The sequence below is a fragment of the Zooshikella harenae genome (genome assembly GCF_018837975.1).
GTDB lineage: Bacteria > Pseudomonadota > Gammaproteobacteria > Pseudomonadales > Zooshikellaceae > Zooshikella > Zooshikella harenae.
In genome coordinates this window covers 1-53314 of the sequence record NZ_JAGSOY010000034.1, presented here as the reverse complement: position 1 = coordinate 53314, position 53314 = coordinate 1, and the positions used below count along the sequence as shown (strand labels likewise).

Here is a 53314-nt window from a genome sequence, read left to right as displayed (position 1 = left end):
TAACGCGGTTTTATAGCCCGCGGCATCATAGCGATAGACGGTGGCCTGATCCTGCGCATGACGCAGTCCAGACAAGCGCGCGGCGATCTCAGTGGTCGATCCAGTGCGGAGGCCTTCATCCAGGGCTTGGGCATAACGCACCGTGCGGCGTAACTGGCCCAGGGCATCGTATTCATGGGCGGTAACATGGCCTAGGGCATCGATTTCCAGCTGAGTGCGGCCTAGTGCATCATAGTGTTGGTGGGTAGATACGCCATGCAGTTTTCGGATAGCCTGATTAACTGATGCTTCAGTGGGTGATGGGTCATAACTAATTGGCTGAGTATAACGGGTCGTACTGAGCAGCTGATCCAGAGCATCGTAACTGAAGACCGTAACATAGCCCATACTGTCGATTTCAAATCGCTTACGCCCTGCCGCATCATAAACATACTGCTTGGCCTCAACAGTCGTATTGTGTTCTGCAACATACTCGGTAAGCTGAGCCAAGGCTAATGGCTGGCCTAAACGCCCCCCCTGCCGCAACTCACGGCTTAGTGGTTGCTGATAACGATAACTAGCGACCACCTGGCCCGCTTGATCATAACTCAAACGGTTTATATATCCGGCTGCATCAATGGTGAAGCATGTTTGGCCCAGCTGATTGTAAACATAGTCAGTTTGTTGATAGCTAAGCTGGTGCTTTATTTTTTCTCCGCTTTCAGTCGTTTCACTTTCAGCCAGCCAGGCTTGTAGCTTAGCCTCCAGTTGTTGGTCAGTAAGTTCAAGCAAATTGGCCTTATCCAGCTTCAATGCTTCGACCGCTGCCAAGTCATACTTCAGCTCACGCACCACCTGCCCACTGATATCGTAGTGTTTTTCAGTCAAGCTGCCATTGGCATCAACGATAAACCGTGCCTGTCCCAACTGATCGAACAACGTAGTTTGAGTATACGCAGGCTTTTCATCTGTAGTTGCGGCACGGACTTGAGCTTTAGCAGCCGCCAAATCCTGGGCTTCAGCCAACTGATGAACATCAGATAAGTGTTGTGTATAGCGTACGCTTTGAGCCAACGCACCTCGGCTGTTATAAACAAATTCAGTCCCCCCCCCAAGGTTGTCGATAGTCATGGCTTTACGGCCATCAGCATCATAGAGGGTATAACTGCGATGATTATGCTCAGTCTGCTGTGGCGAGCTACGATCAGTAATACGCTGCTCAATAACCACTCTCGGCTCACTGGCCTGCTTAAGGGCAAGCTCAAGCCCTTCGGTACTGATGGGTTTAGCCAGTTGTTCGGTTAGCCAGATTTGACCGGTTTTGGTGTATTTAACAAGGGTCACGCCACCTTGGGCATCAACTGAGTAAATACGCTGATTATCGATGTTATAGGCATGGTAAGTGGTCTGCCCCAAACTATTGGTTTCAGCAATAAGATTATTTTGCTCGTCATATTGATACTGGGTGGTTTGCGCTAAACCACTGGGATCAACGACCTTAGCCTGTAATCGACCCAAACCATCATATTGGTAGTGATTTTCCCGCCAGAGTTTAAGCTCACTCTGCTGACCATTAACAAGTGATGCTGAATATGTTTGCTCAGCCACTTTATTGCCTTGCTCATCATAGCGATAACGGGTGATACGCTGCTGCTCTCCAGCCTGTCGCGTGATCTGGCTCACCCGACCTTCAGCATCATAAGCAGTTAGCGTTTGCACGCCATCTGGCGTGGTGGTTTTAATCACTCGGCCACGCACATCCACTTCATGAGAAGTGACTTGAGCTTTACCTTCAGGATCAACGGTTTGTTTTAACAGCTTTCCAGCCGCATCATACTGGTAGGTTGTGACTAGTCCATTAGTCGCTACTGTTTTCTGCTTCCAACCAAGTGTATTGTATTTATGCTGCTCAACGGTTTTTAACAGTTCACCGTCTGCACTGTGTTGAGTAATCCGTTGAACGCGTCCGGCTTCATCATAGTGATACTCGGTACGCGTCCCAACCGCATCAATTAAAGCCGCTTTTTCACCAAACTGGTCGTATTGCGTAATGAGCTGTTCACCTGTGGCGGACACCACTTTCAACTGATGTTGCTGATCATCATAGTGATAGGTGGTGGTATTGCCTTGGCGATCCGTCACGGACACTTTACGGCCAAACGCATCATACGCGACCTGCGTTGCATCACCGGCCGCATTAAGCTCACTGACAACTTGGTTTAAGCGGCTATAACTAAATTGTTGACGAATAAATTCGCCTTGTTGCACCTTGCTTTTTCGCTGAAAGGCATCGTAGGTTATAGTTTCTGTTTGCGTAAGATCACTTTGTGTTAAACCCTCAACTGACAGGGTTTTAGTGATGGCTAACCCACGTAAATCATATTCAAATGATGCGATTTGAAATTTATTGTTTGCGGCTTGAATACTTTTTGCCAGCCTGCTGACTTCACCAAAACTGTTGTATTGATATTGGCTGACACTACCACCGGCCGTTGTTGACTTGGCTAATAGGCCACGTTTGTTGTATTCAAAATGGGTAACTTGATCTTGCTCAGGGTTTGCAATGCCTTTTATTTTTTCACGTAATTCTGTGCTTTCTAATCCCCCCGTTAATGCGTTATTAACAGGTAACGCGGTGGCATAGTCAATGCTCGCTATTTTTTCACCAAGCGTATTATAACGCAGCTCATTCACTGCACCTTGGCTATCGATACTAAAACGAAGCTGACCACCTTTATTATAAAAAAACCATTGTGTTAAATGTTGAGGGTGACTTTTATTTTGTCCACTTTCGAGTGCATTAACTTCTGGGTAAGTTTTACTGATTAACCAACCACGCTCATTATACGAAAATAAAATGGCTTGTTTTTGCCAAATGATTTCACGTTCAGCATCTGTGGTAGCCGCCGCGAGCTGTTTGGCACCCGTTGCCGTTAATTCTGCCGTGACACGACCTAATTGATCATAACGTTTGGTTTGATAACGTATCTGGCTATGATCAGTTGCCTGGCCTTGAGTAACGGTGATTAAGTTACCCATCACATCATATTCATTATGGGTTACCAAACCGTTTGCCGCTGTCTGTTTTATCAGACGTCCACGCTCATCATATTCGTGGTGTTCAACACGGTTAGGTTCACTACCTGTCGCTAATACACGTAATTCAGTCAGGGTTTGTTGTTGATAATTAATCCGTTGTCGATAACCAATAATTTGTACGACTTGCCCTAAACTATCGTAAACGGTTTCCGTCAAATAACCTTCAGCATCAACAGTAGCAACATGCTGGCCTAAATCATCATAAATAAAATGTGTAGTTTGATCATTAACACTGACCTCTGGCCTCAGCTCATTAATATCTAAAAATAACTGCTGTTTACTCGGGTAACCTGTAGCATTGGCATAACGTGTCGTGCTAATTTTTTGCCCTGCAGCATCATAACGATGCTCAACTAAAAAGCCTTCAGCATCCAACTCACCGACCAATAAACCATCTTGGCTGTACAAGCGATGAGTAAAACGCCCAGCAATATCATTCCCTAACGTATCACCAAACTTCAGTAAATAATTACCATCGGTATTAGCATCCAATATCACCGAGGCCCGACCTTGAAATTCCCCCTGATCACTGACAATTTTTAAGTCAAAATCATAAGCGGCTTCTCGAGACTGGTCTAAATTTAACTCAAGATATTGCCCATCTGCAGAGCGAATACTATTTACATCAATTGCAGTAAACGCCTCACCTAATTGTTTTAAGCGATAGCTGAGTTGTACATTTGGCTGATTAATATCAACGGGCAAGTTAGCCACAGGAATACGCAATCGGTGTGTTTTATTTAGCTGAGGTTGAGCACCTACTTCATAGTCAAAGCGCTCATGTTTTACTTCACCATTTCGATAAAATTTTTGTACGACGATGGTGTATTTTCCGGGTTTTAACCCGCCAGGCATGCCTAAGTTAACTTCACCCTGATAATTTTTATAACTACTGATGTAAGTTTTAGCACGGCTCAAAGTCTGTTCACTGCCATCAGCCCGCTCTTGACGAACACTTACACCCACAGAGTCAATCAACGTTGCTTCTTCTGGTGAAATAACGCCCGTTAATGCACCGCTATCATCCGATTCAGAAATGATACGATCATAATTAACGCTAACGTTTTTGGTTGACTGCCCTAACTGCGCTGAAAACAGTCCCCACAGTTCTACATCATACTCCCCTCCACCAATGTGTGCTAACTGGTCATCAAGATGCTTAATACGGTATTCATAGCCTTCACCTGGAATCAATCCTGTCAGTTGAACAACAAACTCATCGCCTTCTCGTACCACAGGCACAGAGATAAACTCATCTTCCGAACCATTTACTCGATAGCGAAATTCATGACGCTCTGTAAAAGGAATATGTGTCTCAACAACGGGCCAGCGTAAAGTTTGATTGACGGTATAAAAATCATCTCCAAACTCAAACTCAATCGGCGCCTTGGTAACAACAGTACCATCTTTATAGTGGAGATTAATTTCAACGCGATAGCCTTCACCATTCTTAAGTAAAGGACGATTATTGACATGATGGGGAAGTAAAGTGACATCACCTTTAAAGTTCACCCAGTCATCGATTGTGATTGTATTTTCGGCAAGCGGATAGCGACCATCATCCCGATAAGTAGTGCAGTCGATTTTTTCCAGATTTTGTTGTTCTTCTGCTGATATAACACCCTGTAATACATCATATTTATTATGTACTTGCTGGTACGTTATGCTTTCTGCTTCAGCTTCTACACTTGTAATACCAGAGTGTGTTGTATCACCTGATCGAGTCGTATCAATACTACCTGTTAATTGATAACTAATCTGACCATCATTATTTAAATAATTAATTTGATATTCATATTGGCCAAGCGCTAACGATGTTAAATCAGCCTTATTTTTACCATGAGCATCTTGGGTAATCGTTAATGTTTGCCAGTTATTACTCCCCACTTTTCGCACACGCAACACATCAAGCTCACCTGCTTGTTTGGGTGATGTCCACTGTAAAGACTGCTGAAGGGGTGTATCCGTATTACCGACTTGGTAACCTATACTGAGTGGTGCTAATTGTTTACCACTGTTATCCGTAAAAATAATTTCAAGCTGATATTGTCCTGCAGATAATAGCTGATCCCCAATTTTTATTTGACCTTGGTACTCGGCAAAATCAGCAGGCGAAATAGTACCTTCACCTACCAACTGACCTTCAGCATTAAATACTTTGGTGGTAATTTGCTGATAATGTGTCCATTGTCCTTTGGGCACCATATTATTGATAAATACACCCGATGTTGCAGGCGCTGTATTATCCTGCTCAGGTTTAAACTGCAGTGTTTCTGCAGTGCCCGTAGTTTGCGCAAGGTATACCTTACCCGTTTTTTTATCTGTTAACTCTAGCTCGTAAGCTTGCCCGTCAGGCCAGTTATTCCAAGCAAACTCCTGTTCTTCATTAAGGCTTACTGGAGTGAAATTTTCTGTACCTGCTACGCGATAGCGTAACTGATAGTTATCTAAAGCCAACTGGCCTTGCTCTTGAAAACCGGTAAAAGCAACAGTCTGGTCATCATCATTTCTGACTCCTGTTGCAAATAACTCAACATTGACAGACTTAAAGCCATGATTTTCTAGTCGCTGACTAAAACCCTCTGCACGGGTTTTACCTTTAGAATAAAAGTAAGCGGTTGTACTATCTGCATTTACTTCAAACTCAATGGTATAGGTTTCACCTGCGGAATAAGGCGTTCTATATCTCTGCAGTGCACGCCCCATTTTAATACCCTGGAGCACAACCATTCTGCCAGAAATTAGACGTACTCTATGCTGTTTACCATTATCACCGTTAACCGTAAGAATTAATGAACCAGATGTATCGTTTATTTTAACATCTGTTTTTAAATGATAACCCTTTGTAGTGAGATAAGATCTCTGACTTTTTAAGGTAACCTTGCGAGCAGAGTTTTTACTACCCGGCTGTGTAATATCAAAGCCCTGATCTGTAAGTGTTATAAAACCCTGGTCACCTTGCCAATAGTCAGCAGCATTACTTTTATTCCCGCTAAATGTTTCAGATAGTGATGCTAATTTAGTTAGGGCACCTTCACGGGTTAATGCAAGGGATATTGCTGGAGAAGCAATGGGCTGAGCTTGCCCTTCGACCTTAACCATAGGCTGCTCAGAAGTGCGCGCACCCACTAATTGCAGGGTTTGTGCGCCAGCTTTTTGCACTGATCTTAGGGTATAGTCATAACCTGTTTGTACAGGGTATGGCTGAACTGGATTACGATTTACACGCTCTCCAGACAGTTTCAATACGTCTTCATAAGCATGTAGCTCTCTATGCTGCAGTAATGCACTTGATGTATAAGTATAAGGCTGATCAGGCTGCCGATCTGTCGTCCAGGTAGTATTATCCATGAGTACATAGCTATAACTACCAATAAGACGATTTATATCACCAGCGGAATAATTGGCGGCATCAGTTAACTGCTCACTGGATAATGGCTGTTCATAACGATGTTTAGCTACCTGTTTACCTTGAGCGTTATAAATCGTCTCCGTGACAAATCCTTCAGCATCAATCGTATACTGCTCTCGTCCTTGTGCATCGTAAATAGCATATGAGCTACGGTCTGCAGCTGATTCAGCAGGTAGCCATGCCGTAAGCTTCATCAGCTTTAAATTAACTTCACCATCTTGTGCGACTAATGCAGAAGTATCAACGCGAGTACTGTATTCTCTTGTCGCAACGAGCAAACCATTAGCATCATAACTAAAACGAGTCACTTTACCCGTTTCATCAATGGTGCCTGCTTTTCGTCCTGCCTCATTATAAAACAGGTAGCTACGCGCACCATCTGCAGCTTCTTTTACCACTAAACGACCTGCTTCATCATAAAACAGTCGTTGTTTTCCAGTAACGGTTTCATCCGTCGCGACGGTTGACTCTGTCACTAAACGTCCAGCAGAGTCAAATACTTGCGTTGTCGATAAACCATTTGCCGTTGTGGTGACAATCGCCTGCTGCGCATCGTTATATTGTACTGTACTTAAACGCTGGCCTGCTTTTTCTTTACTCAGTACACGCCCCAATCCATCATAGGTAAATTGTTCTACCACACCTTTATCATTGATGGTTTTAAGTAATTGACCAAATGCGCTATAAATATAGTGTGTTTTTTGCTGAGCTTGATTACCAGTCCATTGAGTAATGCGTGCCACCATACCACGGGCATCATAATCATTGGTTGTTCTTTGATACTGTGCTTGTGGCTGTGCATTTAAAAAAGTATCAATAGCTGAAAGCGAAATATTTTTTTCAGCCGTGTAATCAGCCAGTGAAAATTGTACGTTTGAATAAACTCTGTGCTCAACCATTAAGCCCTGAGCATTATAATCCCAAGCCTGAATACGCCCTTCTGCACTGATTGTATAACGCAAGTGACCTTGTTGATCGTAAACCATTCTCGTTATAGCAGCATTTTCAGGAAGGTCTGCCAAATGGCCTATATCATCAATAGTGCCAGGTTTTGCTAATGTATAGTTTGCCTTAGCTATTATTTGATTATTCTCGTTATAGCGAAAATAATTAACCTGATTACCAATAATTTCAGTCAGTAAATTGCCTGCATCATCATACTGTCGTTGTGTTACCTGATTTTTAGCATCCGTTACTGAGGTAATATTTCCAGCTTCATCATAGGTATAAGACAATACAGGTCGCTGGTGATTAACTGCAGGCTGAGTGATTGATGTTAAACGATCCTGTTCATCAAAGCGGTAAAAGGATGTTTCACCTTTATCGTTTCTGACCGTTGTCAGTCGCTGAGTAGTGTTATAATCAAGAGTAAATCCAACGCCCTTACCATCTTCAATACGAACAATACGATACTGTTCGCCCATTTTTTTATAGGTAAATTGTTGGATGACACCATCGCTCTGCTCAATTTGCTTAATGCGTAAACTGTTGCCGTCATATTGATAGTCAGTACGAAAGATATTGCCATCAGCAATTGTATTATCTTCCGGTGTAAGATCGATAATAACCGCAGATAATCTTCCTTGCTGATCATATTCAAATCGTTGGTTAATGGTTTCTTGTGTTTTACCCTGGTCATTAACATAACTTGTTGCAATTTGGTTCAGCAGTGTTTTCCCTGATACCTGAATATAACTGAGTATTGTCTGCTGACCTGATGCATCCGTAATACGGCTTAACAGATTATTTTCGTAACTAAAATTCAGTAGGTGCCCATCTCTATCTTTTCGACTGACCAGCTGACCGTCTGAATTATAGTGCTCTACTACACCTGAAGTACCTTCTTGCCAAATCCATAGTTTTTTCTCTTGATCAAACCTAATCTGATCATGCGCGCCACTACCATCAGAGGAAATATAAGCTTGTTTTTCACTATCAAAGTGGTACTCACTAAAGCTGCCATCACCATTTGCTCGACGTAACTTACTTCCCTCAGCGACTTTTTCTGGGAGGTCTGTTAAATAGCGGTGCTGATTCAGCAACCAGGATTGATTGCGTGCATCGTTATGCTGCCCCTGACTGTTATAGGTTTGTGTTAGCTGAGTATCCAGACCTAATGCAGAAAGCTCGTCCGAATGTTGTTGTAAAATCAGGTTACCCGTTGCGGCATTAAGAAAGACTTGATTATTACCCTGACCTACTTTACTACCAGCCCCATTTCCTAGTACTAAATGATTAAATAACCCAAGATTAGATCCAGATACTAACGCAACCATAAAAGTCTTTTCTCACAAAGGTAATTGGTGACAGCAACGTATGCTGTTTGCTTATCAGCACGTTATTTTTTTAATTAAAGATGGGTAAAACATCAAAAACGAAAAAATCATTCATGAATGGGTATAACCCTAATCTATGAAAATATTTGCCATCTTAATTAATACCAAACACTGCCAAATAAAAACACAATACAGTTGTTAAAACACAATCATCTAGCACAGTCGTATCATGTCTTACAAAAACTTCACTTACTTATTTTATATATCCATTGTTTATAGAATTTTGTTCAATGTTATTTTTGTTTATTTTTTACACAACAAACTCAAGTATAAAAATAATATCCTTATTAATCATGATCTTACTGACACCTCCTAACTAAATAGTTTAATAAAATCACAAGATAAACGGGGTATATAAGAAGATAACTGGTAAAAAATATCCTCAGCAACTTTAGTTCCACAGGCACTTCTTGTTGTATAGCGTTGTATAGAATTGCAACAAATTTAGAATCAGGTATCATACCAACCTGCCACTCACTGAAAAATAATCACACCGTTGTTAGATCAACACTTAAACTCTCATTAAAGTGTAAGATGTGTAATTCTCATTTGCACATAAACCTTGAATACACACTAGATCAATGTCCTTTGAACACTTCATTATTTTATGATTTCACTATGTTTAGGTGTTTTCCTTCATAACATATCTCAGTAAATCTATGAATATGAAGAATACAAAGCGCCTTATAACTGTTAAAACTTTTGCAACTACCAGGGTTTTGTGTATGCGTCTTTTACGCAAATTAAGCAAGTTAATAAGCTATAGCACTTTACTATGTAGCGCTTCAATAACATCAGCCAATGATCCTTTCGATCCATCCAATGTAGGCAACTGGCCAAAAAAACAAGTGGGTTACTGGTCATTTGACTATAAAGATGTGCGAGACCACAGTGAGTTCAACCATTCATCAATATTAAATGGCGATATTTCTTTCGCGGAAGGCATTCAAGGTTATGCTGCACAATTTAACGACAGCAGCTCATCTATGGAGTTTAATGTAGGTGATAATTGGACATTGGAAGAACCCTTTGCATTTGCTGCCTGGATATATATTCCTGAAGCAGGTTTAAGCCAAAGCATTTTTTCTCGCATTGCTTCAGATAGCTCTGGCGTTACTGCATTTTTAGATGAAGAGTTATTTATAAATGTTGTAGTCGTTGATAATGACGTTAATTCACTCCACATAAAGAGCAAACAGAAAATTGAGCCCGGCAAATGGCAGCACATAAGTATAGGCTATAATACCGGAGTATCTTTGCAATCCATCCTAATGACAGTTAATGGTTTTGAAAACAACCTCGAAAGTATCGACAACTCATTAATTAGATTGCCAACACATCAGTCAACATCAACCTTTAATATTGGTTATGTTGATCCTTCTTTATTTGATTCGAACACTGTAATGACTCCACCTGAAAATTTTCAAGGAAAAATTGACGAGGTCTATTTATTTCAAAACATTATTAATCCTGTGGAGTCATACTGCTTAAGCCAGTTGGGTTTAAACTGCCTCATTCCTATCCAACAAGGCCCACAAGGTGAAAAAGGAGTCAAAGGTCCCCAAGGTCCTAAAGGCGAACAAGGCCCCCGAGGTAAGCAAGGACAGCCAGGCGAGCCAGGGGAACGAGGCCCTCAAGGCCCTCAAGGTGAAACTGGACCACAAGGGCCACAAGGAAAATCAGGACTGCCAGGATTAGAAGGCCAACCAGGTGTAGGTAAAACAGGTCCAAAAGGACCCGTTGGCAAACAAGGTTTACCTGGTGTGAGAGGTCCACAAGGTGAGCCAGGGCCAAGAGGTGATGCTGGCCCTATTGCGGATTCCTACCAGGATTTACCTAAAGGATCTTTATCAGGTTTTTGTCAAATAAATAAAGCTAACCAAACCATTACATTGCATTATGGCACTGCAGCGTCAACCTACACCTATCGCCATAATAACGAGTACTTAAATGCCTGCAGCTGTGCATCAGGCTGGACGCGAGTGGGAGATGTTAATGCCTCATGGTGTATTAAAAACTAATTATCAGCTTATAAAAATGCTTGAAATAATTATGTTAAGCACAAAAGAACAGTGAATGAGTTTTTAAAAGATGCGAATAAATACACTTAGTACACTTTTATTTTTAAGTTGTACCACAGCCATTCTTCCCGTGAGTGCTCAGCAAAAACCTGTAGGCTTATGGGAATTCGATAAAATTGAAACACAACAAATTATAGACCAAAGCAGTAATGCATATAATTTACAGTTGCCTGAAAATGCTTTACTTGTAGAGGAAGGAAAGCGTAATAAATCTCTTAGATTTAACCAAGAATTAACTTCGTTGGTTATTCCCAATAGTTGGTTAGGTGAAAATTCACATGCCGTGAGTTTTTGGTTTAAGCCTGATGCTACGCAAACATTTTCATTGATTCGTAAAATGAATCATGAAACTCAAGTCGGCTATCAACTCCAAATTATAAACAATGCTTTGGAATTAATGCTTAAGTCGAACCAGGGAATAACCCTTAAAGTACAAAGCACCACTATTACTGATTTACAAAGCTGGCAGTATTTCACCATTTCTTTTGATGAAGGGCAGCCACAACCTATACATATCACTATTAATGGTCGTCCTGTTTTATTCAATAAAAAAATTGATTCAAGCCAATTCAGTGGCACACAAATAAAAAACGATAGTGCCATTGAAATTGGCTTATCGACAGATGATACGATTAAAAATTTTAGTGGCTTATTAGATCAACTAAGTATTTATGATCGCACGCTTTCCTTTTTCGAAAATCAATGTCTTTTTAATCAAGGCGAAGACTGTTGGCAATTCGCTGAAGGCCCTAAAGGCGCTCGTGGTATTCCAGGAAAAAAAGGTAAAGAAGGAGAAACAGGCGCGAAAGGCGCAGCTGGAATTGTAGGTAAACAAGGACCTGTAGGTAATGCTGGTCCTCAAGGTAAAACAGGTCCGCAAGGTGAACAAGGCTCTCCAGGAAAACAAGGTCAGCCAGGTCAAGATAGCAAACCTGGCTCTGATGGTGATCCCGGACCACAAGGCTCTAGAGGTCAACAAGGAGATCCAGGAGATAAAGGCCCTAACGGTGAAAAAGGTGAGCGTGGTGACACGGGTTTAAAAGGACAAACTATTCTAGCATTACCTAAAAATACAACAGCAGGCTCTTGTTTAATCAATAAGAATCAAGTTATTGCTGTTGAAACTCCTGCGATGACACTGCAACAGGGTGGCAAAAATATCTGTTCTTGTGAAGCCGGATGGGAAGCTGTTCCCCTTACTGGGTTATTTGGTGAGTCAGGTATCAGTCACTTTACATGCCTAAAAGATGCAAGCCCACTACCTTATTATGCAGCTTCACAAACAATGCCTGGCACTACGCTAAACAATTGCCAAGATTGGACTTATAGTGGTTTACCATCAGAAGCGTCAAGTTATACGTTAAATATTAATTGGCAATCACGTAAAGGGGTCCAACACCGTACTATCAAAAATACGAAACCAGAAGGACAAACCAGTATTACATTTAATCACTGTCCACAAAAAGGCGGGTCTTCAACCCTTACACTTCATGGCCCCTATGATGGATGGCCAAATCAGGACACAGGAGACAATGGACACTTAATCTTATGGCCTCAGTATAAGACACTCAGTATAGGCGGTGGTGGTAGCTCAAACTGCCGTAATTGGACTTTCAGTGGTTTTCACCCCGAAGCCAGCGCTTATGAAATCAAAATTCATTGGTATGATCATCGGTGGGAATATCGCGTCAAAAGAGGACACAAACCCGCCGGACAAACTAGTGTGACCATCCACCACTGTGCCCATCAAGGTGGTGCCGCCGGCATTAAAATGTTGGGACCTATTCGTGGCTGGCAAGAACAGGACCTCTGGGGTTATTGGGGATGGATGGCGTGGAGAGAGAAATGAAACAAAAAATAATCTGCCCTTTAGTATTAAGTGCTTTAGCATCATCTCCCATGAGTTTTGCTGCGAACTTACAAGGTTATTGGTCCTTTGATAATTACTCAAGTGATCAAGTATTAAATAGCCAGGCATATAACCCATGGCAAGCTACTGTTAATAATCTTTCTGATAGTCACTTTAATGCAGCAGGACAATCTGGCGCTTCATTTGTGGTTAACAGTGATCCACTTGTGCTGCCTAAGCGAAATGATTGGTTACTAAGAGATGGTTTAGGTTTATCTGTTTGGTTTAAACTGATTAATAGTAACACAGCAGATGAAGTCCTTTTTAGTGAACACTATGAATACGAAGAAAGTTCACGACAAATTCAGGTTATCTTAACTTCATCAGGCATCATTAAAATCAAAATACAAGCAGAAGGTAACCCTCGCTCTAATTATGTAGCCACTTCCCTTTCGAAAGTAAACACACGATCAGACTGGCAGCTGCTAACAGTCAATATTGATGCTAAAGACCAAAAGCCAGTATCATTGTCATTAAATGGTGCTATTGTACCTTTAACTGATGAAGGCGAGTTCAATAGGATGACTTTTAAACAAAGTCATCATGCAGGCCCATTTACAGTGGGTGGCGACACTCAAGGATTATTAGCGCCTTTTAATGGTGAAATAGATGAAGTTCGTGTTTATGCCAGACCACTGATTTATGCAGAAACATTATGCTTATATTTTTCATTTAATCATGCAAACACCTGTGTCACTGAAGCATTACCTGGCTCTCCTGGTATTATGGGAGAACCTGGAGAACAAGGTGATCAAGGCAAACCAGGTAAACCGGGTGAAAAAGGCGAACAGGGACCTCAAGGGGAAGATGGACCACAAGGCGATGCAGGAGAGCAAGGAGAGCCTGGCAAAAAAGGTCCTGATGGAATAGCAGGTATTGATGGGTCAGATGGTAGTAACTCATCCAAAGGTATTAAAGGTAAACAAGGACCTCCAGGCGACCGAGGACCGAAAGGTACTAAAGGTGAAACTGGTTTACCCGGAATTAAAGGTGAAAAAGGCCCTAAAGGGGCACTTCCTCAAACATTTGCCGACCTTCCTAATGGAGCAACAGCGGGCTACTGTTGGCTTTACCAAGGTAAGCCATTCCGGCTACTAGAACCCGCAATAATAAAAGAAGGCCAATGTGGTTGTGTTGAAGGATGGACCTTTATCGCCAGTAGAGGTACAACACAAGGGACCTGCTTAAAATCATCTGGTTCATACACATGGAAGCTGTCTACACCTTATCAAGAAGGACGTTGGACTCCAGCATTAATTCCAGCTATTAATCTAATACTATTAAATTAATAGTCCACTGATTTTAGTATTAGGCCAGAGCGATAAAAGATTCATGGTAAGGAGAAAATCCTTACCATGAATCACTAAAGAAAAATATAACTTCCATTGCAAAATCTTTGTAAGTTTTTCAGGAACACCGTGTATAGCAAATATGAAGACAACAAAAACTATAGTTCTTAGTTATTTTTTACTAGCTACCTCCTTGACTAACGCTGAAGATAACCCATATTCTCGATGGACATTTGATCAGGCAGGTGATGGTGCCATCTTAAATGACACAAATAATAATAAAGCGATAAGCCTATCTAATATTAATTTATCCAACGATAGTATTTATGGAAAGTCGCTACAACTTGACCAGAATAACTTTATACAAATACCTGAATCATGGATTGAACAAACCGAATACTCCATCGCATTTTGGTATAAGTCTACAGAACAAGAATTTGCTCTCTTGAATCATCACTTCATGCAAGAAAAAGCAATTCCAAATCATCTTTTTTCATACAAAAAACAACACATTTATCTAACATTAGTTAATGAAAGTAAAACTCTGGTTTCCCAACAAAAATTTGAGTTTAACCAATGGACTCACATAAATGCTAGCTTTACAAAAACTGGCAGAAAAATTTATTTAAGTATCAACGGACAGCCAGTATTATTTGAGCAAACTAATACTGCCCCCTCTATTAGTCATACAACTTCATCTTTAAACGGGATTTTATTAGGAAACCAATATACTGGTCTAATTGATGATTTATATTTTGCTAATAAAGCTTTTTCATATTATGAAACACTATGCCTATTCCAAAAAAAAGAGCTATGTTGGCAGCAAGCTTTAGGCCCAAAAGGTTTAAGAGGTAAGCAAGGAAAACAGGGTGAAGTAGGTAAACAAGGTCAAATAGGCCCTGTTGGTGAAAAAGGCAATCAAGGCCCTGCAGGTAATCAAGGCACACAAGGTAAACCAGGTGCTCAAGGTGATCAGGGCACTCCAGGGAAACAAGGAAATTCGGGGCAAGACAGTAAACCTGGTCCTGATGGCGATCCTGGACCCAGGGGAACTCAAGGAATCCAAGGTGAAATTGGAAAGCAAGGACCAAAAGGAAAACAAGGTGATCGTGGTGAAGCAGGTTTGATTGGTAGTAATATTAATGACTTACCTACAGGAAGTTTAGCTGGACTCTGCTCATTAAATAAAAATACGATTCACACGATACTATTTCCTGCTGAAGCAATTACTCTTTATGGAAAATTGTACTGTGGATGTAATAACGGCTGGGCACTTTATCCCTTAAAAGAATCTTTTTATGGTCGTGAGAATCAACAGTTTTCGTGTGTTAGAAGCGCAAAAGAACTACCATACGGTGTTTTCAATCAGTCACTGAATGCCTCTTCTCACTGCCAATTATGGACCTTTGATAAGCTCCCTACTGAACCTTCCAGCTATTCAATCATACTGAACTGGTCTAACAACCAGCAACAATTTTCCAGAGTCATTAAAGGGCAAAAGGCAGCCAATGCCGAAAATATTACTTTTCAACACTGTTCACTGGGCGGCGGTAGTGCCAAGCTCATATTACATGGACCTGACGCAACATGGCCTCATGAACTAGACAATAAAGGGCTTTTTACTAAGCTATGGCCCCAGCAACAGTTAATTAGATTTTACCCTCTGGGTTGCGTAACAAGAACCTGTAAAGCCGAGCAATATTGTAAAAATTTTACATTTAACAACCTTCAGCCAGAAGCAAGTGATTACAAAGTTAACATCCAATATCAAGTACAATTTCCTAGACACTTAAGAGGTCAAACAATCACCAAAACTCATCAAGGTTATAAGCCACTAGGATCAACTCAAGTCAGTGTTAACCAGTGTTTTCAAAAGTCTGCATCAGGAAATGCAAATATTTTATTAGAGGGATCAAGTGATATTTGGCCCAAACGATATGAATTACCTTTACAACCTCTTAATTGTGTCACTTCAAAATGTAAACGTGAGTCATCATGTCGAAGGTATAGTTTCAATAATATCAACCCCAACTTTACTTCATATCAAATTAAATTGAACTACACTGATTACTCTCATCAACAAAACTACCAAAAAACGCTTACAGGCTCACAATCATCATCTATCCCTTTTGATATTTGCATGCAGAAAGGCGCTACTGGTCACGCTACACTTCTTTTATATAAATAAGTGAGGGCATCAACTGCTCCTCCAGTATAGTATTTCCACCATCTATGGTGGAAATACGCCAGCTACCTTACGATACTACTTATCCCAACTTCCTATTTCTACACACTCGTTAGCACCAACAACCAGCATGCTTTCAAACTAGTGTTTAAATACACTCCTTCCAAAACCTCAATAGTTTGAGTATTACCTCACATTACAGCTTGGTAATAATCCATGCTATCATGATTAAATGAGCACCTGTGGCATTTCGATGTACGCCAGTGATAAGCAAAGGCTGGATAATACATCGAACTGTTTGCAGCAACCAAGACTCCATGAAAGGGTTCACGGAGTGTTCGAAGGGCTTTTTAAAGGTAAAGTTATATGCGATTGTCCTGCCCAAGACAGTGTTGATGTTTAAAGTTTTAGTCCTTCAGCACTTATATAAATTATCGGATGATGAAACGGAATATCAAATTCGAGATCCCTATTCATTTTGCTGCATTCTTGACCTCATCCCAGAAGGAAAATACCTGATACCAAGACGATTTGGCTATTAAAAAATAAGCCCATACAATGGGGAAAATGCCTATCGGCCCAAGTAACTCACGCAGTATACAACATTAGTGGTGTTGACGAGTAAAACGAAGGACCTAATGATAGGCTCTATATGCTGTCTACTTCTGTATAAGGGTAGACTTATCGCTATTAATATTATGGAAAAAAAAGTCTTGGTCATCTACCTCAATAAATGCCTCATCAACTGAGTAGTACTTATTTTCCGTATACCTTGTATTATACTTTAACCATTGATATGGGAGCTGTCCTGGATGATCCACACCTTTGGTTAACGAATAAAAATCAAACAGAACTTTTTCCCGCTCAAAGCTACCAAGATCTTCTTTTTGTGCTATCACTAATATAAATGTTGATTTGAACTTTATAACTCTTAAATCTTGATAGAGATAGCCAATTCCTGACAATCTCCCATCCCAGTAAGTAATACTTGAAAAGTCTTTACCTACCGGAACATGAACAAACTCATTGTAGTTTGTTTTCATATAAAACGAATAAGTATAGTTTGCAAAAGATGTATTATTTTCATACATTGCCTTAAAAACAATATCTTTCTCACCATCTTCATTTAAATCAAATTGATTAACTCCACTTCTAAGCGTGATTATTTTAAACTCACTTGCAGTAGAAAACATAGAGAAAATATATAAAAATATTATTACAAAGCGTAAAAATATTTTCACTTATTTACTCCTTACCAACCTAAAACCAAGGTCATTAAAACGAAACTGTCTCGTATGAATATCACAATAAATAGGTTTTTCTACATTAAAACCTGCCACATCTACCCCACAAAAATAATACATTTTATTAAACAGTTTATTACCCTCTTCATTAATCGAGGAAAACTCTGAACCTAACCACTCAAAGACATCATTAGCAATACCAACAACCCCAGACCCTATGACTTTTTTTTCAATAACAAAGTAACTTCCTACCTTTTTCCATTTACTTCTGATGTCACTATTATCTTTTAATATACTTAAATGATACTTACCACTTACCTTCTTCCTTACCATGCTATTCTCAGCTAATAGAATCCACTCTTGCAATGATGGCAAGCGATAACCAGTAGTATTACGTTCAATAATTTTATTATCACCAGCAGCTTCGTTTTTTATGATTTTTCCAGATTTATTCCTATAAACAGGTTCTAGCCCCATCTTTTCACTTAGCGCATTAGCCCAAATAATAGAATCTATCCATGATACAAAGGTCACAGGCTTTATTTTGTTTTGGATATCTTCAGGTGTGCATTCAGTTTCTGATGACTGACTACACCCATTTGTAAAAAAATAACCATTCTTTATTGCCCACTTGTATACCTCATCATATAAGTCATATTGTACTTCAGTATTCATTACCCAAAACTCATCACTTACCCTAACATCTGTTTTTACTGAATTTTTGCCTTCTTTTTTTTCTTGTGCAACACCTTCTCTCTTTCTTTCGAACAGTTTTTCTTCAAAACCTACAATTTCTTTATTATCAACCAAAAAAACGACCCGATAGTTACTTATAGTATCACTCGCAGATACTTTGCAACAAAGTACCAAAATGGCGCAGGTTAATATGTGTTTCATCGTAATCACTGTATCAATATATAAATCATGAGGATTTACTCCCTTAGCAATCATAAAACACTCATCGTTTACTCACTAAGGGGTACAGTTATTGATCTTAAATACCTACTTAAATAGCTTCAATATATTGCCATAATTGATCATATTTGATCGCTAAAAAGTCACTTACTCCAATTCACCCTAGACTAAAATTCGCTCCCCCTTAACGAGCATACAAAGAAAAAATATGAAAAAAACATTTAAAGAAAAAATCAGTTTATTAATAGGCGCCACCATTTTATTAACAAGTTTTTCATCATGGGCAACTGAAGATATAAAATTGTCTTCAATTTTTAACAAATATAAAGTCAATGGCACACTTGTCATTTCATCGGCTAATGGAAAGACTACCTATATTCACAATGAGAAAAGAGCCAATAAAGCTTTTTTACCTGCATCAACGTTCAAAATACCAAACACGCTTATCGGGCTTCAAGAAGGTGCAATTAAAGAAATCAACCATCTATTCAAATGGGATGGAAAAGATAAAGGGTGGAAAATATGGAATCAAAACCACACACTAAAATCAGCTTTACAAAATTCATGCATATGGTGTTACCAAGAAGTTGCTCAAGATGTTGGTAGACTAAAGTACCAACAACACCTGTATAAAATGAACTATGGTAATCAAAAGCTAGGAGAACTGATTACATTTTGGCTAGATGGTGATTTACGAATTACAGCTTATCAAGAAATAGCATTTTTAAAAAAACTTTACGCAGAAGCATTACCCTATAAAAAAGAATACCAACGTAAGACTAAAGAAATCATGATAAATGAACACACACCAACTTATACTATTTATGGAAAAACAGGTTGGGTTATGAAAGAAGGAAAAGGCACAGATATTGGCTGGTTTGTAGGCTTTGTCACAACCAAAAATACTGCATGGTTCTATGCAATCAACATAGACTTAATAAAGAGTTCAGACCGCCATTACCGTAAAAAAATTGTGAAGGAAGCTTTAAAAGCTAAATCAATTATTTAGTCCATCATTAATAGCAAAGTAGCAGTTTATTAATTACTACTTTGCTATTAATATTTTAGCTATTTAGTATCCAACTTATAACGGTAATGTCCTGTTATTTTATAGTCAAATAGCATATCTTCTGCAACGGTGCCCTGACCAATGTTATGCACTACTAACGGATGTCCAGTGCTATTACTTTTTTTATCAATAATTATACCTATATGTGTTAAGTTGCCAGGTAATAACCAAGTTACTAAATCACCTGCTTGATAATCACTCGCGTTGTCACTAATAGGTAGAACAGTACCATGCCTTTTAAAAAAGGTTTGTAAATTAGGGACCCTACGATGATCAATATTAGTGTCTGTTTTTGTTAATCCCCATAACTTTGGGTAGGTATCAAATGCATGTTTCATGTCTTCATGCACTAACTTTTGTAAATCAATGCCCAGCTTTCGATATGACCTGATAACCACATCAGTACATACCCCCATATTATTAGGTACATCGCCATTTGGATAAGGAATTTTTACATAACGACCATCGTAGGTTACCTTTTGAGCTGTTCGTTCAATAGCTGCATCAACTAACTTCTGAACTTGGTTTGCTGTAGCCGTTTGACAATAAGCTAACGTAAAAACTGTAACTAAATTTACTAATAAAAAGAACTGTTTTATTTTACTCATATTATTAAACATCAATTATCCATTTCTCATTAAATCCGTGGTTAACAGCTATCGGATAACCTCTTGGATTTGACATAACTCTACAATTATCGACCCAATAATCTTGCGATCTATGAATATGACCATGAAACCAGTAATTTGGTTGCGTTTTCTTTATTAACCACTCCAGGTTCGACGCATAGGCAGCATTTATGTAATCTTGTTTTTGATTGATAGGAATTGAGTGAATACTTGGGGCATGATGAGATACGACAATTTGCACCAAAGGTTTTGTTAGGTTATTTTCAGTTAATGCTCTCTCACACTTATCATAAATCATTTTTTCCTCAAGCCAACTAACGGAATGCTGATGTATACGTGCAGTATGATTAACTGATAACATTGTTTGATCATCTGAGAGGTAAATATAGTTATAATCATTCATTCTTTGTTGACATAGTTTGGCAACATCAATTTCATTTCCAAACAGGTTAAAGTCAGTCCATAATGTGGCTCCATAAAAAACAATATTCTCAAATTGGAAAGAAGCATTTTCTAAAAGATGTATATTTGTTCCTCGACAGTAGTTCTCCAGCTCTAAAAGCAACTCAGGATAACTATGATGATAATATTCATGGTTACCTAAAACATAGATAATCTGCTGTTGAGGAAAACTCTCAATAGCCCAGTGTGCTCCCCTTGTACCTAAATTAATATCACCCGCCAAAATGATTACATCAGCTTCACTTTTGGGTAGCTGATAAAAACCAAACTCCAAGTGTAAGTCACTGAATAGTTGAATTTTCATTACAGTCACTTTTCCATGAGTATTTTAAATTGGTCAAGGAATAATACTTATATCTTAATTATATCGGATTTTACAGAAGGCTAGGCTGGCTATGAGTAAAAAGCAGGACTATTCTAAAGGCAGAAAAAAATCCTTTATTGCTAAAAAACGAAATTATTTAAACGCATTTTTCATAAGAAAAGTAAGTGAAATAAACTAATGCTTATTTGAGTTGCTAATAGCATTAAGATTGCAATACCAATAATCTTCAAAAGACTGATATCTGTTGTATCCAACATTAAGACATTTCTAACTAGCCAGTTCATTGTTAAGATCGTAACCTGCTATTTCAGGGTTAAAGGCAGGCTATTCTATCTTCTTAAAGTCTATACACAAACGAAGTGCTTCAATTCATGAGTGCTGACCCCATCACCTTTTAGCAATTCGCTTTTGGATAAAGTCCAAGCTAATCCCCCCCTATTAAGAAGCCTCTTTTAATGATTCTTAAAATTAATGTATTTTGCTATTAAAAATAATATTTTTATAACTATTGACTTAAAGCACTATAGCACAATAAATAACATCACAGTCTATTTGTCTAACAAAGCAATACATTAAACCGATAAACGCACGCTTAAAGTGTGAACCATTTCAACACGATTCTTTTTAAACAATTCATAATTCGCCACGCTAAACACATAATTATTACTCAGGGTTAAGAAAATGGCAGTTTTCCGCAAGAAATCGCTTAATATATCAATATCCTTATGTCTTAGTGCCCTCGCCTGTGCCAGCTTCAGTGATGCAGCACTTGCTAATCAAGCACCTATTACCATGAGCCAAAGCAACCAAGTTAAAGCGGGTGAACCGCTTGATGCATGGGTATGGGGAAATGATCCAGAAGGGCAAAAACTCTACTATGAATTAGTGACAACTACCGCCCATGGTAAGCTTAAGTTTAATAATTACAAAGGCACCTTTACTTATACAGTGACTTCACCAAGTGCCAATTATGATGAATTTAAATTCCGAGTATCAGATGGCAAAGAGTACTCTAATGTATCTGTTGTTCAGCTAATTATTGAACCATCTAAAACTGTCTCAAAAAACAATACCCCACCAAAAACTTTAGGCCAAAGTAACTATGTGACCACTGGTCAGCTATTAAAAAGCCATGCTTGGGGTGAAGACAGCGATAAAGATAAGCTAACTTACCGTGTTGTGTCATGGCCAAAACATGGACAATTGAAGCTTGATGCTAAAACGGGTGATTTCACTTATTTTTCTAACCAAAATGTCACTAAGGATATCTTTAGTTTCCGTGTAAATGATGGTCAAGCAGATTCTAATGTTTCACAAGTTCATTTACTGTTTACTGGTAACACCACAACAAACAAACCCACTAAGCCTACTAAGCCAAAAACAACATCGAAGCCTACAACACCTTCCAAACCAAAAACGCCAACGACAACTAATAAACCAACAAAACCAACCAATCCAGAAAAACCAAAAACGACCAATCCTACGCAATCTGTTTATCCTTCGTCATGGACAAGTAAAAATGACTTTCCTGCGATAGTACAGAATGTACTTAATACTTCAGATACTCGATTATTTTACAATGATGACTTCAATCATGCCTCTACTGATGGACTAGGCCAAATTTTCCAGGCATTAGCATTTCTAGCAGATCAAAATGATATTGCAGATAAAGACTTACAACAGCTTTTCACTTATTTAAGAGGCTGGAACTATTCTCGCGAAGTCAAAAATATTAAGCCATCAATTGCTAAAATAGCAGATCAAGCTCTTTTGAAGGTTACTCAAATGAGTGACTTTTATCAGGTAAAACCTGATGCCGCTGTTGCAATGGAAGGCTATGTAGTTGCGCTAAATGGATACATTCGAATTCCTGAAACTGATTCATTTTTTGCCAAACATGTTGCCATACTAAACCAACTTGTCGATCACTTAGTAAAAAATGCAGAATCAGTTAATGGCACAGCTGGCTACAGCACAGCAATTTTTGAATTAACAACAACGATCGATATTTTAGGGTTCCAGGTTACACAACCAAGTAAAAGTGGCAGTGCTCTTAAATCAGCTTTATTAACAACTAAGCTGCCAGAAAGTCTTGGTAAACTTGGACAAAATTCCGCTTTAGGCATTTGGGTTGATCGATATGGACGAAAAGACCCATTCATCCTCATGAATGCAATTGAAGCATTAGGTAATTTATTTATCGATAATGAGAGCAAGTGGAATAAACGCTTAGATGATGCTGCAGTCAACTTAGTTAAAGATCATAATGACTATAAAGATCAAAAAGAGCTAAAAGCTAATTTTTATAGTTACTATGTATCCAAAACACGTAAAAACAACCCAGAAAATAGTTGTTCTTCTGAGTTCGCTAATTTCTGTTATCAGTACACGATAAATGAAGTATTGCCATATTCTCATCAGTGTAGCAACACGCTTCGTTTACGTTATCAACAACTAGATTCCAGTCAAATCAGTGAAGTCTGTCAACGACTAAAACGCCAAGAGTATGATTTCCATTCTCTCATGGCCACTAACTGGACTCCTGTTAACGAAGACAATAATACCGACTTAGAGCTTGTGATATTTGATGAGTCATCAGAGTATAAAAAGTTTGGTGCATTACTTTACAAAGTATCTACCAACAACGGTGGTATCTATATTGAAGGTGAGCCAAATCAAGCCAACAACCAGGCTCGTTTATTTGTCTATGAGCGTCCCAATGGTAAAAAATGGGATATTTGGAATCTAAACCATGAATATGTTCACTACCTTGATGGCCGTTTTGACCTGTATGGACGTTTTGCTTACTACCCATTAAACAAAACCACATGGTGGACAGAAGGGTTAGCAGAGTTCATTGCATGGCGTTCTGATTTCCCACGCGGTATGAATGATGTCAGCAGTGTTAATCCTGCTGCTCGTCCTTCATTGCAGCAAATTGTAAACATGGATTACTCTTCTGGTACTTCCATGGTTTACCACTGGTCATACACCTTACACCGCTTCTTACAAGAGAAGCATTCTGCTGAACACTTAAAACTGGCTGAATACTTGAGAAACAATCAAATTGAAGCTTACAACAGTCATATACAGACATTAGCAAGTAACTATGCTAACGAATATCAGCAGTGGTTAAGTCAATTAGTTAACGATTGGAAACAATCGAACTCTTATGCAATGGGCGACCAAATGCCTGCAGAGCCAGGTTCACAACAACATGCTGAGCATAATCATATGCCCACTGTTGTTGACCAGGCTAGTACAGCCCGCCCACCGTTATCCTTCTAATTATAAAGAAAAGCTACACCTCTACTTTAAAAGCCTCTGAAAAGGGGCTTTTTTTATGCACCAGATAAAATTCCTAAATGCTAGGCATTTTCATTGATAAACTTGCCAACTTCATAGATTACCTGTATTTATGCATAACTCCTTATTTAGACAAATATTATTATCTTATGCTACTATTTGCGCCTCAATGAATAGGGGTAATTTATGTATAAGGTTGTTGTTTCAGACCTAGATGGCACTTTGCTTGACTCAAACCACACCCTTAGTCAACAAACCATCAGCACTGTACATCGTATTGTTAATGAAGGTATCCGCTTCATAATCGCTACAGGTCGACATTATCAAGACGTTAAACATATCGCCAAAAACCTTGGACTCGATCTTTTCCTGATTACCTGCAACGGCGCACGCATCCATAATAAACAAGGCCAGCCAATTTTTAGACAAGATATCCCACAGCATATTGTCCAGTCTTTATTGGAGATGGCACCAAAAGAAACTTTGCTTAATATTTATAAAGAAGATCAATGGCTCGTATCTAAACCCAATAAGACATTACTCAACTTTAATAAAAGCTCTGGTTTCAATTATTCCCTTGCTGATTTGTTTAGCATAGATCATAAAAATGTTGCCAAAGTCTTTTTTGCCGGTAAACCTGAACCCCTTGTTGAGTTAGAAAACAAAATTAACGAACAGTTTGCTGATTTAGTAAGTGCCGCATTTAGTCTTCCAAACTGTTTAGAAGTCATGGCTAAGGGCGTTAATAAAGGACAAGCTCTGCAACAAGTTCTTAAAGAAAAAGGGTTTTCTCTGGACCAAACAGTAGCATTTGGTGACGGGATGAATGATTATGAAATGTTATCCCAAGTAGGCATGCCCGTAGTTATGGCGAATGCACATGACCGTTTACGTCATTCATTGTCTCACTATGAAAAAACATTAAGCAGCGATAATCATGGCGTTGCCTACAAGCTCGAAGAAATATTTCCTGCTTAAATGTCTCGCAAAGTGTGTGTGGAGTTTTACTCTCCACACTAACATTCTACAGTCAGATTTGATTGCACCTTCAAAGAGTTATCCCTTGTTGCTCGTTCATAAGCTGTAATTCGACTAATTCGATAAATTGCAAACAACATTAATAGGGCACTAAAGGACTGGATGGGTGATAACACGTTGCCATTAAAAATATAATCAAAAATCACCGTAAATATCAGAAAGCATAGTTCACAAAGAGCGATTCTGAATGCTTTTACTTTGCCTCAGAGATTCTCATAGAGTAAGCCAAAGGAGCGCCTAAGTAGCATAAGCCCAAATAACTCACTATAACGCTGAGGTATCTCTCCGCTATTTCTTTACTACCCCACCATAAGAGGATGTCGCAAAAGGTCAGGAGCGAAGCATAGTAGTTTTACGACACCCTCATAAATTACAGGAGGGGGATACAAGTTGGTTACTGACGCATCATCCTCAATGTTTCCTCAAACGCTTTTAAGCATAAAGCAATATTTTCTGCCTTCGCTGCATACCCCATTAAACCTATTCGCCATGCTTTTGCGGCTAAGCCTCCAATTGCTGCACCAATTTCTAAGTTATAGTGGCGCAACAGATGACTACGAAATGCAGCATCATCAATCCCTTCAGGTATAGCAATTAAATTCAATTGTGGTAAACGATAATGTTCATCAACCAAAAACTTAATACCTAACTCAGTTAACCCTTGATAAAGATGATTATGCATCATTGCATGTCTTTGCCATGCCTGCTCCAAACCTTCTTTTTTTAACATCAATAAGGATTCATGCAGTGCATAAAGTGAGTTTACAGGCGCAGTATGATGGTAAGTTCTTGCCGTTTTACTCCCCCAATACTCCATCACCAGTGTTTGATCCAAAAACCAGCTTTGCACTTTTGTTTTACGTGATTTTATTTTATCGACAGCACTGGGGCTGAAGCTGACGGGAGAAAGCCCAGGTACACAAGATAAACACTTTTGTGATCCCGAATAAACAGCGTCAATTCCCCATCGATCTACATAAACTGGAATGCCTCCCAGTGCTGTGACTGTATCAACGATTGTTAAACAGCCGTACTGTTTAGCGGTCTGGCATATAGCCTCTACATCAGACCTCACACCTGTTGAGGTTTCAGCATGAACACAAGCAACCGCTGTCGTATCTGGATGCTGTTCCAGTGCTACTTGCAACTTTTCTATAGATACTGGCTGACACCACTCGTCTTCTACCTTAACAAGCCTGCCACCGCAACGTATTACATTTTCTGCCATCCGCTGACCGAAAACACCGTTAATACAAACAATGACCTTTTCTCCTGGCTCTATCAGATTAACAAAACAAGCCTCCATACCTGCCGAGCCAGGAGCCGAAACCGCAAGTGTCACTTCATTCTCAGTAACAAACGCGTATTTCAACAGCTGTTTAACCTCATCCATCATCCCAATAAAGCAGGGATCAAGATGACCAATAGTAGGACGGCTTAATGCTTGTAAAACCCGAGGATGGATATCTGAAGGACCTGGTCCCATCAGAGTACGCTGCGGAGGATAAAATGATTCCTTTAACATGTAACACTCCAGTGTATTATTTTTATAATAAATTCTCTCACAGCCAAGGGCTGTAATGAAATACTTACTGATGTTATATATACCCAAAGCGAAGGGTATACCAAAGTGCATATGGTCGAAAGGCTGTTAAACCAGCCTTTCAGAGTGAGTCGCTATCTTATTAAGAAATCAACCATCTACATTAATGACCTGCGGCCCAACAGGCGTAACTTGTCGTAGGGTATAAGGAATCAATTGAACAAGCATAAATGAGAGTATTGCAAGCAATACACCAATATAAAACACCAAGTCAGGCGATGTTAGCCATACTACTCCTAAAATAACCGGCAAAAATACTGCTGCAATATGGTTAATTGTAAAATTCATTGCTGCAGTTGCTGCAATATCTTGTTCATCTACCACTTTCTGCATATACGTTTTTAATGCAATAGCCATGGCAAAAAAGATATGATCAACCACATATAACATAGCGGCTATTTCGCTGGATTCAACCCAGGCATAGCCAGTAAAAACAATTATTAATCCAATATACTCTAAAGAAAGTATCAGTCGTTCACCAAATTGTTGTACCATTTTACCTATTTTAGGAGCCAGCCAAATACTAACAATATGATTAATGATAAATAATAAGGTAATCTCACTCACACTGTAATGAAACGTCTCAACCATCATAAATGCAGCAAACACAATAAAAATTTGTCGTCGGGCTCCACTCATAAATGTTAATAAATAAAATAACCAGTATTTTTTCCTAAAGATTAATTTTTTATGTTGTTGTGTTGATTGTTCAAAAATAGGGAACTTAAACCACAAATAACTTGCTAAACATAACCCAATAGCGCCTGCGACTAGATAAATCACTTCATAACTCAATGATAACTGCTGTAGCAACCAAACCATGCCATAAGCCGCTAAAGAGCTATATGATGTTACTGCCAACAATTTACCCAATTGTGTAGGTGCAGTCTTCTTAGGGAGCCATTGCAACGCTAACGAGTCCCGGGTCGTTTCTAAATAATGAAATCCAAAACTCATTAACAATGTAGTTAAGTAAAACCCCAAGACGGACGTAAACTGTCCTGTTAGCGCAACCCCTCCACTCAGTAATACCAATGCAAAAACAGCAAAGCGTTGTTCTAAAATAAAAAGTAAAAATAAAATTGCTGAAATAGCTAATAAACCTGGAATCTCACGAATACTTTGTAGCATACCAATTTCCTTACCCGTAAAACTGGCAAGCTCTACGACTGCATTATTTAACTGCACATTCCATACTGAAAAAGTAAATGGCATTGCAACAGCTAATAAAACAAGAAATAAATACGGCTGGTTATGCTGTTTTATTAACTTCATTTAATTACCTACTCATAAAGGTCTTTTTTATACTTGACTTATCATTTTTATACTGGAGTACAATTTTTGTAAGTTCTTTTAGTTTTATAAGTTTATCTTGCCAGTTAAAAGTATTTTCATTAGTAATCGCTTTCTCCGATCTCGAGTTTTCTACCAATGTCTTAAAGTATGTTGTTAAGGGCTCTCTGTACGTTTATGATTACATTATCGTAAAAAGCGTTGGTAATATTGAACAACACTCGTGAGTAACAAACATTCGCATTGGCTATAATACGTGAGTTTGGCTTTCAGAACGTTTTACGAATGGCCAACTACCTTTGCAAAATGGTCAACCTCCATGAGCATACCTCAGCAGTTGTTACAACGTATTATGCCCCGAACGAAAGATGTTCCCATGGGCAACCTTGGTCCTCGACATCAACATGAGTGGGGGCAGCTACAATATGCGGTAAGGGGTGTGCTACAGGTTGATACATCTGAAGGACGTTTCATTTCCCCTCCAAACAGAGCCGTTTGGATACCGCCTCATGTTGATCACCAGGTAACAACACTGACAGCTGTGCAATACCGAAGTATTTATGTAGATTTAGTCTGGACCCAACAAATCAATAAACCGACGTGTGTTATTGAAATATCGCCTTTAGTGAAAGAACTTATACTGTACGTGATGAACTTTCCTCACACACAAACCCCGGACCTATTTTTAGAGCGAATTTGGCAAGTTCTTGTTGACCAGTTATGTACTGCAGCGATTATTCCTTATGATATCCCATTGCCCGCTGAGCGCCGATTACAACCCATTATTAATGAGTTACTTTCAGATCCTACGCTTAAAATGCCACTTGAATATTGGGAAGATAAAGTAGGCGCATCAGCACGAACCTTACGACGCTTATTTCAACAGCATACAGGAATGGGATTTAATCAGTGGCGACAACGTCTGGTGATATTACATGGACTAGAATTACTTGACCTGGGAAAATCAATCACAGACGTTGCTTTAAGCCTGGGATATGAGTCGTCATCTTCCTTTTCCACAATGTTTAAACGCCAACTGGGAGAAAGTCCTTCTAAATATTTACAAAGAACTTACTCTCCCACTATTAAAACACCATAAAAAAACCCAGCACTTGCTGGGTTTTTTTATACAAATATAGCTCGTTATTCGCGCATTATTTACCATATACAGGAAAACGAGCACAAATAGCTTTTACTTTTTCACGCACACTAGCGATGACTTGTTCATCATTAATATTTTCAAGCACATCACAAATCCAGCCAGCAAGCTCTTTACTCTCAGCTTCCTGGAAACCCCGACGAGTAATCGCTGGTGTACCAATCCGCAAGCCACTTGTGACAAACGGTGACCGAGGATCATTAGGCACAGCATTTTTATTGACAGTAATATTTGCACGACCTAAAGCTTCATCTGCATCCTTACCTGTATATTCTTTTCCAATTAAATCCATTAAGAACAGGTGATCGTCAGTCCCTTTTGAAACGATTTTGATGCCTCGCGCTTGGAATACACTACACATAGCTTGTGCATTTTTAACTACTTGTTGTTGATACGCTTTAAATTCAGGCTCCATAGCCTCTTTAAAGCAAATTGCTTTAGCTGCAATAACATGCATAAGGGGTCCACCCTGGCTTTCAGGAAAGACCGCAAAATTGAGTTTTTTCTGTAGATCGTCATCAGCCTGACTAGACAAAATCAGACCACCACGGGGTCCACCCAAAGTTTTGTGCGTTGTTGTAGTAACAACATGGGCATGAGGCAGTGGGCTAGGATAAACATCTGCTGCAATTAGACCTGCCACGTGGGCCATATCCACCAAGAGGTATGCATCTACTTTATCAGCTATTGCTCTAAAGCGCTGCCAATCCATGACGCGAGAATAAGCAGAGAAACCAGCCACAATCATTTTAGGCTTATGCTCTAAGGCCAATGCTTCTACTTCATCATAATCTACTTCACCTGTCTCAGGATTAATTCCATACTGCACAGAATGATAAATACGACCAGAGAAGCTTACTTTAGCACCATGAGTCAAATGTCCTCCATGCGCTAGGCTCATACCAAGAATAGTATCACCAGGCTTAACCAGAGCCATATAAACAGCCGCATTCGCCTGTGAGCCAGAATGAGGTTGAACATTAGCATAGGTAGCTCCAAACAACTGCTTGGCACGCTCCTGAGCAATACGCTCAACATCATCTACGTATTCACAACCACCATAGTAGCGTTTACCAGGATAGCCCTCTGCATACTTGTTAGTTAACACAGAGCCCTGAGCTTCCATAACACGTGGGCTAGCATAGTTTTCTGAAGCTATAAGTTCGATATGTTCTTCCTGACGCTGAGCTTCACTTTCAATAGCAGATTGCAACTCAGGGTCGTAGGCAGCAATGGTCATATTGGAGGTAAACATGCAGGTCCTCTTTCAATCCTAACTGGCTCAGGCATACACTTCATAAACCATAGTTTAGTGGGTTCATGAAACATAAATTGACAACTGACTCAAGTTGTATAAGCAGGCTGATTGTACCCTAAGGCTAGTCTCAGCGCACTTGAATAAACGACATTATAAACAGTGATTTGATTCATAACGAAACATAAGTTCCTTATTGTGCTATGCACAACATAGCGCCTTATGTAAGGTAGACGTTATCATTACGATACAGATCAGCAAATAATTTATTCACATTGTCGTCACTCTGTCGTTATCAGTAAGGTAGAATCCTCTCTTCATAATGTATACCCCCTAAGCAAAGGGTATCGTTATGACTTTTTTACGAAATACACAGCGATTTGTTTGCCTTCATAACAGGCTTCCGGTAGTTTGACGGCAATTTTCATTCACTTCCAACAGAATCACATGTAGAGGATATGGCTCAGTACGTCTATACCATGAACCGGGTGAGCAAAGTGGTGCCACCCAAGCGGGAAATCCTTAAAGATATCTCTTTGTCTTTCTTTCCTGGTGCAAAAATCGGTGTTTTAGGTCTTAATGGTGCAGGTAAATCAAGTTTACTGCGCATCATGGCTGGCGTTGATAAAGAAATTGATGGTGAGGCACGCCCTCAACCAGGTATCAATGTTGGTTATCTTCCACAAGAACCTGCACTGGACAATCAAAAAACAGTACGTGAAATTGTTGAAGAAAGTGTTCAGGAAATCAAAGATGCCCTGAAGCGTCTAGATGAAGTATACGCAGCCTATGCAGAACCAGATGCAGACTTCGATGCTTTAGCTGCAGAGCAAGGCAAGCTGGAGAATATCATCCAGGCTGCTGATGCCCATAACTTGGAAAGAAAACTTGAAGTAGCTGCTGATGCTCTACGTCTTCCACCTTGGGATGCCAAAGTTGAGCATCTGTCGGGAGGAGAAAAGCGTCGTGTGGCACTCTGTCGCCTACTACTCTCTAGTCCTGACATGTTGCTGCTTGATGAGCCAACTAACCACCTGGATGCAGAAAGTGTGGCTTGGCTTGAACGCTTTCTCCATGACTATAACGGTACCGTGGTTGCTGTTACTCACGATCGTTACTTCCTGGATAATGCTGCCGGCTGGATATTAGAGCTTGACCGTGGGCATGGTATTCCGTTTGAAGGTAACTACACCGCTTGGCTCGAAAATAAAGAAACGCGCTTAGCGATTGAAGAAAAACAACAACAAGCTCGAGAAAAAACCATTAAACACGAGCTTGAGTGGGTTCGTTCTAACGCTAAAGGCCGCCAAGCCAAAAGCAAAGCTCGTCTTGCCCGTTTTGAAGAGCTGAGTTCACAAGAAGTACAAAAGCGGAATGAAACCAACGAAATTTATATTCCACCTGGTCCACGCTTAGGTGACTTGGTTATTGAATTTAACCATGTCAACAAAGGCTTTAACAATGAAGCACTGATTGAAGATTTAAGCTTCAATGTACCTAAAGGCAGTATCGTAGGCATCATTGGTGGTAACGGTGCTGGTAAATCCACTCTATTTAAGATGATTGCCGGTAAAGAGCAACCAGATGGCGGAACCATTCGTATCGGAGATACCGTACAACTGGCCTATGTAGACCAAAGCCGAGATAGCCTGAACGGTAGTAAAACGGTATGGGAAGAAGTCTCTGACGGTCAGGATATTCTCCGCATTGGTAGCTATGAAATTCCTTCTCGCGCCTACATTGGCCGATTTAATTTCAAAGGCAGCGACCAGCAAAAATACGTCAAAGACTTATCAGGTGGTGAGCGGAATCGTTTGCATTTAGCCAAACTCATTAAACAGGGCGCGAATGTCCTGTTGTTGGACGAGCCTAGTAACGACCTTGATGTTGAAACATTGCGTGCCTTGGAAGAAGCTTTGCTTGCTTTCCCAGGTTGTGCGATGGTTATTTCTCATGATCGTTGGTTCCTGGATCGTATTGCAACCCATATCCTTGCTTATGAAGGTGACAGTCAAGTCGTCTTTTTTGAAGGAAATTACAGTGAATACGAAGCTGATCGTAAAGCCCGCCTGGGAGTCGCAGCAGATCAGCCTCACCGTATTAAATACAAAAAACTAGCTTAATAAACAAAGCGTTTTTTGGCCTTTCTTAATGGGGTAGGCAATCCTTGCTTACCCCTTAAAACCCACTATAGTTACTCATACACACTAAAGACGTTGTTCGCTGTTAAGGAACATATCACTTTTATTCCACCAATAAGCGAAACGTATGAGCACAGCCAGTACAGAACGACGCAAATTTACGCGAATTAATTTTGATGCGCGTACAGAGCTTCGCCAAGGAGACAAAACCTGGCCTGTAGAACTACACGATATTTCACTACGTGGAATATTGGTCATTCCTCCTAAAGACTGGCAAATTGATTCACAATCTCCCTTCACTGCATTTATCCACCTTGATGATGAAAAAGTCATCACCATGAAGGTCCGTTTCGCCCATCAGGAAGAAGATCACGCCGGGTTCGAGTGTATATCAATCGATATTGATAGTATTTCATTACTCAAACGACTAACTGAGCTAAACTTGGGCGACTCACAGTTATTACAAAGAGAGTTATCCGCGTTAAGCCGAGATATTTAATATCTTTATACCCCCTCAAGTTACTTCTGTTGTTACCTATCATTTGAAAAAAACCATCACTAAAGCCATGAACTAGCATCTTTTTTACTGGTTAAAAATACAGTATAGTTACCCTATGTATCTTTCCTAATTAATACAATGATCAGCATACTTCCTTATGGCTAAAGCAAAAAAAGTCTTTGTTTGTAGTGAGTGCGGCAGTGAGTCTGCCAAGTGGCAGGGCCAATGTCCTGACTGTAAAGCGTGGAACAGCTTTAAAGAATTTAGTTTAGGTAGTTCACGACAAGCCGCTACAGCCCAACGAGCTGGTTTTGCTGGGAGCCTTTCCAGTGTCACCCTACTGGAAGAAGTTGATATCAGTGACACCCCAAGGTTTTCAAGTGGTATAAGTGAGTTTGACCGGGTTCTTGGTGGTGGTTTTGTGCCTGGTAGCGCAGTATTAATTGGTGGCAACCCTGGTGCCGGAAAAAGTACCCTGTTATTACAAACGCTCTGTCATACAGCGCAAAACATGCCCGCCTTATATGTTTCAGGGGAGGAGTCTTTACAGCAAATTGCCGCACGAGCACATCGTTTAGGCTTACCCACTGGCCAGCTTAAAATGCTGGCAGAAACATCTGTTGAGCAGGTCATTGCTATTGCTCAACAGGAAAAACCCGGCGTCATTGTTATTGATTCAATACAGGTGATGTATACTGATACAGCCGAAGCTGCACCTGGTGGTGTTGCTCAAGTACGGGAATGCGCTGCACACCTAACCCGTTTCGCCAAACAAACGAATACTGTTTTACTTATTGTGGGACATGTCACCAAAGATAACTCTTTGGCAGGTCCAATGACACTTTCCCATATTATTGATACACAGCTCATGCTCAGTAATACTGACGATTCTCGTTTTCGTATTATGCGGGCTACTAAAAACCGATTTGGCCAAGTCAACGAACTTGGATTATTTGCAATGACCGAAAAAGGACTGCGTGAAGTCCTCAATCCATCAGCGATCTTCCTCTCACGGACAGAACACCCAACTCCTGGTAGTATCATCAATGTACTTTGGGAAGGTACCCGCCCACTCCTGGTAGAAATCCAAGCACTGGTCGTTGAATCTCAGTTAGGTAACCCAAGGCGTGTTACGGTAGGTTTGGAGCAAAACCGCCTTGCCATGTTACTTGCAGTATTAACCCGTCATGGCGGTATTTTTACCAGTGACCAAGACGTCTTTGTTAATGTCGTCGGCGGTGTCAGAGTATCAGAAACCAGTGCTGACTTAGCCTCAATATTAGCTATTGTTTCAAGCTTGCGAGACAGTGTGATTGACCAACACATTATTGCCTTTGGTGAAGTGGGATTATCCGGTGAAATTCGGCCTGTGGCTTATGGGCAAGAGCGCATCTATGAGGCGGCTAAACATGGTTTTAAAAAGGCAATAGTGCCAAAAGCCAATGCTCCCAAAAAGCCTATTGATGGAATGGAAGTTGTAGGTATTAGTAAACTTGCTGAAGCCTTAGAGGCCATCTGATAGATAGGCCCTCCTCAACAACATAACAGGAGTCGTATTTTCTAACATCACTCACTGCACTCGATATTTATAATACAATTTGAATTGCCTATATATTGCACTACATGAAAAGCTCATTCATTTTAAAAGGATTATATGCCATCACTGATGAGCATCTTTTGCCACCCAGTCAGTTAATACCGCTAGTTGATGCAGCATTAGCAGGGGGTACTCAGGTACTTCAATATCGTAACAAACTAGGGAATTCTGACTTACGCTTTCAGCAAGCATTAGCACTAAAAAAGTTATGTCATCACTACCATATTCCATTGATCATTAATGATGATGTAAAACTTGCACAAACAATTGGAGCTGATGGCGTTCATCTAGGCCAGAGTGATAGATCCATCACTCAAGCTCGCCATACCTTAGGTAATCAGGCTATAATTGGCGCCACTTGTCATGCGTCCATGGAACTGGCAGAGCAGGCTGTTTCGCAAGGTGCTGATTATGTGGCATTTGGTCGCTTTTTTGCGTCTAAAACCAAACCTGAAGCACCCACCGCGTCATTCAATATTTTGGCTAATATTCATACGCTTGATAGCCCTAGCGTAGCCATCGGTGGTATTACCGTAGAAAATGCCTCACAACTTATTGCCCAAGGCATTTCCATGGTTGCAGTCGTACATGACCTGTTTGCAGCAGAAGATGTATTTGCACAAGCAGCTCATTTTAAGTCTTTATTTTAAGCCACTAATACAAAGAGTTTGTTATGTCTCGATCAACTGAATTATTCGATAAAGCACAACAGTTTATCCCTGGTGGTGTTAACTCGCCTGTTCGAGCATTTAAAAGTGTTGGTGGCAACCCTGTCTTTTTTCAAAAAGCACAAGGTGCTTATTTATATGATGAAGATGGTAAATCCTATATAGATTACATCGGCTCATGGGGACCCATGATATTAGGCCACAATGATGCTGATGTCATAGCCGCTATTGAGCAGCAACTAAAACAAGGATTGAGCTTTGGTGCACCAACAGCTTTAGAAGTAGCCATCGCAGAAAAAGTATGTTCTTTGGTTCCCAGTATTGAGCAAATCCGTATGGTGAACTCCGGTACTGAAGCGACAATGAGTGCTATTCGACTGGCACGTGGCTACACAGGCCGAGATAAAATCGTTAAGTTTGCAGGCTGTTATCATGGACATGCTGACTCTCTGCTTGTCAAAGCAGGTTCTGGCGCATTGACTTTAGGTATTCCTACTTCACCTGGTGTTCCTGCTGCTTTAGCTGAGCAAACGCTGACATTGACCTATAACGACTTAAGTGAAGTTGAGTCCGTCTTTGCTGAGGTAGGAGATCAAATTGCCTGTATTATTATCGAACCCGTCGCTGGCAATATGAACTGCATCCCTCCTACTCAAGGCTTTCTAGAAGGCTTGCGCCGTATTTGTGATCAGTACGGTAGTTTACTGATTTTTGATGAGGTTATGACCGGTTTCCGCGTGGCTTTAGGTGGTGCCCAAGCACTGTATAATGTAACACCAGACCTGACAACACTTGGCAAAATCATTGGTGGAGGCATGCCCGTTGGTGCATTTGGTGGTAAGCGCGACATCATGCAAGCAATTGCACCAACAGGCCCTGTATATCAAGCAGGTACTTTATCAGGAAACCCTGTAGCAATGGCAGCAGGACTGGCAACACTCAATAAAATCAGCCAGCCCGGTTTTTATACGCTACTTTCTGCAAAAGTCCAAAAGCTGACAGAAGGGCTAGAGTCCATAGCCAATAAAGTAGGAGTGCCACTCACAACCAACCGAGTAGGCGGTATGTTTGGCTTTTTCTTTACAGAGAACGAAGCACCTTCTCGCTTTGATGAGGTTATGGCTTGTAACCTGGAGCACTTTAACCAATTTTTCCAACAAATGCTGCAACACGGTATTTACTTAGCCCCTTCTGCTTATGAAGCAGGATTTATCTCTCAAGCACATGGTAACGAAGAGATAGAAAAAACACTGGCAGCAGCTGAAGCCAGTTTAAGCAGTTTAACCTGAGGAAAATATGACCTCGCTTGCCGTTTCTGATGCCATACTTTGCTGTAGCTGTAGTTATTCTGCGTTTTTATTGTTACAGCAAAAAACTTTTGCCAGTGATCAAAGACTCCCAGCTACTGCAGCATTAGTTGGCTTTATACTCATGTCATTGGCAGCTTTTTTTGGCACACTTTACTATGGTTTTTCGCCCACCTGGGCGGATATCCATCGTCTATTTACACATGCTGCCACCTTTTTAGCCCTACCACTCATTGCAGGCGCTTATGCTCATTTAGCCTGGCCACTCAACTGGCGCAAACCCATGTGGGGAAGGCTTATTATTGCGATGATGATTTGCTTTGAAATTGCACGTCGGTTTCAAGCGATCGAAACGACTTATACCGTAATAGGCATTATTAGTTTACTTGTTATTTTATTAGTCGGAATCAAGTTCATCCGTCAAAAACCAACCTTTTTCATTTACATTTTGGTTGGCTCAGCAAGTTTTTCTATTGCAGGTCTGGTTATCGGTACCCATGGTTATCTTGCTGGCTTTTTACGACTAGACTTATTCCATTATTTATTAGCACTTGGATCGCTGAGTCTTGGCACAGGCTATTTTCTTTTCATACGGAAGCAGCGAAAAACACACCACCTCTCAATATAATTAGTTTTATATTTGTGAAGCATAACGTTGGTTAAATGTTATCCTCACAAAAATAAAGAACAGTCGTACAAGACATAAAGCATTTTGAGTGTAGTTAGTCGCATCATGCTTTCCGCTAATTTGACAACCAGCTCACAGAATCATTTTATCGTTTGTATCAATCTTATGATTTCATTAGAGTATCAGGCTAATTGCTTACATATACCCTCAAGACTGTACAAACAGTCATGACAGAAAAGCATAAACTGAAAATAATATGTGCTGGTTTAATTTATAAAACTCAGTGGCGTTTAATTTTAATCTAATTTAAAAATACGCCCTAAACTATCACATGATAAAATGACAGTGCTTATGAAAATAGGTTGTGAAGTAGAAAAGCGTTAACTCTACGCAAAAATGCTTTCATCAGGCTGGGTATAGTATACATTACGCAAATATAAACTGATTTCTACAACTTGCCCATTTTGCCTATAGGCACGTTATATGCGATTCCTACTACTGTGGACTAGCTTAATACTAACACTCTGTGTCACTCAGCATTTACAGGCGACTGAGATTAATCGTTTTCAGTATGGCCTTAATGAACTTCTTATTCCAGCCTCCGAACGATGCAAAATTCTTCCTGAAGAACCTAACCTAGCAGCAGCCTTAGTCGCTTGTGAGGAAGCTGCAAATCAAGGAAATCCTGAAGCTCAATTTTTACTTGGTGAACTCTACCTTATTGGCCAAGTCATTCCACAAGACTACAACAAAGCAAAACATTGGTTTGAACAAGCATCAACAAATGGCCATGCAAAAGCCCAATATCAACTAGCTTTCATGTATTACCGTGGTGAAGGGATGAAACAAGACTATACACAGGCCTATATCATGATGAAAATGGCTGCAGTCAATGGCTATACAGAAGCGATCGATGTGAGTGATGAAATTGGTAGTTTAATGGACAGGGACCAACGAGCCTTGGCGTTTTATACCTTAAGCAAAATATTTCAAGATTATGCTCAGCATTTAAAGCAGTCAGTTCCCTCACGCCTGGATTTACAAACCAAACCTCAGGGAAGTAACCATAACAATATTATTGAAGCCAAACCGCAAGATTAAGGCAAAAGTAAGTCAACTTCGCACTCACTGACTTAACCAACAAGTAAGTTTAGCAAGCGTTTTCGTGTAATTAACATTTCACGCAGTGTTTTCAACATAGCTATTTTCGAGTGTCCAGCAGATCGCTTAACATTCTCAATTCGCTCTTCTAGTTGATAGATTTCAGTGGCTAACTTGCTTTTAAGCTTAAGCTTTTGGTCTGACCAGTCCTCACTTGCTTTGATGGTTTGTAAAACTGCACTGTTTGTACCTATCTCTTGAGCTTCTTTAAACTCAGATAAGTCATCATCAATGGGGATATTTGCTAACATCAGTGCCATGCTCCCTTTGGCCGCTCATTTCCTTATGTAAAGTTTAGTTCGCAACGAGGTACAACAATATTAGAGGTTCAAGCATTTACTTGTGCGAAATTTACTATCGTCTTTGCTTTCTTAGTTAATTTGATCCAAAGAGTAGCCAAACTTATGAATTTTTCTTTGGTGGTGTTCCTGGTGGAAATGGAAAAGGCGTGACCTTATCGCCTTTAATATCACAGATTTTACCTACTCCTTCTTTTTCAACTTCATCAATCCGAATGACAGAAGTAATTGGAATAAAACTACGTTTTACTTCAGCAAATTCGGACTTTAGCTTCTCTTCACTTGGATCAACCACAAGCTGGCTTCTCTCGCCAAATATAAACTCTTCTATTTCAACAAAGCCATACAAATCACTTTGAAAAATTTGTTTGACATATACCTCATAAACCTTGCCTTGATTTAAGAATGTCACTCGAAAAATTGGTTTTGCCATATTAATCCATCTCACCCCAGTGTTTAGAGCTGCCTCAAGCGAAAAGAGCGCTAGAATACCAGAGCTGCAGTTCAAGGCAAACGCCACGTTGTTCCTTTCTACTCTGATCCACTGATCAATGGTTCGTCATCTAATAATGTTTTTCCACCCTATCTACTATTAAAATTTCAAGAAGGGTGAATAGAACAAAGATATCAATAAAGAAAGGCAGGCACTACAAACCATACATCAGTGCAGCACTGGGCTTTCACTACAGACCCAGATATAATGCTGCGCTTATTTTGATACCCCCTGACTGTGTGAAAAACGTGTGTAGGTAGATTTCGATGGCTAAGAAGCTCTTTATTAAAACCCATGGTTGTCAGATGAATGATTATGATTCATCGCGCATGGCAGATTTACTCAATGAAAGCCATCAGCTTGAAATAACTGACAATCCAGAAGAAGCTGATATATTGCTGTTAAATACCTGCTCTATTCGGGAAAAAGCTCAAGAGAAAGTTTTTCACCAACTGGGCCGTTGGCGCGTCCTAAAAGACCAGAATCCCAACCTGATCATTGGAGTGGGAGGTTGTGTTGCCAGTCAGGAAGGTCAAGCCATTCGAGACAGAGCTCCCTATGTGGATATGGTTTTTGGCCCACAAACACTACACCGTCTACCAGAAATGATTGATGCATCTGCAACAGGTAAGCAAGCCGTTGTAGATATAAGCTTTCCAGAAATTGAGAAATTTGATCATCTGCCAGAACCCAGTGTGGATGGACCAACTGCATTTGTTTCTGTCATGGAAGGCTGCAGCAAGTACTGCACTTTCTGCGTTGTTCCTTATACCCGGGGGGAAGAAGTCAGCCGTCCTTTCGATGATGTTATCGCTGAATGTGTGCATTTGGCTGAGCAAGGTGTCAGAGAAATCAACCTACTGGGTCAAAACGTTAATGCTTATCGTGGCAAAAAATCAGACTCTGATGATGAAACTGCTGACTTAGCCGAACTTATTACCATCATTGCAGCAATTGATGGTATTGCTCGGATTCGCTTTACTACATCACATCCTGTTGAATTTACTGAAAGCTTGATTGATGTTTATGCACATGTGCCTGAGCTTGTGAGTCACCTGCATTTACCTGTCCAAAGCGGCTCAGACCGTGTCCTTGCAGCGATGAAACGTGGTCATACTGTGCTTGAGTATAAATCCAAGTTACGCAGAATTCGTAAACTACGTCCAGATATCTCGTTTTCTTCAGACTTTATTGTAGGCTTTCCTGGTGAAACAGATAAAGACTTTGAAAACACTATGAATCTTATTCAAGACATTGGCTTTGATGCTTCATTTAGCTTTGTCTATAGCCCTCGTCCAGGAACACCGGCTGCGGACTTGCCAGATGATACGCCTGAAGAGGTTAAAAAGCAGCGTTTACAAATACTTCAACACAGAATCAACCAACAGGCCCAGGAAATAAGCCGGAGAATGGTTGGTACCACTCAACGAATTCTTGTCACAGGCTTCTCTAAGAAAGACCCAGGACAACTTCAGGGGCGGACAGAGAATAATCGTGTTGTGAACTTCGCTGCAACCAATCCAAGAATCATTGGCAAACGTGTCGATGTCGTTATTACAGAAGCATTACCCAACTCGCTTCGAGGTGATATGATAAGTGACGAACTATACTAATTCGCAATAACAGCATTTAGTTATATGCGGGTTAATACACTTTACAGAGAGTGTTATCCAGTCACCATTGGTTGAGATTTTATTCAAACCAAGACTGTTCCTGTAAAGTGTATGTTGTTACTAAGCGGCGAATAGAGTTTTAAACAGAAGTAATGCATACAGTTGAGTAAACTAAAGCTTAATCAATTACTTGAGTTGAAAGCTGCATGTTCTAAGTAACTCAGTTCGCGCTTTAGAAAAAAAAGGTGCTTTCCTTCACCATAGAGAAGGTATATTCTAGAAAATAAGTAGGGTGCCGCGTCCGGCTAATGAATAAGGCTTTGAATACAGAATTACCCCCCCACAAGTTCACTCTCAACGTCGAAGATGCTCAACACTTTGCGCAACTTTGTGGCCAATTTAATGAGCACTTAAAGCAAATCGAACAGCGCTTAGATATTCGCATTAGTAACCGTGGAAATCACTTTGAGCTAACGGGCTCACAAGTCAATGTCCATGCTGCAGAGCGAATTCTCAAAACACTTTCCCAAGAGCTTGAAAATGGTGGTGAAATATCACCAGATATCATACATCTTTATTTACAAGAGTCTGATATCGAAAATCCGCAACAAGGTAAAATAGAAAGTGTTGTTATTAAAACCAAGCGTTGTGTAATCAAGCCCAGAGGTCCCAATCAACAAGAGTATGTCAAACGTATTCTGCAACATGATATTAATTTTGGAATAGGACCTGCGGGTACTGGTAAAACTTATCTGGCTGTAGCCTGTGCCGTTGCAGCACTGGAGAGTGATCAAATTCGTCGGATTCTACTCGTTCGACCAGCCGTAGAAGCGGGTGAGAAGTTGGGCTTTTTGCCTGGTGACTTAGCTCAAAAAATCGATCCATACTTAAGGCCACTTTACGATGCGCTTTATGAAATGCTGGGCTTTGAGCGAGTCGAAAAGCTTATTGAAAAAAATGTTATAGAAGTGGCCCCTCTGGCATACATGCGTGGGCGAACACTCAATAATTCATTTATTATTTTAGATGAAAGTCAGAACACCACAATGGAACAAATGAAAATGTTCCTCACCCGTATTGGCTTTGGTTCTACTGCAGTGATTACTGGTGATACCACTCAGGTTGACTTACCCCGTGGTACTAAGTCTGGATTGGCTCACAGTGCAGAGGTACTTAAGCAAGTCAAAGGGATTGGCTTTACCTATTTCAGCGCTAAAGATGTTGTACGACATCCGCTAGTACAACGTATTGTTGAGGCCTATGATAGATTTGACACCAAACAAGCCTCTAAAAAACAAAAGGATGCTTGATGTGCTTACCGTTGATTTGCAAATAGCATGTGACGAAATAGCACAACTACCTAGTCAAGAAGACTTTGAGCACTGGGTACAAACCGTCTTAGTCAATGAGTCTATTAACGATGCTGAACTCAGTATTCGAATTGTAAGTACGACTGAAAGTGCTGAGTTGAATGGTACCTATCGCCAGAAACACTATGCCACCAACGTGCTTTCCTTCCCTGCAGACTTACCTGAAGAACTAGACTTACCTCTGCTCGGCGATCTGGTTATTTGTGCAGATGTCGTAGTTAATGAAGCAGCAGATCAGGGCAAACCCTTACCAGCACATTGGTCTCATATGGTTATACATGGTGTCTTGCATCTGCTCGGGTATGACCATATTAATAATGATGATGCTAGTTTGATGGAGTCGCTGGAAATTCAACTACTTAAAAAGTTAGGCTTTAGCGACCCTTATGCATGGACCATTGCTGACGAGTGTACCACGAGAGACAAATAACAATGAGTGATGATCGATCGAGTGTGAACGGAACAACCTCTGCCAAAACATGGCTTGATAAATTAACCCAGGCATTTTCAGGGGATCCCAAGAATCGAACAGAACTGCTGGATCAGCTCCGTGAGGCTCAGTCTAATCAAGTGTTAGACCCAGAATCATTGAGCATCATTGAAGGAGCAATGCAAGTTTCTGAAATGCAGGTCCGAGAAATTATGATTCCTCGCGCCCAGATGGAGTGTGTGGAGCTATCTCAAACACCTGGAGAGTTTATTCCTCAAATCATTAAGTCAGCTCACTCCCGTTATCCTGTCATTGGGGAAAACAAAGACGAGGTAACCGGTATTTTACTTGCTAAAGATTTATTATCGTTAGCACTTAAAGACCCTCAAGATACAAAAGACCAATTTTGCCTTAAAGATATTCTCCGTCCAGCAACCTTTGTTCCTGAGAGTAAACGTTTAATCGTCTTACTTAATGAGTTTCGAGCCAACCGTAATCATATGGCAATAGTGGTTGATGAATATGGTGGTGTATCTGGTCTTATCACCATCGAAGATGTGCTTGAGCAAATTGTGGGTGATATTGAAGATGAGCATGATGTAGAAGAGGACTTCTACATTAAGCAACTCAATGAGAATAACTTCATAGTAAAAGCATTAACGCCCATTGAAGACTTCAATGAGCACTTTCACAGTCAGTTTAGTGATAAGGAGTATGACACCATTGGTGGAATCGTCATGCAAAACTTTGGACACTTACCCAGACGAAGCGAGTCCGTCACTATTGAAGGCTTTGAGTTCCAGGTGCTAAACGCAGATAATCGGCGTATTCGCTTACTTCGAGTCACTCCTGTTTAAACATCATGATAAAAATCCCATGACCAAAAAACTTGCTGGTTGGCCAGGCCATTTCCTGGCTCTTGCCGTTGGATTCATTTGGGCGTTTGGATTTGCCCCTTTCAATATCTGGCCACTGACAGGCTTATCACTGCTGGGTTTCTTTTTCTCATTACAGTCATTGACCCGCCGACAGGCGCTTTGGCGAGCCTGGTGGTATGGTCTTGGTTTCTATGGGGTGGGCGTGTCATGGGTCTATGTAAGTATCCACCAATATGGTTCAGCACCTGTTGCTCTTGCGGGCGTTCTAACTGGCTTATTTGTTATTTTTCTATCATTTTTATTTTTTGCACCTCTTGGCTGGGGCTATGGCTGGTTAATCCAACGCTTTAAAGCCTCTTCGCTAGGCTCGCGGCTTGTACTTTTTGGTGTGCTTTGGCTTGTGTTTGAGTGGCTAAAAACCTGGCTACTTACAGGCTTTCCCTGGTTGTTACTAGGATATGCATACATAGACACGCCACTCGCAAGCTGGAGCCCTATAATTGGTAGTTTAGGCATATCAGCACTTGTTCTAACAAGCTGGTTAGGCTTAGCATGGCTTGTCAGTCAAAGAAAGCAATGGAACTCAAAACAATGGCAAAGTGTGCTTGCTTGCACAACACTGCTTTGGGTTGCAGGTGCAATGCTAACAAACCATCAGTGGACTGATAATGCCCAATCTAAACCACTGACAGTCAGTGCAGTTCAAGCTAATATCCCACAACAGTTAAAGTGGAATAAAGAACACGTACATACGACATTAACCACTTATCGCATGCTTAGTAAAGGCCACTGGGAAAGTGACCTCATTATTTGGCCAGAGAACGCCATACCACTGGTTTATCCACAACAAGCGAAGTCTTTTGTCGATATGTTCGCAGAGGAAGCCAACAAATATCAAAATACATTAATCACCGGCTTACCCTTCATGAGCCAAAAAGTTATTGATGGACAACCCTATCGCACTTTTTATAATGGCATCATTGCTGCTGGCAATGGTAATGGCAGCTATTACAAACAAAAACTTGTCCCTTTTGGTGAGTATGTTCCTTTAGAAGATTTATTACGTGGACTTATCCAGTTTTTTAACCTGCCAATGTCTTCCTTTTCTTCTGGCAGCAATGATCAGCCTCATCTAGTGGCAGATAAAACAAAGATTGCCGCTTTTATTTGTTATGAAATTGTTTATGGCGATTTTGTGGCACAACAAGCCCAACGCTCTAATCTACTCATTACTATTAGTAATGACTCCTGGTTTGGCGCATCTATTGGTCCACACCAACATTTTCAAATGGCACGTATGCGTGCACTTGAGACAGGGCGTTATCTTATTCGTGCAACCAATGATGGCATAAGTGCCATCATCAATGACCGAGGAGATGTGTTAACCCAACTCCCTCAATTTCAAGCTGGAGTGCTAACAGGCAAGGTTCAAAGTAAACAAGGCAGTACGCCTTATATGATTTGGCAATCATATCCGTTACTTTTCATTATTGCACTTATACTGAGTGTTTTTGGTTGGACTACCCGACAAAAGCAGTCCATCGCTATGGAACAAGCCTCTTCCTCCTGAAGAGGCAGTCAGTCGTAAAACTTCTGGGCTTGCAAATACTACGTTAAAAATTATTAAGAGCACTTCTAAAAATATTTCCAGTGATACCAGACTAACCCCACTATTTCATGCAAAGCGTACGTGGCATTAGTAAATGACTTTGGAGTAGGCAACCAGTGATACCACATCACGTCTTTACTTCTACCAGAAATAAAACGAGTTGGTGCAGGTAAAACGTTCAACCCAACCTTTTTAAAAGATGCAACAGCTCTACGCATATGCCAAGCATGAGTCACCAATACGATAGTACGAATATGCTCTTTCTCAAGCATCTGTTGGGTATAAAGTGCATTTTCCCAGGTGTTTCGGCTTTGCTCTTCCTGCCATTGCACCTTAACCCCATAATTATCTTGTAGAAAATCAGCCATTATCTTTGCTTCTGGTGGCTGATCACTCCCTAATAATTTCCCTCCAGTAACCAAAATAGGTAATTTCAACTGCTTATTTAAATAGGCTGCGTAAGTCATTCTTTCTAACTCAAAAGCACTTGGAATATCTTTTCCACCATACTCTTGAGCTTTACGATGCCTTCCCGCCCCCAAAATCACCATTGCTTCAGGTTTATCCCCCTCTGGAGCATAAACTGTGTACTCTGACTCCAATAACGACATAAGATAAGAAGAAACAACTGGAGTACACAATAAATACAAACTAATCAGTGATAACCAAATAATTATCATCGTCATAAAACGCCACCAATAACGCTGTATAAAAGTTCGAGAAATAATTGCTAACACAATAAGAACAATATTAAATACAGGTGGTAATAAAAAATATTTAGCAAAGCTAATAACTAACATGCCTTCCTCTAATTAAAGATCTTGAAGAATAAAAAAAGAATAGCTCATTACTGGTCTAAACTGGCTTGCTTAAATTTTCAGAAAAGAGAATTTACCCCTAAGATGAGACTATCATAAAATAAAAGGTCAGGAGCTAAGCAAAGACAAGGCAAAAAAGTGGAGTTTATAACTAATACATAAGCATTTTGAGCAAATTTTTAACGCAGTATTTGAAAACGAGACCGTCTCCGATATGAGAAGGGCATGCCCCCCTAACCATCGGTATAAAAATCTGATTCAAGCTATCTTGATGAAATATTTAAGAGCTTGCAGATTTCTGTAGCATCTTTACGTAAATATGCTTTTAACAAATGATGTTGTTGACGCGTTAAACCTTGAAGCTCAACATTTACCGTTGTCGTAGAGGGCTTCAATTCGTGCATTAACTCATGCCAAAGCTGTTGTTCAAAGCCTTTAACAGCCATTTGAATTTGTTGAAGCAATTGATCATAAAGAAATAGGGTTGGATGTTGCTGATCCAACACATTTATATTGGACTCACGTCCTTGTTCACTTAAGCAGTTCCTTGCATGTTTTTTTTCCATTAGCATGACACCACTACAAGCGAAGGCCTTACTTAACCACCTATAATCACATATTCATACAACATCATTGAAGGTTTTGGGCAAAGCCAAGATATTTTATTGAAGGTTCGTACAACCTACTCAATATAAGCGTAGACTATTCATAAAGACTACCCGTAACAAATGGAGTCATGTATCCTAAGCTGCTTAGACTTTATCACTATTAAACCCTGCGCTTTTTTTAGAATACTTTAGAAAAAGAGAGACAATGGAAGAACATTACCAACACCAGCAAATTGAGCGTGAAACACAGCAACACTGGCAAGACAATCAATCCTTTGCCGTAAGTGAAACGCCTGACAAAGAAAAATTCTACTGTCTCTCGATGTTCCCCTACCCCAGTGGACGACTTCATATGGGGCATGTGAGAAATTACACCATTGGTGATGTGATCTCACGTTACCAGCGAATGCTGGGCAAAAATGTCTTGCAGCCTATGGGCTGGGATGCTTTTGGCTTACCTGCAGAGAATGCAGCCATTAAACATGGTGTCGCGCCCGCTAAGTGGACCTATGAAAATATTGACTACATGCGAGAGCAGTTAAAAAGCCTGGGCTTTGCCTATGACTGGAACCGAGAAGTCACCACCTGTAATCCAGATTATTACCGCTGGGAACAGTGGTTCTTCACCAAGCTGTATGAAAAAGGCTTGGTTTATAAAAAAATGGCGACCGTTAACTGGGATCCTGTAGACCAAACAGTTCTAGCCAATGAACAAGTGGTTGATGGTCGCGGCTGGCGTTCAGGTGCACTGGTTGAGCGTAAAGAAATTCCTCAGTGGTTCATTAAAATTACAGCTTATGCCGATCAGTTACTAGAAAGCTTAGATCATCTGGAACATTGGCCAGAACAGGTCAAAACCATGCAGCGTAACTGGATTGGCCGCTCCGAAGGTATAGAGATGACGTTTACTCTGGCTGAATCTATCCCCGGAGTTGAAGATTCATTTACGATCTATACCACCCGCCCAGATACGTTAATGGGTGTAACCTATGTTGGGGTTGCTGCTGAACACCCCATTGCCTTGGCTGCAGCGAAAAATAATCCTGAAATTGCAGCCTTTATTGAGGAATGCAAACACAATGCAGTCGCTGAAGCAGAAATGGCCACCATGGAAAAGAAAGGGATGGCTACAGGCTTCCATGCAACCCATCCAATTACTGGAGAAGAAGTTCCTGTTTGGATTGCAAACTTTGTGCTAATGGAATACGGCTCTGGCGCAGTAATGGCTGTCCCTGGGCACGATCAGCGTGACTGGGAGTTTGCAACCAAATATGGCCTGCCTATAAAACAAGTTATTGAAAACCAAGAAGACAGCACTCAAGCAGATATTTCCCATGAAGCCTTCACTGAGCATGGAGTATTGGTTAATTCTGCCCCCTTTGATGGTTTAACCTCCAAAGAGGCCTTTGATGCCATTGCTAAACATTTAATTAAAGCTGGTAAAGGTCAGCGAAAGGTTAATTATCGATTGCGTGACTGGGGAGTATCCCGTCAACGCTATTGGGGAACACCTATTCCCATGATTCACCTGGAAAATGGTGAAACCATTGGTGCACCCGCTGAAGATCTGCCCATCACCTTACCCACAGATGTTACGCTGGATGGCACCACATCACCGTTAAAAACGGACTCTTCCTGGTCTTCTATCGTAAGCCCCATTGATGGCACACCAGCCCAACGGGAAACGGATACATTTGATACCTTTATGGAATCTTCTTGGTATTACGCTCGTTACTGTAGTGCAAACTACCAAGAGGGTATGTTGAACCCAGAGCAGGCTAATTACTGGCTACCTGTTGATCAATACATTGGTGGTATTGAACACGCAGTAATGCACTTGTTGTATTCCCGCTTTTTCCACAAACTACTGCGGGATGAAGGCCTTGTTGATAGTGATGAACCCTTCAAGCAGCTACTTTGTCAAGGCATGGTGTTAGCCGAAACCTATTATCGCGAAGATGACAAAGGTGGCAAAGTGTGGATAGCTCCAGGGGACGTCACTATTGAGCGTGATGACAAAGGACAAATCATTGCAGCTCACCACAAAGAAGATGGCCAACCCGTTCACTATGCTGGCATGGGCAAAATGTCGAAGTCCAAAAATAATGGTGTCGACCCTCAAGGTACGATTGAACAGTATGGTGCAGATACCGTTCGACTTTTCACGATGTTTGCGGCTCCACCCGATCAAGATTTGGAATGGTCAACCAGTGGTGTAGAGGGTGCCCATCGCTTCTTGCGCCGATTCTGGCGCTTGGCGCAGGAACATAACCAACAAACAAATATTCCCGCATTAGATTTTAGTCAGCTGAATGATAGCCAGAAAGATCTAAGAAGAATTACTCACAGTACCATTAAGAATGTCACCAATGACTTTGGTAACCGGCTGACCTTTAATACAGCGATTGCCCGAGTCATGGAACTGGTAAATGCGATGGGTAAATTTACTGATCGCTCACCTCAAGGTTTAGCTGTCATGCATGAAGCCTTGATGACCTGTATAAAACTGTTAGCGCCTATTACACCTCATATCTGTCATCATATTTGGCAACAGATGGGTAACTCAACTGAAATCATTGATGCCCCCTGGCCTGAATGTGACGAAGATGCACTGGCAGCAGACTCGGTATTGATAGTGGCTCAGGTAAATGGCAAGGTACGAGCCAAGCTAACAGTTCCTGCTGATGCCGATAAAGAAACCATTGAGTCCATAGCGATGACGAATGAAAACGTACAAAAGTTTTTGACCGATAAAGCCATTCGCAAAGTCATCGTTGTTCCTAACAAACTGATCAATATTGTCGCCTCATAGAGGAGTAAGGTATGCGGTCATTATCAAAACGACTGTTTATGTCACCTATCATTAAGCTGGCCACGCTTCTTAGCGTGGTTATGCTATTAACCGCTTGCGGGTTCAAACTCAGGGGTATGGTTGATGTTGCCAGCCATTTACAACAGCTTAGTGTGCAAACATCTGATAACTACGGGGTATTCACTCGTCGTCTAAACCGTACGTTGGAAAGTAATGACATTAAGATCATTGCAAGTGCACCCTATGTGTTGCGTATTACTGAAAACCAGGATGAGAACAAAATTGCCAGTTTTACAGGTAATGCTCAGGCTGCACAGTATCGCTTAATCAAACAAGCTAAGTTTCAACTGGAAAATAGCGAAGGTTTACTTCTCCTAGGTCCATTCGAAGCTATGTCTGAGCGTGTTTACCTTTATTCTTCAAGCAATAAGACCGCCTCAGACTCTGAGGAACGCTTAATTAGAGAAGAGTTAGAGCGGGATATCATTACCCAGATCACTCAACGTTTACAGGCAATGACTAATGAGCAAATTGATGTTGCTGAAGCCAAAGCCCGTAAAAAACAAGCTGAAGCAGAAAAAGCTAAACAGCTGGAAGAGCAAAAGAATGTAAAAGCCATGCCCAAAAGGAATGCCATAAAACTGGCCCCACCAAATATTTAGTGCTCTTTTAAGACAATACCAAGGTAGTTCGCTATAGGTTTTAAAGCGTATCCAAATAGTGCTGCTACCTTGGTTTATATTTGCATTTCACTTTTATGTTTAATTGATGTTCCCAGTAAAAAACGTCCATAAAGCCCCTTATTCAGCAACCCTATAGCCGCAACATACTTTATTTTTTAATGAAAATTCGCAGTGATCAACTCCAACAGCATTTAAATCAAAAAACACTGGCTCCTATTTATATAGTAAGTGGTGACGAGCCTCTGATTCAACAAGAGTGTTGTGATTTAATCCGACAAAAAGCTCGAGACAATGGGTTTAGTGAACGTATCTTATTGCAGGCGGATGGAGGTTTTGACTGGGAAACATTATTAGAACACACTAATAGCTTGTCATTATTTAGTGATAAAAAAATCATTGAAGTCCGCTGTCAAAGTAGTAAGTTTAATGATAAAGCAGCTAAAGTACTCAAAACATGTGGAGAATCTCCAGTATCCGATAATGTGTTATTGCTGATAACACCCAAGCTCGAGAATCCTATACAACAAAGTAAATGGTTTAAAACGCTCGAAAAATCTGGCATTTTTATTCCCATTTGGCCCATTGATGCTCAACATTTACCACGTTGGATCAAGCAGCGTATGCAACAAGCAGGCTTGACTGCCACCGCACAGGCAATACAGCTTCTCTCTGAACGTGTTGAAGGAAACTTGCTTGCCGCTTCACAAGAAATCGCAAAGTTAACACTTTACGCTGAAAATAATCATGTAACTGAAGAAACTATTAATACGAGTGTTTCTGACAGTGCACGTTATTCAGTTTTCGACTTAATCGAGAATACACTTGCAGGTTCAGTGAATCACTCCCTACGCATTTTTAATGGTTTAAAAGCTGAAGGTATTGAACCCGCTGTTATGTTATGGGCAATTACCCGCGAAGTCCGTAATTTACTTCAGCTCACTCAATTACAACGTGAAGGTCTTTCACTTGAGCAAGCTATGCAAAATCAACGCATTTGGGAAAAAAGAAAACCTCTTATTCGTCAAGCATTACAACGAAACTCAGAACAAGCTCTTGAGCAGATACTACTGACATCAGGTCAAGTTGACGAAGCTATAAAAGGCTTATCTGATGATAATATATGGTCTGCCCTCCAAATCCTGTTATTAAAATTAGCGGGTATTTCTGTCATAAATGAACACAGCCTATAAGATTTATTTTATATTAATAAATTATTCTGCGCATCATCATACATCCTATTATATGTATCAATAAGCCCACAATAGCACTTGGTTATATAAACAAAAGCAACAGTGAAAAATAGTTTTTGACTAATACTTAATTAGAAAATCACTTACATCAATTTCACCAAGCAGTTTATAAAATCCAATCTAATTCTGTGTTTATTCGTAAATACATCCCCATTATTTTAAATAAGGATTTATTATATGGAAGTTATCCCTGAACCTTTTCGTATTAAAATGGTTGAGCCAATCAACTTAATTAACGAAAAACAGCGCCAGACAGCTCTAGAAGCGGCTGGCTATAACGTTTTTTTACTTAAAAGTGATGAAGTTTTTATCGATTTATTAACCGATTCTGGCACAGGCGCCATGAGTGACAAACAGTGGGCAGGTTTAATGGTTGGGGATGAGTCTTACGCAGGAAGTCGTAATTTTTTTCATTTACAAAAAAAAGCACAAGAAGTATTTAATTATCGTTATATTTTGCCAACACATCAAGGCCGAGGTGCCGAACAAATTCTTTTCCCTACGCTTATTGAGCACCGAAATTGTCAAGACCCTGTTTTTATTTCAAATTATCATTTTGATACTACTGCTGCTCATATAGAAATTTCCGGCGCAAAAGCAATTAACACCCCTACACCCTGGGCATTTGATACTACCTCATCATACGACTGGAAAGGTAATTTTGACCTAGACGAACTAGAAGCAATAATCAAACAATATGGTGCAAACCGCATTGCAGCAATCATTACAACAGTGACTTGTAATAGTACAGGTGGACAGCCTGTTTCAATGGATAATATGCGAGCTGTTTATCACTTAGCCCAGCGGAATGATATTCCAGTAGTGATTGACGCTGCTCGCTATTGTGAGAATGCTTGGTTTATCAAGCAGCGTGAATCAGGATACCAAAATAAATCTATTGCAGAAATTATAAAAGAGATGTTTCAGTATGGTGATATGCTAACCCTTTCTGCTAAAAAAGACCCCTTGGTAAATATTGGTGGTTTATGTTGTATTCGAGATAATGAAGCACTTTTTCGCAATGTTCAGGTTCGTTGTATTCCACAAGAAGGTTTTATCACCTATGGCGGATTGGCTGGTAGGGACATGGAAGCTCTGGCCATTGGTTTACACGAAGCAATGGATGAAAAATTTTTAAATTATCGCATAGCCCAAGTTCAATTCCTGGGTAATTTACTGCTCAAAGCAGGTATTCCTATACAGTTTCCAACAGGCGGGCATGCTGTATTTGTTGATGCAAAAATTTTATTACCCCACATTCCAAACTACCACCTCCCTGCTCAAGCACTTGCAAATGAATTGTATTTAGAAGGTGGTGTTAGAGGTGTCGAAATTGGCTCTTTGTTATTAGGCCGAGATCCACAAACCAAACAGCAAAAAGTGTCACCCTTTGAGTTTCTTCGTTTAGCCATTCCACGACGAGTCTATACCAATAGTCATATGGAATACGTTGCAAACTGCTTAGTTAAAATAAAAGAACGAGCAAAGGATATTCAAGGTTTAACATTTAGTTATGAGCCACCCATTTTACGCCACTTTACAGCACGTTTTCAGCCATGCTCATAAACTATATTTAGTTATTCGAACACTTTTATTTTAAAAAAAATAATTCAATTAAGCCGTTTATTCTATTTCATCCATTATGGGAGAAAACAACTAGTTTTTCCTGGGGGATAATCATTAACCAAGCTTCTTGGCTAAAGGCATAAAACGAGCCTTCCTGCTTTCCTCTTTGTATAATTAATGACTGTAAACTTTCTGATAAATTTCCACCACAAAAATCCCAAAGAATATCTTCATCTCGCTTCCAATCTTTTCTTGGCGTCGCTAACCAATCACCATAATGATGATAGTAATCTGAG

General features: G+C 40.3%; 38 protein-coding genes. 25 read left to right on the top strand and 13 right to left on the bottom strand.

The genetic code is table 11. The features are described from left to right. A partial coding sequence (locus tag KCG35_RS14625; protein WP_215820525.1) for a hypothetical protein occupies positions 1-8766 on the bottom strand: 8766 nt, incomplete at its 3' end. Positions 8767-9551: 785 nt separating this feature from the next. Between KCG35_RS14625 and KCG35_RS14620 the strand changes: the two genes are divergently transcribed. The 5 genes from KCG35_RS14620 to KCG35_RS27095 all read left to right on the top strand — a co-directional run bounded on the left by KCG35_RS14620 (position 9552) and on the right by KCG35_RS27095 (position 16832). Beyond that, positions 9552-10847: a LamG-like jellyroll fold domain-containing protein gene (locus KCG35_RS14620; protein WP_215820524.1), complete on the top strand. Its 1296-nt coding sequence runs from the start codon at positions 9552-9554 to the stop codon at positions 10845-10847. A 70-nt stretch (positions 10848-10917) separates the two neighbouring features. Next, entirely contained in the window at positions 10918-12756 is a 1839-nt protein-coding gene (locus KCG35_RS14615) for a LamG-like jellyroll fold domain-containing protein (RefSeq protein WP_215820523.1), read from the top strand. Then, positions 12753-14105: a LamG-like jellyroll fold domain-containing protein gene (locus tag KCG35_RS14610; RefSeq protein ID WP_215820522.1), complete on the top strand. Its 1353-nt coding sequence runs from the start codon at positions 12753-12755 to the stop codon at positions 14103-14105. Before KCG35_RS14615 ends, KCG35_RS14610 begins: the two co-directional genes overlap by 4 nt. Before the next feature lie 193 nt (positions 14106-14298). After that, a complete protein-coding gene (locus KCG35_RS14605; protein WP_215820521.1) occupies positions 14299-16293 on the top strand; it encodes a LamG-like jellyroll fold domain-containing protein in 1995 nt (664 codons plus the stop codon). Positions 16294-16607: 314 nt separating this feature from the next. Beyond that, a complete protein-coding gene (locus KCG35_RS27095) occupies positions 16608-16832 on the top strand; it encodes a transposase (protein ID WP_373687356.1) in 225 nt (74 codons plus the stop codon). A 117-nt stretch (positions 16833-16949) separates the two neighbouring features. On the opposite strand, the gene KCG35_RS14595 is transcribed toward KCG35_RS27095, so the two are convergent. After that, positions 16950-17531, bottom strand: a complete 582-nt coding sequence (locus KCG35_RS14595; protein ID WP_215820519.1) for a carbapenem self-resistance protein CarG family protein — start codon at positions 17529-17531, stop codon at positions 16950-16952. Then, complete coding sequence (locus KCG35_RS14590) at positions 17532-18485, bottom strand: SUMF1/EgtB/PvdO family nonheme iron enzyme (protein WP_215820518.1); 954 nt, start codon at positions 18483-18485, stop codon at positions 17532-17534. A 172-nt stretch (positions 18486-18657) separates the two neighbouring features. Here KCG35_RS14590 and blaOXA point away from each other — a divergent pair, with 172 nt between their 5' ends. Then, positions 18658-19458 carry a class D beta-lactamase gene (blaOXA, locus tag KCG35_RS14585; protein ID WP_215820517.1) on the top strand — a complete coding sequence of 267 codons (801 nt, stop codon included), beginning with the start codon at positions 18658-18660 and terminating at the stop codon, positions 19456-19458. Positions 19459-19517: 59 nt separating this feature from the next. Here the strand turns inward: blaOXA and KCG35_RS14580 are convergent, their stop codons facing one another. Both KCG35_RS14580 and KCG35_RS14575 read right to left on the bottom strand, forming a co-directional pair. After that, a complete protein-coding gene (locus tag KCG35_RS14580) occupies positions 19518-20126 on the bottom strand; it encodes a DUF1287 domain-containing protein (protein WP_215820516.1) in 609 nt (202 codons plus the stop codon). 4 nt (positions 20127-20130) lie between these two features. Then, positions 20131-20913, bottom strand: coding sequence for a metallophosphoesterase (locus KCG35_RS14575; RefSeq protein WP_215820515.1), 783 nt, complete (start codon positions 20911-20913; stop codon positions 20131-20133). Between the two features lie 702 nt (positions 20914-21615). Between KCG35_RS14575 and KCG35_RS14570 the strand changes: the two genes are divergently transcribed. Together KCG35_RS14570 and KCG35_RS14565 are read left to right on the top strand one after the other, a co-directional pair. Further along, positions 21616-24222 (top strand): collagenase, encoded by a 2607-nt coding sequence (locus KCG35_RS14570; protein WP_215820514.1) that lies wholly within the window; start codon positions 21616-21618, stop codon positions 24220-24222. 204 nt (positions 24223-24426) lie between these two features. Further along, positions 24427-25218, top strand: a complete 792-nt coding sequence (locus KCG35_RS14565) for a Cof-type HAD-IIB family hydrolase (RefSeq protein WP_215820513.1) — start codon at positions 24427-24429, stop codon at positions 25216-25218. A 454-nt stretch (positions 25219-25672) separates the two neighbouring features. Here KCG35_RS14565 and KCG35_RS14560 read toward each other — a convergent pair whose 3' ends face one another. Further along, positions 25673-26803, bottom strand: a complete 1131-nt coding sequence (locus KCG35_RS14560) for a pyridoxal-phosphate-dependent aminotransferase family protein (RefSeq protein ID WP_230409187.1) — start codon at positions 26801-26803, stop codon at positions 25673-25675. Between the two features lie 168 nt (positions 26804-26971). Next, positions 26972-28156 (bottom strand): MFS transporter, encoded by a 1185-nt coding sequence (locus KCG35_RS14555; RefSeq protein WP_215820512.1) that lies wholly within the window; start codon positions 28154-28156, stop codon positions 26972-26974. A 337-nt stretch (positions 28157-28493) separates the two neighbouring features. Between KCG35_RS14555 and KCG35_RS14550 the strand changes: the two genes are divergently transcribed. Next, the gene (locus tag KCG35_RS14550) at positions 28494-29273 is read left to right on the top strand and encodes an AraC family transcriptional regulator (RefSeq protein WP_215820511.1); all 780 of its coding nucleotides are present in this window, start codon (positions 28494-28496) and stop codon (positions 29271-29273) included. Positions 29274-29328: 55 nt separating this feature from the next. Here the strand turns inward: KCG35_RS14550 and glyA are convergent, their stop codons facing one another. Then, a complete protein-coding gene (glyA, locus tag KCG35_RS14545; protein ID WP_215820510.1) occupies positions 29329-30588 on the bottom strand; it encodes a serine hydroxymethyltransferase in 1260 nt (419 codons plus the stop codon). Positions 30589-31046: 458 nt separating this feature from the next. Here glyA and ettA point away from each other — a divergent pair, with 458 nt between their 5' ends. From ettA to KCG35_RS14510, 7 genes are all read left to right on the top strand, one after another. Then, complete coding sequence (gene ettA / locus KCG35_RS14540) at positions 31047-32711, top strand: energy-dependent translational throttle protein EttA (protein ID WP_215820509.1); 1665 nt, start codon at positions 31047-31049, stop codon at positions 32709-32711. Between the two features lie 145 nt (positions 32712-32856). Beyond that, entirely contained in the window at positions 32857-33228 is a 372-nt protein-coding gene (locus KCG35_RS14535) for a PilZ domain-containing protein (protein WP_215820508.1), read from the top strand. Positions 33229-33385: 157 nt separating this feature from the next. Then, positions 33386-34747, top strand: a complete 1362-nt coding sequence (gene radA / locus KCG35_RS14530; RefSeq protein WP_215820507.1) for a DNA repair protein RadA — start codon at positions 33386-33388, stop codon at positions 34745-34747. A gap of 104 nt (positions 34748-34851) precedes the next feature. Then, on the top strand, positions 34852-35475 hold the full coding sequence (gene thiE / locus KCG35_RS14525; protein ID WP_215820506.1) for a thiamine phosphate synthase: 624 nt from the start codon (positions 34852-34854) through the stop codon (positions 35473-35475). 23 nt (positions 35476-35498) lie between these two features. Further along, complete coding sequence (gene hemL, locus KCG35_RS14520) at positions 35499-36782, top strand: glutamate-1-semialdehyde 2,1-aminomutase (RefSeq protein ID WP_215820505.1); 1284 nt, start codon at positions 35499-35501, stop codon at positions 36780-36782. Between the two features lie 7 nt (positions 36783-36789). Beyond that, complete coding sequence (locus tag KCG35_RS14515) at positions 36790-37428, top strand: DUF6962 family protein (RefSeq protein WP_215820504.1); 639 nt, start codon at positions 36790-36792, stop codon at positions 37426-37428. A 483-nt stretch (positions 37429-37911) separates the two neighbouring features. Continuing rightward, positions 37912-38529, top strand: a complete 618-nt coding sequence (locus KCG35_RS14510) for a tetratricopeptide repeat protein (RefSeq protein WP_215820503.1) — start codon at positions 37912-37914, stop codon at positions 38527-38529. Positions 38530-38561: 32 nt separating this feature from the next. Here KCG35_RS14510 and KCG35_RS14505 read toward each other — a convergent pair whose 3' ends face one another. Then, the gene (locus tag KCG35_RS14505; protein ID WP_215820502.1) at positions 38562-38840 is read right to left on the bottom strand and encodes a hypothetical protein; all 279 of its coding nucleotides are present in this window, start codon (positions 38838-38840) and stop codon (positions 38562-38564) included. A gap of 151 nt (positions 38841-38991) precedes the next feature. Next, on the bottom strand, positions 38992-39408 hold the full coding sequence (locus KCG35_RS14500) for a DUF1820 family protein (protein WP_444972209.1): 417 nt from the start codon (positions 39406-39408) through the stop codon (positions 38992-38994). A 239-nt stretch (positions 39409-39647) separates the two neighbouring features. Here KCG35_RS14500 and miaB point away from each other — a divergent pair, with 239 nt between their 5' ends. The 5 genes from miaB to lnt all read left to right on the top strand — a co-directional run bounded on the left by miaB (position 39648) and on the right by lnt (position 45242). Continuing rightward, a complete protein-coding gene (miaB, locus tag KCG35_RS14495; protein WP_215820501.1) occupies positions 39648-40994 on the top strand; it encodes a tRNA (N6-isopentenyl adenosine(37)-C2)-methylthiotransferase MiaB in 1347 nt (448 codons plus the stop codon). 308 nt (positions 40995-41302) lie between these two features. Further along, positions 41303-42304, top strand: coding sequence for a PhoH family protein (locus KCG35_RS14490; RefSeq protein ID WP_215820500.1), 1002 nt, complete (start codon positions 41303-41305; stop codon positions 42302-42304). Position 42305: 1 nt separating this feature from the next. Next, entirely contained in the window at positions 42306-42794 is a 489-nt protein-coding gene (gene ybeY / locus KCG35_RS14485) for an rRNA maturation RNase YbeY (RefSeq protein ID WP_373687355.1), read from the top strand. A 2-nt stretch (positions 42795-42796) separates the two neighbouring features. Further along, entirely contained in the window at positions 42797-43651 is an 855-nt protein-coding gene (locus KCG35_RS14480; RefSeq protein WP_215820498.1) for a CorC family transporter, read from the top strand. Between the two features lie 19 nt (positions 43652-43670). Continuing rightward, positions 43671-45242, top strand: coding sequence for an apolipoprotein N-acyltransferase (lnt, locus tag KCG35_RS14475; protein ID WP_215820497.1), 1572 nt, complete (start codon positions 43671-43673; stop codon positions 45240-45242). Positions 45243-45307: 65 nt separating this feature from the next. Here lnt and KCG35_RS14470 read toward each other — a convergent pair whose 3' ends face one another. Together KCG35_RS14470 and KCG35_RS14465 are read right to left on the bottom strand one after the other, a co-directional pair. Then, positions 45308-46081: a YdcF family protein gene (locus KCG35_RS14470; RefSeq protein ID WP_215820496.1), complete on the bottom strand. Its 774-nt coding sequence runs from the start codon at positions 46079-46081 to the stop codon at positions 45308-45310. 281 nt (positions 46082-46362) lie between these two features. After that, entirely contained in the window at positions 46363-46665 is a 303-nt protein-coding gene (locus KCG35_RS14465) for a hypothetical protein (protein WP_215820495.1), read from the bottom strand. A 247-nt stretch (positions 46666-46912) separates the two neighbouring features. On the opposite strand from KCG35_RS14465, the gene leuS reads away from it, so the two are divergent. The 4 genes from leuS to KCG35_RS14445 all read left to right on the top strand — a co-directional run bounded on the left by leuS (position 46913) and on the right by KCG35_RS14445 (position 53018). After that, a complete protein-coding gene (gene leuS / locus KCG35_RS14460) occupies positions 46913-49519 on the top strand; it encodes a leucine--tRNA ligase (RefSeq protein WP_215820494.1) in 2607 nt (868 codons plus the stop codon). Positions 49520-49530: 11 nt separating this feature from the next. Beyond that, positions 49531-50181, top strand: coding sequence for an LPS-assembly lipoprotein LptE (locus tag KCG35_RS14455; RefSeq protein WP_215820493.1), 651 nt, complete (start codon positions 49531-49533; stop codon positions 50179-50181). 179 nt (positions 50182-50360) lie between these two features. Beyond that, the gene (holA, locus tag KCG35_RS14450) at positions 50361-51392 is read left to right on the top strand and encodes a DNA polymerase III subunit delta (protein WP_215820492.1); all 1032 of its coding nucleotides are present in this window, start codon (positions 50361-50363) and stop codon (positions 51390-51392) included. Between the two features lie 237 nt (positions 51393-51629). Further along, the gene (locus tag KCG35_RS14445) at positions 51630-53018 is read left to right on the top strand and encodes a tryptophanase (protein ID WP_215820491.1); all 1389 of its coding nucleotides are present in this window, start codon (positions 51630-51632) and stop codon (positions 53016-53018) included. A gap of 67 nt (positions 53019-53085) precedes the next feature. Here KCG35_RS14445 and KCG35_RS14440 read toward each other — a convergent pair. After that, positions 53086-53314 (bottom strand): hypothetical protein (locus KCG35_RS14440; protein WP_215820490.1); only part of this gene is annotated, 229 nt, incomplete at its 5' end.

What these genes read in the sequence shown, in the direction of transcription:
- KCG35_RS14620 (WP_215820524.1), top strand. Translation starts at nt 9,552, where the DNA reads ATGCGTCTTTTACGCAAATTAAGCAAGTTAATAAGCTATAGCACTTTA.
- KCG35_RS14615 (WP_215820523.1), top strand. Translation starts at nt 10,918, where the DNA reads ATGCGAATAAATACACTTAGTACACTTTTATTTTTAAGTTGTACCACA.
- KCG35_RS14610 (WP_215820522.1), top strand. Translation starts at nt 12,753, where the DNA reads ATGAAACAAAAAATAATCTGCCCTTTAGTATTAAGTGCTTTAGCATCA.
- KCG35_RS27095 (WP_373687356.1), top strand. Translation starts at nt 16,608, where the DNA reads ATGAAAGGGTTCACGGAGTGTTCGAAGGGCTTTTTAAAGGTAAAGTTA.
- KCG35_RS14590 (WP_215820518.1), bottom strand. Translation starts at nt 18,485, where the DNA reads ATGATTGCTAAGGGAGTAAATCCTCATGATTTATATATTGATACAGTG.
- blaOXA (WP_215820517.1), top strand. Translation starts at nt 18,658, where the DNA reads ATGAAAAAAACATTTAAAGAAAAAATCAGTTTATTAATAGGCGCCACC.
- KCG35_RS14580 (WP_215820516.1), bottom strand. Translation starts at nt 20,126, where the DNA reads ATGAGTAAAATAAAACAGTTCTTTTTATTAGTAAATTTAGTTACAGTT.
- KCG35_RS14575 (WP_215820515.1), bottom strand. Translation starts at nt 20,913, where the DNA reads ATGAAAATTCAACTATTCAGTGACTTACACTTGGAGTTTGGTTTTTAT.
- KCG35_RS14570 (WP_215820514.1), top strand. Translation starts at nt 21,616, where the DNA reads ATGGCAGTTTTCCGCAAGAAATCGCTTAATATATCAATATCCTTATGT.
- KCG35_RS14565 (WP_215820513.1), top strand. Translation starts at nt 24,427, where the DNA reads ATGTATAAGGTTGTTGTTTCAGACCTAGATGGCACTTTGCTTGACTCA.
- KCG35_RS14560 (WP_230409187.1), bottom strand. Translation starts at nt 26,803, where the DNA reads ATGTTAAAGGAATCATTTTATCCTCCGCAGCGTACTCTGATGGGACCA.
- KCG35_RS14555 (WP_215820512.1), bottom strand. Translation starts at nt 28,156, where the DNA reads ATGAAGTTAATAAAACAGCATAACCAGCCGTATTTATTTCTTGTTTTA.
- KCG35_RS14550 (WP_215820511.1), top strand. Translation starts at nt 28,494, where the DNA reads ATGAGCATACCTCAGCAGTTGTTACAACGTATTATGCCCCGAACGAAA.
- glyA (WP_215820510.1), bottom strand. Translation starts at nt 30,588, where the DNA reads ATGTTTACCTCCAATATGACCATTGCTGCCTACGACCCTGAGTTGCAA.
- ettA (WP_215820509.1), top strand. Translation starts at nt 31,047, where the DNA reads ATGGCTCAGTACGTCTATACCATGAACCGGGTGAGCAAAGTGGTGCCA.
- KCG35_RS14535 (WP_215820508.1), top strand. Translation starts at nt 32,857, where the DNA reads ATGAGCACAGCCAGTACAGAACGACGCAAATTTACGCGAATTAATTTT.
- radA (WP_215820507.1), top strand. Translation starts at nt 33,386, where the DNA reads ATGGCTAAAGCAAAAAAAGTCTTTGTTTGTAGTGAGTGCGGCAGTGAG.
- thiE (WP_215820506.1), top strand. Translation starts at nt 34,852, where the DNA reads ATGAAAAGCTCATTCATTTTAAAAGGATTATATGCCATCACTGATGAG.
- hemL (WP_215820505.1), top strand. Translation starts at nt 35,499, where the DNA reads ATGTCTCGATCAACTGAATTATTCGATAAAGCACAACAGTTTATCCCT.
- KCG35_RS14515 (WP_215820504.1), top strand. Translation starts at nt 36,790, where the DNA reads ATGACCTCGCTTGCCGTTTCTGATGCCATACTTTGCTGTAGCTGTAGT.
- KCG35_RS14510 (WP_215820503.1), top strand. Translation starts at nt 37,912, where the DNA reads ATGCGATTCCTACTACTGTGGACTAGCTTAATACTAACACTCTGTGTC.
- KCG35_RS14505 (WP_215820502.1), bottom strand. Translation starts at nt 38,840, where the DNA reads ATGTTAGCAAATATCCCCATTGATGATGACTTATCTGAGTTTAAAGAA.
- miaB (WP_215820501.1), top strand. Translation starts at nt 39,648, where the DNA reads ATGGCTAAGAAGCTCTTTATTAAAACCCATGGTTGTCAGATGAATGAT.
- KCG35_RS14490 (WP_215820500.1), top strand. Translation starts at nt 41,303, where the DNA reads ATGAATAAGGCTTTGAATACAGAATTACCCCCCCACAAGTTCACTCTC.
- KCG35_RS14480 (WP_215820498.1), top strand. Translation starts at nt 42,797, where the DNA reads ATGAGTGATGATCGATCGAGTGTGAACGGAACAACCTCTGCCAAAACA.
- lnt (WP_215820497.1), top strand. Translation starts at nt 43,671, where the DNA reads ATGACCAAAAAACTTGCTGGTTGGCCAGGCCATTTCCTGGCTCTTGCC.
- KCG35_RS14470 (WP_215820496.1), bottom strand. Translation starts at nt 46,081, where the DNA reads ATGTTAGTTATTAGCTTTGCTAAATATTTTTTATTACCACCTGTATTT.
- KCG35_RS14465 (WP_215820495.1), bottom strand. Translation starts at nt 46,665, where the DNA reads ATGGAAAAAAAACATGCAAGGAACTGCTTAAGTGAACAAGGACGTGAG.
- leuS (WP_215820494.1), top strand. Translation starts at nt 46,913, where the DNA reads ATGGAAGAACATTACCAACACCAGCAAATTGAGCGTGAAACACAGCAA.
- KCG35_RS14455 (WP_215820493.1), top strand. Translation starts at nt 49,531, where the DNA reads ATGCGGTCATTATCAAAACGACTGTTTATGTCACCTATCATTAAGCTG.
- holA (WP_215820492.1), top strand. Translation starts at nt 50,361, where the DNA reads ATGAAAATTCGCAGTGATCAACTCCAACAGCATTTAAATCAAAAAACA.
- KCG35_RS14445 (WP_215820491.1), top strand. Translation starts at nt 51,630, where the DNA reads ATGGAAGTTATCCCTGAACCTTTTCGTATTAAAATGGTTGAGCCAATC.